The sequence below is a fragment of the Arthrobacter sp. HLT1-20 genome (assembly GCF_054510895.1).
This window is the reverse complement of sequence record NZ_JBTNDR010000022.1, coordinates 1-57,671: the sequence shown is the minus strand read 5'-3', so window position 1 is coordinate 57,671 and position 57,671 is coordinate 1. Positions and strand designations below refer to the sequence as shown.

Below are 57,671 nucleotides of genomic sequence, written 5' to 3'. Positions count from 1 at the left end.
ATCCGGCGTGGCACTGGGGGCCAGTATTGATCTGATTGGGCCCAGCCTCTCCGGTGGTGTCCCGGGCGGGGCTGGCACGGGCACTGCTGGCGGTAGCGCAGCAGCCGGTGCTGCGGGGAATCCGGTCACACCCGGCATTCCCCCCGCACCCAGTACGGATCCGGCACCCATTCCGGCCAGCACGCAGGAGGCGTTCGAGCTGCCTGGCGACTGATCCCCAGCTCGTGCCAGTCGCGCGGGGCCGTCGTAAAACGCAACGCCGGGAGCCGGCGGCATAGACTAAATCCATGGCCATCACTGCTGACAATAAAGACTGGACATGGGTTTTATCCATACCGTGCCCCGAGTGCGGATTCAACGCCCAGGAGGTCACACCGGCCTCCGTGGGAACAACCATTCCGGCCCTTTTGCCCCGCTGGCAGGCAGCGCTCAGGCGCCCCAACGTTGAGGAACGGCCCAATCCCGCCACCTGGTCGGTGCTGGAGTACAGCGCCCACGTCCGGGACGTGTTTGAGGTTTTCACCACCCGGCTGGAGCTCATGCTCAGCCAGGACAATCCCACCTTTGCCAATTGGGACCAGGACCAGGCGGCCGTTGAGGGCGGCTACTCCCAGCTGGATCCCGACGAGGTGCAGGCGGACCTGGTGCAAAACGGTCTCGATGCCGCGTCCGCCTTTGGCGCCGCGCCACTCGAGGCCTGGCAGCGGCGCGGCCTGCGCAGCAACGGGTCAGAGTTCACCGTGGTGACGCTGTCGGGCTATTTTCTGCACGATGTGATCCACCACCTTCACGACATCGACGCCTGAAGAGTTTAGAGGTGCTTGTCCCAGGCGACGGTGACACGCCCCGGGATGGCTGAGTAACCCAGATTCTTGTAGAGGGCCACGGCACCACTGGGGTTGTCGGTGTCCACATCCAGGGTTGCCGCGTCCATGCCAGCCGCCTTATAGCGCGCCATGGCATCAATCAGGAGCGCCGGGGCAATGCCACGGCCGCGCCAGGCCCTGCGCACCCCCAGAATGTCCGTGTAGCCGCAGCGGCGACCCTCCTTGGCGAACGCGTCGGCGTCGTACATGGACATTTGGTACCCGGCCACCTCACCGGTGGCCCGATCAACGGCCACGGCGGACAAATCCGGCCGAAAACTTTCGTGCTTCAAGAAGACCTCCCACTTTTCGGGGCTGCGGGATTCCGATCCCCAATGGTCGGCGAAAGCTTCGTTGTGGGCCAGTCGCACGGCCTCACCCAGCGCAGGCGTGAAAGGTACCACCGAAACGCCACGGGCGGCCATGGGCGCTGGAATCCCGGTGAGCGGCCTTTCCATTTCGCTGAAGTACCGCACCATGCCAAAGCCGGCAGTCGTCAGCAGCGCTGCATGCGCGGCATTTTCTGCACGGGAGAAGCACCGGGCGGCCGCCCCGGCCTGGCCCTCTGCGGCGAATCGGGCCCTCGCCACATCCTGCTGCCACCCCAGCACGGCGGCACCGATTCCCCTGCGCTGCCAGTGCGGATCCACACCGCCAAAGAGGAACGCCACGGGCCCGCCAGCATTCTTTGTCACGTACCCGTACACACGGGGCACACCGTCTTCATCAATACCCACTAGCGTATTGTCCACCGCGGGATTGGCCGCGGACCCCAGGACCTCCATGAGGTCCGAGCGCTGGTCATGCCAGGGCGCGTCCTCCGCCTCGGCAATGCGCACCACCAGCGACAGCCACGCGCCGGCATCCGCCACAGCCAGCGGCCGGAAAGCCAGCCCGGTAGCCACGGGCCAGGGCACAGTTTGCTTCGATGTCATTCCCCCAGCCTAACTCCCGGCACCCACCGGCAACCCCTGCGAAGCACCCAGACGCAGGTGAGAGTCACCGCCTTGGGCGAGTTCGTCGTCGTGCGTCACCAGCACCACCGCGGCGCCGGCCAAGGCACCCCGCAGCTCAGCCACCAGTGTCCCGGACTCGTCCTGCCCCAGGTGGGCGGTGGGTTCGTCAAGAAGGACGACGTCGGCCCCCGCCACCAGCGTCCGGGCCACCGACACCCGGGTCCGCTGGCCGCCGGAGAGATGGTGCCCGCCGGGTCCCACGCGCGTGTCCAGGCCCAGCGGCAGAGACTGGAACCACGGCCCAAGACCCACGGTGCCCAGCGCCTGCGCCAAGTCCTCATCCGAGGGCGCGCTGGCGGCCGGCCTGGCCAGGGCAAGGTTGGCGCGCAGGGTGGAATTGAACAGGTAGGCGTCCTGCGGGCACCACGCGATGCGTGCCAGGGTGGCGGCCCGCGCCGGCTCGCCGTTGAGCGTGTATCGCCCAGCCTCCGGATGCAGGAAGCCCAAGAGCACTGCCAGCAGCGTTGATTTTCCCGAACCCGACGGGCCGCTCACGCTCCACCATTGGCCCCGCCGGACCCCGCCACTGACCTGGGCAAATACCGGCTCCTGCGCCTTCGGGTAGCGCGCCGCAATGGCCTCCACTGACGCTGTGGTGACCGGGACGGCCGCAGCCGAGCTGGCCGCCTGCTGAATTTCGTCCTGCTCGGCAACCACTGTGGGTGCAACGTCGAGCAGAGGTAGGGTTCTGCGCATGAGTGTGGCCAGGGCCGGCAGCGCGGAGACGGCCTCGATGAACTGGGCGAACGGCTCCGACAACGCGAGCATGAGCAGGGCCGCCACGGCTGCGGCACGCGGATCCACACCGGCGCCTATCGCAGCAATGGTGACGGCCACGGCCGCCACGGCAGTCAGCACCGTCACGGCACTTTGCCCCAAGCCGTCGGCCCAGGCCAGGCGGCGCAGCGGTTTGGCTACCTGTGCATCCTGCCTTACGAACCGCGCGGTTTGGACGCCGCCGACACCATTGGCGGCGAGCTGCTCGGCCGCCGCCAACAGGGTGGTGACACGTCCTGCCAGCCACACCCGGTGCACGGCGGCGGCTGCGGAGGCCTTGCGCTGGGCGGCAAGGACCAAGATGGGCAGCACCACCAGGGCCAGAACGCCCAAAATAGCCACCAGACCCGCCACCTCCGGGACCAGCAGGAACGTGGTGAGCAGCACGGCACCGTAGGACAGGATGGCTGCCGGGATGGGCACCAAGGCACGGGGCACTGCGTCACGGAGTTCATCCACATCCGCCACCAGGGTGCCCAATGCGCCTCCGGAACGGGTCAGCTTGCCCCAGTGCAGCACCGAGGAGCCCAGGGAGTCCCAGAGTTTGAGCCGGAGTTCGCTGGCCCAGCGGAAGACGGCGTCGTGCACCAGGAGCCGTTCGCTGTACCGCAGCACTGAACGGCCAATGCCGAAGGTCCGCACGCCCACGATCAACGTCATCAGGTGCAGCATGGGGGGACGGTCGGCAGCCCATACGATGAGCCACCCGGAAATTCCTGAGAGTGCCGCGGCGCACAGCATGGCCAGCACAGCCACGAACACGCCGGCGGCAAAGCGTGGTGAGAGCAGGGGAAGATGACGCAGATGGCGCCATCTCAGTGGCGGCAGCGTTTCAGCGTCTTGTGGGCCGGGCCCCTGCGGCGGGGCTGCAGGCTGGTTGCTTGGCTCCGCACCGCCCGGCAGATCCGCCGAGGCCGCCCTGTCGTCGCTGGCGGGGCTGCCAATCCGCCCGATGCAGCCCAGCATGCCCGCCAGCAGCGGATCGTGGGTGGCCGCAACCACTGCCACGGAGCCTTCGAGGGCTGCAAGTGCCTGGCGGACTGCCGCGGCCGATTCCGGGTCAAGATGCGCGGTTGGTTCGTCAAAGAGGGCCAGTTCCACGCCAGGATCCGCCGTAATACGGGCCAGGGCGCGGGCCACCGCCACACGCCGGAGTTCGCCGGGACTGCAATCCACCACCGTCCGCCACGCCAAATGGGCCGCGTTGACGCTGGCCAGGGCAGCCATGAGGGAAGGCTCCCCCACCTCCTCCGCGGCAGGTCCACCAGCGTAGAGGGCAAGTTCGGCCAGCACCGTTTCCTCGGTGAAGACCGGGTGTTGGGACACATACACCAGTGCCTCGGGAGCGGGCACGTGCAGCGATCCGCTCATGGCTGCCGCGCCGTCACCGGCGATGGGCAGGACTCCCGCCAAGGCGGCCAAAATAGTTGACTTTCCCGTGCCGCTGGCTGTGTGCAGAACAAGAGCCTCACCGGGGGCAAGGGACGCCGTGAAATTCTCCACGGCCGCAGCGTTCCGCCCGGGGTAGCGCACTGTGAGCTGGTGTGTCCACAGCACGGCGTTGTGGAGCCGTTCGCGGCCGGCAGCAGGAGCAGTTTTTGGCACAGCGGTTCCGGCGTCGGCGGTTTCGGCGTCGAGAATTTGGGTGACGCGTCGCAGTGCCTCCACACCGTCCTCGCTGCCGTGGTGGGCAGCCCCCAGGTCTCGCAGTGGGCGGTAGCATTCCGGGGCCAGCATCAACGCCAGCAGCCCTGCCTCCAGCGGCATCCCCCCGTAGACCAGCCTGACGCCGATGAAAACAGCCACCACGGCCACGGAGATGGTGCTGATGAGCTCCAAGGCCATGGAGGAGAGAAATGCGGTGCGCAAAGTTGCCATGGTGGATGTGCGGTAGGCCTCGCAAACATTCTCCAACGCCTTGCGTTGGGCTCTTGCCCGGCGCAGGCCAACCAGTACAGGCAGTCCACGGGCCAGCTCCAGCACGTGGTTGGAGAGCCTGTCCAAGCCGCTGGCGGCAAGCTCCACCCGCTCCTGGGTGTGGAAGCCAATCAGGATCATGAAGACCGGCACCAAGGGAACTGTCAGCACCACAATCAAGGCACTGACCCAGTCGGAGATGAGTATCTGCACCCCAACCATGACTGGCAGGACGGCGCACGTGACAAGTGCTGGCAGGTAGGCGCTGAAATAGTTGTCCAGGCCATCCAGGCCGCGGCTGGCCAGCATGCCCTCGGCACCCACGGCCCCGGTGCTGCCGCCGTTGCGAGCTGCCCGGGGGCTCAAGCGGTGGGCCACCAATTTGGCGCGGAGTTCCTCCTTGGTGCCCAGAGCCGCGCGTCGGGCAAGGATCTGCTGGCCCCACACCGATGCACCCAGGAGCCCCGCCCCCAAACCACCCTGGACCTGCAGCTTCACCATATCCAGTGCGGCTCCGGCGGCCCACTGGCCCAGGGCATGGGCCAAAGCACCCATGAGCAGGACCAGGGCCACAGCTTTAATGGCTGCCAGGCCGGCAAGTCCGGCCAGTGCCAGTCGGGTTGATCTGCCTGCCGGCAGTACGGGGCGGGGATTCATCTTAGGCTTTCCCGCCCATGGCTTCTGCCTTTTCTTCGACGCCAACGGCAGCGGCAAAGTCAACCGGTGCCGGCAAGCTGTCAACGCTGATGCGTTTGCGGAACACCCAGTACGTCCAGGCCTGGTAGGCCAACACCAGGGGCACACCCACGGCGGCAACAATGGACATCAGGCCCAGCGTGTAGCTGGAAGATGACGCGTTCTCCACCGTCAGGTTCCACAACGAATCCAGGGTTGACGGCAGCACCACGGGGTAGACGGCGCTGAAGATGGCGGCCGCCCCGCTCACCAGGAAGACACCCATGGCCAGGAAGCTGTAACCTTCGCGGTCTGCGCGGTTGGCGAGCCATGAGCTCACTGCCGCCACCACGGCAACAGCAATGAGCACCCAGCTGAACCACTTGCCGTGCTGGAGCGCAACCATGATGGCCCAGAGCGCCAGGGGCAGCAGGCCCACGGGCATCCACCGCCCCACTAGGCGTCGGGCACGGTGGCGGATGTCGCCGTCGGTCTTGAGAGCAACGAAGGCGGCTGCATGAATCACGGCAAAGCCAACCACGGCCAGGCCGCCAAGCACCGCGTACCAGCTGAACCAGGCAAAGGGGCCGCCAACCCTGTCGCCGTTGGCGTTCAGCGGCAATCCTGTGGTGGTCAGCGCCAGCATGGCACCAATGCCGAAGGCGGCAACGAAGGAGCCCAGGGCAATGGCCCAGTCCCAGGTCTTGCGCCACGTGTCGGAGTGGACCTTGCCGCGGTATTCAAAGGCCACGGCCCGGAAGATCAACGCGAGCAGCACAAACACCAGGGGCAGGTAGAGGGCTGAGAAGAGTGACGCGTACCAGAACGGGAATGCCGCAAAGGTGGCACCGCCGGCCGTGAGCAGCCACACTTCGTTGCCGTCCCACACCGGCCCCACGGTGTTCAGCAGCACCCGGCGTTCCTTCTCGCCGCGGGCAAAGGTCTTCATGAGCATGCCAACGCCCAGATCAAATCCCTCCAGGAAGAGGTAGCCGACCCAGAGCACGGCAATCAGTATGAACCATAAAGTAGGCAGAAAATCCATCATCAGTCCTTTAGCTCCAGCAACTCGGGGTGGGCAATCGCGTGGTGGTGGGGGTGGAGGCGCTAGTAGGCAAACGCAAGGACATCGTCGTCTCCCTCCCCGCCTGGGCTGGTGCCGCCGTCGTCCTTCTTCTGGGTCGCATCCAGCTCCGGCATGGCTGAGACCACCCCGCCGCGGATGTACTTGGTCAGCAGCGACACTTCCACCACCAGCAACACCGCATAAACGGTTGTCAAGGCCACCAGGGAGAACACCATCTCCCCTGCAGATACGCCGGGCGAGACGGCGGAGGCGGTAAACATGAAGACCTGGTCAATGCCGCTCATGGCCGGGTTGGGGGCCACCACAAAGGGCTGACGGCCCATTTCGGTGAAGATCCAGCCGGCCGCATTGGCGCCGAAGGGTGCCAGGATGCCTACCAGGGCCAGGCGCATCAGGCCCTTGGAGCGCGGCACGGTGCCCTTGCGGGTGAGCCACAGGGCAACCCCGGCGGCCATGGCGGCGAGCCCGCCGAAGCCGATCATCATCCGGAAGCCCCAGTAGGTGACGGCCATGATGGGCACGTAGTTGATTTCCGCACCGGCGCGCGGGCCGTACATGGGGTCGTCGGGGAGGTGGGTGCCAAAGCGCTCCTGGTACTCGGGCACCAGAGTGTTCACGCCCCTGACCTCAGTGGTGAAGTCGCCGTTGGCCAGGAAGGAGAGCAGGCCGGGAATTTCCATGACGGCCACAACGTCGGAGCAGTCGCGGCTGCCCACGTCGCCGATGGAGAGGATGGAGAATCCGGTGCCGTCGTGGCAGGCGGCCTCGGCGGCAGCCATTTTCATGGGCTGCTGTTCAAACATGAGCTTTGCCTGGACGTCACCGGAAATGGTGGTGCCGGCAAAGGCGATCATGGCAACCACGGCGCCGATGCGCAGCGACTTGATCCAGACGGCGTGGTCCCTCTTGTCGCGGCCGGGGATGGTGTCCGAGTCCCCCACTATGACCTTGCCAGTTGCGTCAACGGTGTCGATGCCGTCCTTGCGGCGGCGCCACAGCTGGTACCAGGAAATGCCCAGCAGGAAGCCGCCGGCTACCGCCAGGGCCCCGGTAATGGTGTGGAAGAAGGCCACGATCGCTGTGTTGTTGGTGAAAACGGCCCAGGCGTCGACCATCTGGGGCCGCCCGTTGATCATTTCAACGCCCACGGGGTGCTGCATCCAGGAGTTGGCCACCAGGATGAAGTACGCGGAAACAATGGACCCGGCCACCGCAATCCACAAGCAGGCGAGGTGGACCTTGGCGGGCAATTTCTTCCAACCAAAGATCCACAGGCCCAGGAAGGTGGATTCCACAAAGAAGGCCAGCAGGGCTTCCATGGCCAGCGGGGCACCGAAGACGTCGCCCACAAAGCGGCTGTATTCACTCCATGCCATGCCGAACTGGAACTCCTGGACGATGCCTGTGGCCACACCCATGATGAAGTTGATCAGGAACAGCTTGCCCCAGAACTTGGTCATGCGCAGATATTCTTCTTTGCCGGTTTGGTGCCAGCGAGTTTGTAAAATCGCTACCAGCGTGCCAAGACCGATGGTGAGTGGCACCATCAAGAAGTGATAAACCGTCACAATCCCAAATTGCCACCGGGCTATGTCCAGAGCGTCCACTAACTTCCCCTCATCCGTGAAACTGCAGAACCACATCTAACTTCTACAACATGTAGAAGTACCAGTTCTACCCTGCGTAGAACTTTGCTGTCAAAAGCTGTAGAGTTATTGCGTGGGCACATGTTGTTTGTGCCACACTTATTGGGACGACGTGACTTAAGGAAGTAAATGGCAACACTTGGAGACCTCGAAAGGGCCGTCATGGACCTCTTGTGGGAGCATCAGGAAGCCATCACGGCCAACACCCTGCGTGACCTTCTCTCACAGCGCCCGTCGGGGGATGACGGCGCAACGGAATCCCGCCCCTTGGCTGTCACAACTGTCTTGACAGTTCTGTCCCGGCTGGAGAAAAAGGGCCTGGTGGAGCGCGAACGCGCCTCACGCCCACACCGCTACCGTGCCGTAACCAGCAGGGCCGACCACACCGCCGAGCTCATGCTTGAGGTTTTGGGCTCAGCCACTGACCGCGAAGCCGTTTTGGCGCGCTTCATTGGCACCGTCAGCGACGGCGAAGCCGAAACGCTGCGCAAGCTTCTGGGCCGCTAGTTACCACTCTCACGAGTGGTTGCTGGCGGTTCAGCCGCCGCGCAGACACTGTAGGTTATTAAGCATGTATTGGACCTCCTGGTTCCTTGCCGCCTTGGCAGTTGTCTTGGCTTGGCCGGTTCCCGTATTCTTGGCCCGCGCCCCATGGCCCGCGCGTGCGCCCTTTGCCGCCATGGTGCTGTGGCAATCCATTGCCCTAGCCGGTGGCCTGTCCATGATCGGCGCCATGCTCTGCTATGGGCTGGTGCCCCTGGGCGATAACCTTGCCAGCGGCTTGCGGGGTTTGATCCGCATCTTTCTGGGTACGGAGTCCCTGGACACTTTGGGACTGATCCACGCCTTCGCCCTGAGCGCGGCAGCACTGCTTTCGGCACACCTGGTCTTCACCCTGTGGCTGACATACTTCCGCATCCAGCAGCAGCGCCGCCGGCATAGGGACTTGCTGAACATTCTCAGCTCACCCTCGCGCGACCGCCCCGGCACGGTGGTCATCAACCACCAGGCGCCCGTTGCCTACTGCCTGCCCGGCGGTTCACGCTCGGTGACTGTCCTCTCCGACGGTCTCCTTGAACTGCTCTCCCCCGAGGAATTACGTGCGGTGCTGTTGCACGAACAAACCCACCTGACCCAGCGCCACCACCTGCTGCTCTGGGCCTTCGCCGCATGGCGCTCCGCCCTGCCGTGGCTGCCCACCTCCAAGCTCGCCCAGCGGGCGGTCTCCTCCCTGATAGAGATCATGGCCGACGACGTGGCCTTGCGTTCGGTGAGCAAGTCCACCTTGGTCACAGCCATCGCCTTGGTGGCCAGCGGTTCGGCGCAACTTCCGGCCGCGGCGCTGGTGCAGGACAGCTCTGCCCAGATCGACACTCCGGCCACCACCTCGGCACGCCTCAGCAGGCTCCTGACGCCAGCGCCGAGCCTGGGCGCCGGCCTGCAGGCACTCATCATTGCGGGTGCGCTGTTGCTGCTGGCCGTCCCAACGGCCCTGCTGGTGGTGCCGGGAATCTTGCCCCAGTAACGCACCTCCCGGCCGCAGTGCACAGCACCCAGCGCTTTTAGGCGTCGATGCGACCCTGGTCGAGGTATTCACTGCCGGCCACAATAAATTCCTTGCGGGGGGCCACTTCCGAGCCCATGAGCAGTTCAAAGGTGTGCTCGGCCCTGTCGGCATCGGCACTGGTGACCCGGCGCAGCATCCTGTGCCGCGGGTCCATGGTGGTTTCCGCCAGCTGCTCGGCATCCATTTCACCCAAACCCTTATAGCGCTGGATCGGGATCTTGTACTTCTTGTTGGTCTTCTCCAGCTTGGCCAGGACTGTGTGCAGTTCCTTCTCGGAGTAGGTGTAAATCATCTCGTTGGCCTTGGCTCCGGAGTTTATGACCTCCACCCGGTGCAGCGGGGGGACGGCCGCATAGACGTTTCCGGCGTCGATCATGGGGCGCATGTAGCGGAAGAACAGGGTCAACAGCAGTGTGCGGATGTGGGCGCCGTCCACGTCGGCGTCAGTCATCAGGATGACCTTGCCGTAGCGGGCAGCCGAGACGTCAAAGCTCCGCCCCGATCCGGCACCGACTACCTGGATGAGGGCAGCGCATTCGGCGTTGGCGAGCATGTCCCCCACCGACGCTTTTTGGACGTTGAGGATCTTGCCGCGAATGGGCAGCAAGGCCTGGAAGTCCGAGGAGCGGGCAAGTTTTGCCGTGCCCAGGGCGCTGTCACCTTCAACAATGAACAGCTCAGTCTTGGCAACATCGTTGCTGCGGCAATCGGCCAGCTTGGTGGGCAGCGACGAGGACTCCAGGGCCGTCTTGCGGCGCTGGGTTTCCTTGTGCACCCGGGCGGAGATGCGGGATTTCATCTCCGAAACAACTTTTTCCAGCAACGTTGCGGCCTGGATCTTTTCCCCGCGGGCAGTCGAGTTGAGCTTTTCCTTCAGTTCCTTTTCAACAATCCGCGCCACAATGTTCTTCACTGCAGGGGTGCCCAGGATTTCCTTGGTTTGGCCTTCGAACTGCGGCTCCGCCAAACGCACTGTCAAAACAGCCGTGAGCCCGGCCATGACATCGTCCTTCTCGACCTTGTCGCTACCGGCCTTGAGCTTGCGCGCATTGGTCTCAATGACCTTGCGGAAGGTTTTCAGCAGCGCCTGCTCAAAGCCTTCCTGGTGGCGCCCACCCTTGGGCGTGGCAATGATGTTGACAAAGCTGCGCATGGTGGTGTCGTAGCCAACGCCCCAGCGCAGGGCGATGTCCACCTCGCAGTCGCGCTCCACGGCGGTGCTTTCCAGCCGGCCCTCGGCGTTGAGGACCGGGACTGTTTCGGTGAAGGTGCCGTGGCCCTGCAGGCGCCAAATGTCTGTGACGCCGCCACCCACGGCGAGGAAATCCACAAACTCGGAGATGCCGCCGTCGTGGTGGAAAACTTCCTCATGCGTGGCGAACTCGCCGGGCGTACCCGGAACCCGGCGTTCATCAATAACCCTGATGCGCAGCCCAGGCACCAGGAAGGAGGTTTGGCGGGCGCGGGAGACCAGTTCCTCGTAGGAGAACTTGGCGTCCTTGGTGAAGATCTGGGGGTCGGCCCAGTACCTGATGCGGGTGCCCGTCACACCACGCTTGGTGGTGCCCACAATGTCCAGCCCGGATTTTTCAACGAACGGCTCAAAAGGCACATCGGGGCTCAGGGACCTGCCAACATCCTTGAAGTGACCCGGTTCGCCGCGGCGGAAACTCATTTGGTAGGTCTTGCCGCCGCGATCAACCTGGGCGTCCATGCGCGAGGACAGGGCGTTGACCACACTGGCACCCACACCATGCAAACCGCCGGAGGCCGCGTAGGAGCTGCCACCAAACTTGCCACCGGCATGCAGCTTCGTCAGGACCACTTCAACGCCGCTGAGCCCGGTTTTGGGTTCCACATCCACCGGGATGCCGCGGCCGTCGTCGTGCACCTCCACCGAGCTGTCCCTGTGCAAAATAACTGTAATGTGCTGGCCGTAGCCGGCCAGGGCCTCATCCACCGAGTTGTCGATGATTTCCCAGAGGCAGTGCATCAAACCGCGGGAGTCGGTGGAGCCAATGTACATTCCGGGGCGCTTGCGTACTGCCTCCAGTCCCTCCAGCACGGAGAGATGGCGGGCGCTGTAATCGGAACTTTGGCGTGCCACTGTGGACATACTCCTTTGGGGACTGCTCGGGACTGCGGAAAGGTGGCAAACTGCCGGAGGCGCAAAATACGCTTGCTCAAGTTTAACTGCTGACCGGTGCTCCTGCTTGCAGGCTGGCCGTCCGGCGGGGGCTACGCGGTTAGCGAAAGTGGAACCATCCGCGGATGGATCCGCTCCGAATAATGGTTATATAGGTACCAAGATCTATGAAGGAGGCCATCATGACTACCACCGCCATCGCCAGCCACGAGCTGAGCACCCTTGACCGCTGCGACCGTTGCGGCGCACAGGCATATGTACGCGTTGTCTTGGCATCCTCCGGCGGCGAGCTGCTCTTCTGCGGCCACCACGCCCGTGCAGTTGAGACCACGTTGAAGCCGTTGTCATCCCAGTGGCACGACGAGACCGGCCGCCTGCACGAAAAGGCAGCTGTCGCGGACGACTAAGACTTGAGCAATGCTTGCAACGAGGAATGGCCCCGGACATTGTCCGGGGCCATTCCTCTGCCCTTAAACAACTGACCCGCAGAAAACGCCGAAAATCACGTCAAAAACGCTTATTTTCGGCGTTTTCTGCGGGTCAGTTGGAAAAATGCCTAGTCCAGGTAGTCGCGCAGAACCTGCGAACGCGACGGGTGGCGCAACTTGGACATGGTCTTGGATTCGATCTGGCGGATGCGCTCACGCGTAACGCCGTAGACCTTGCCAATTTCGTCTAAAGTCTTCGGCTGGCCATCGGTCAAACCAAAGCGCATCGCAACAACGCCTGCTTCACGCTCGGACAAGGTGTCCAGGACCGAGTGAAGCTGTTCCTGCAACAAGGTGAAGGAGACGGCGTCGGCAGGAACCACTGCCTCGGAGTCTTCAATCAAGTCACCGAACTCGGAATCTCCGTCTTCACCCAAGGGGGTGTGCAGGGAAATGGGCTCGCGGCCGTACTTCTGAACTTCAACAACCTTTTCCGGGGTCATGTCCAATTCCTTGGCCAATTCTTCCGGAGTTGGTTCGCGGCCCAGATCCTGCAGCATCTGGCGCTGCACGCGTGCCAGCTTGTTGATGACCTCCACCATGTGCACGGGGATGCGGATGGTGCGGGCCTGGTCAGCCATGGCACGGGTGATGGCCTGACGGATCCACCAGGTTGCGTAGGTGGAGAACTTGAAGCCCTTGGTGTAGTCGAACTTCTCCACTGCGCGGATCAAGCCCAGGTTGCCTTCCTGGATCAGGTCCAGGAAGAGCATGCCGCGGCCGGTGTAGCGCTTGGCGAGCGAGACAACCAGACGAAGGTTGGCCTCAAGCAGGTGATTTTTGGCTCGCTTGCCGTCGTGCACAATGCGCTCGAGGTCGCGCTTGAGCTGCGCGTCCATGGCGTCAGCACCGGCGTTGAGCTTCTCAGTGGCGAAAAGGCCAGCCTCGATGCGCAGGGCAAGGTCAACTTCCTGCTCGGCGTTGAGCAGGGCCACCTTGCCGATTTGCTTCAGGTAATCCTTGACGGGGTCGGCGGTGGCACCTGCCGACATGACTTGCTGGACGGGGGCGTCATCGTCGTCGGAGTCCGAGTAGACGAATCCCGTTCCGGTGGCGACGGGGCGCTCCGGAGCGGCGTCGTCGTTCTCTTCATCCTCGGGCACGGCGGGCTCAGACGATGACTCGTCCTCATCCTTGGCCTTGCCGCGACGTGTGGCAGCTTTTTTGGGGGCAGCCTTCGCTGCGGCGGGGGCCTCGTCGCCAGCGGCTGTGGCAGCCTTCTTGGCGGCGATCGTGGCAGCCCGCTTCTCTGCTGGAGTCAGCGGCACGGTCGCTGAGGATGCGGGGTCCTCGATCTCCTTGGTTGTGGAGACTTTGCTCTTGGCAGTAGCAGACACAGAAAACCTTTCTTACGGCGGTCTGTGGAGTTACCTTGGGGCAACACCACTATGACCCTGTCAAGTCCATGTTGCTTATCGCACCACAGTTGCTTGGAGGGTCACAAGGTATAACTCCTTGCAGCGCGGGGTTGTTCCCACCGCCCCGGAAAACATCTTCCGGGCCAAATTGCCCAAACATTGCTAATACGTCAACACGAACCCAACCGGGTCTCGGCTTATAGTCTCTCATGTTTTACCCGCTCCTCCATGCCGCAAGCAACCGTTTTGGGCGTGGATCTGTGCAACAAATCTCATAGTGGCTGCAATTGTTGGCCGAATGCCGCCCCTGCCAGGGGACGGCCGGTCCGCGGCACCTCAAGGAAGGGGCAGGAGCGGGGATTAGGCCGCCTCCTCACGCGGTTCGCCGTCGCCCTGATACCCGGGCCAGGCCGTCCGGGGGTTCTTGGCACATTCGGCGATGTAGCCAACGGAAAGTAGCTGGTCCAGCATGCCGGCCAATTTGTAGCCCGGCTGCTGCGCCTCACAGGCAGCAAAATAGCTGCCTGCCCACGTTCCGCGCCCCTTGCACCATTGGATCCAGCCCAGGATGCACAATACCGGCGCCTTGTCTGCCCCGTCCGTGCTGGCCGCGAGGAACGTCAAGAGGGGTTCGGCCCCGTCCAGCCTGGGCCAGTCCGGTGCAACGGCGGCGCCCCCGTTTCCCGCAAAGCGGTCACCCCCTAGCAAGATGGCACCAAAGTCCCGGCCTGCAGCTTCGAAGAGTTCCGCAGGGACGTGAGCCCTGGTGATTTGGTCCATACTTGGCTGCTGTTCGGCGGCCTGGTTGCCTCCGAACCAATTGGCCGGGACCACCAAGGGGCCGGCATTACGTTGCAGCAGTCCGTTGGCGGCGGCGCCTGCGAAGGCGTACCCGCAGGAGGTGGCCAGCGCCACCATGAGCGTGTCCCGCACCGAGACGTGCCCCAGGCTTGCCAGCAGGTACGCGCTCATCTGCTGGTCCGGAGTTTGTGGCCACCGTTGCAGGCTCTGCTCCCAGGCCCCCAAGGTCACGGCGAGCTGGCGGGTAGCGGACCCGGAGCGGGCAAGGACTTCGCGGTACTTCTCACCGGCAGACGCCACTGCTAGCGCGAAGCCAGCGTCCTGGACGGCTGTGAGTGCAGCGATCTGTTCCCTGGGGCTTTCCCGCACCATGCTGCCCCTGAAGATGAACTCGGCGTTGACAAAACTCTCCCTGATGGAGGAGTTGTCCTTGCCGGGCCACGGGCAACACTCTTCGCTGCTGCACTCGAGGCTGCGCCAATGCCCGGTTCCCACGTACCAGGCATCACGAACAGGCAGCCCAACCCTGCCAAATGCCTTGCGCAGTTGCCGGTAGAGGCGCGACTGGGGACAGTGCGCAGAGTCCAGCCAATCCTCGCGGCCAAAGATGGCGATGAGGCAGCCGTTGGCTTGGTGGTCTCCGGCCATCTGGCTGGCGGCAATGTGGGCCAATTGGGCCGTCTCCCCCGAACCATCCGGGGGCAGGTCCAGCCGCATGGTGGCCCGGAGCATCTTGCCGTTCATACCGATGCACACAATGCTTTCCTGCGGCCAGTACCCCATCATGTGGGGGATAAATGCCAGGAGGTCCTCACCGGCACTGACCCTGATCTTGTCTACTTGTTTTCCCATGCCTCAAGGGTGCTGCTCCCACGGGCGGGGATCCAGAGCAATGTCGCAAAAACACCAAATCTGTGGACAACGCAGCCGCCGATCCCCATGAATCACCGGGAAAACTTTCGCGACGGCCTACTTGCGACCCGCGCGGCGGCTCTTTTCCTCGTGCCTGTACTGCTCGCGCCTGCGCTTGTTGTCCGCAAGCACATCCCGCCATGGCGGAATGGTTTCGCCCTTGGCAGCCATGGATCGCCGCACCCTGCGGCGGATGATGACGACAGCAGCGATGCCCGCGCCAAACACCACAAATTGGAAGGAAAGCGCAACCCGGAACGCATCCAGTGAGTACAAGTCACCGGTAGATCCGCTGGATGAGTTGATCAGGTCTAGGATCAGGCCAATGGCGAACATGGTCACCAGCGCCGCCACGAAACCGCCAACGTTGACAATCCCGGTGGCGGTGCCCATGCGGTGGGAAGGGTTGAAGGTTCTGGCGAAGTCAAAGCCGATCATGGACGCCGGCCCGCCCAGGGCCAGAACCAGCACGAGCAGCACCAGCAGCCATAGCGGGGATGGCCCTGGCTGCAGGAGCACCGCCAGCCAGGCCGCGGCGCAAACCACTGTCACCGCCAGCACCATGCTGGAGCGGCGCAGCGGGTGTTTGCCCACCCAGCTGCCCAGCAGCGGGCCGCAGATGATGCCCACCACCACAAACAAGCTGAGCAGCACGCTCGCCGTGCCCGTTTCCAGGCCTTGGGCTGACACGAGGAACGGATATCCCCACGTGAGGACGAACACTGTCCCGGAGAATTGGGTGGCGAAGTGGCTCCACATGCCCAGCCGCGTCCCGGGCTGCCGCCATGCGGTGCCCAGCTCTGCGGCAATGTCCCGCATCCCCTTGCTTGATATTGGGGCCAGTGAACCGGCCGGAGCGTTGCGCACCAGCGCGGCGGAGAGCACGCAGGCCAGCACCCCCAAAGCCGCCAGGGACACAAACGCCTGGCTCCAACCACCCATGTGCAGCACAAACGCGAAGGGGACAAGGCTGATGAGCTGGCCGAATTGCCCCAGCTGCCCGGTGAGCTGCGTCAGCACCGGGACTTTCCGGGCGGGGAACCACAACGGGATCAGACGGATCACGGCAATAAACGTCATGGCGTCCCCGGCACCCACAAAGATTCGGCCCAGAACGCCGGCGGGAATCGATTCCGCCATAGCCAGTTGCAGCTGTCCCACAGCCATCAGGGCTGCTCCCGAGGCGATCATGATCCGCGGGCCAAACCTGTCCACCAGCACGCCCACCGGGATTTGCAGCCCGGCGTAAACCACCAGCTGAACCACCGTGAAGGCTGAAAGCGCTGAGGCTGTTGCCCCGAAACGCTCGGTGGCTACCAGCCCGGCAACACCAAAGGAGGTCCGTTGGGTGATGGCGACAACATAGGCAAAGATGCCAACTCCCCAGACGAGCCAGGCACGTTTACTATTCACGTCACTTAGCGTAAGCCAGATTCCGTGTCGTCTTCCTTGCCGGAGTCCCGGCTGGCCAAATACGCCTCGACGGCGGCACCCAGCTCATCGGCGCCTGGCAGTTCGTCATTGTCCCCGGCCAAAAGGGACCGCCGCGCCGTCCCGTCCGTGTGTTCGTCGTATTGCTTTTCAAGGTTGGCAACCACGGTGGCCACCTCGCTGGAGCCCTCCACCTGTTCGGTGATTTGGCGTTCCACGGCGCGGCCGGTCTCACGGAGGCGTTCGCTGGGAAGCATCAGGGCGGCGGCCGCACCCAGGTATTCCAGACCGGCGACGGCGGCCGGCGGGTACTCGGCGTCGGACAAGTAGTGCGGCACATGGATGGCGTACCCCACCACGTTGCGGTGGGCGGCGGCCAGCTTGTACTCGAGCACGTGGCCAATCGCGGAGGGAATTTCCAGGGTGGTTTTCCACGCCGAGATGCCTTCAATAAGGTCTGGCCGGTTGCCGTGCACCGTGGCGCCGATGGGGCGGGTGTGCGGCACGGGCATGGGAACCGAGTGCACCCAGGCCACCAGATTGACGTCGAAGCGCTCCACTAGGCCAAGGACGGCCAGGCTGAAGCGCTCCCACTGCAGGTCCGGCTCGTTGCCGGTCAAGTACAAAAACGGCGTGCCCAGGGCGTCAACCATGCGGTACAGCACCAGCGAGGGAGCCTTGTAGTCGCTGAGGTGGTCCTCGGTGAACGTGATCCGGGGCCGGCGCGAGCGGTAGTCGATGAGCTGGTCGATGTCGAAGACGGCAACGGGGTCCCCTGCCAGCTCCTCCCCCAGCTCCGCAGCAATCTGGGTCACCACATGGCCGGCATCCGAGAAACCGGTAAAGGTCATCAACAGGTTGGTGCCGCGCAGGTCTTCGGCTTCGATGAGCTGCTCGTTGAGGGCATAGAGGGACTCGGGATCGGCAAAGGGTGTGTATTCGATGTTATTCATAGTCTTCCTGATGCAGCTTACGTCTCTACAGTGCACAACGCCGCAAGCGTCCGGAATCATCCCGCAACGGCTGGCGGGCCGGATGCGTGCGCCAACACCACGGCAACACGGCCGTTCGCGGCAGGGATCCCCGCTTGGCGCTACGATCGGTAACAGCGACACCCGTTCAGAAACACCACAACGTGAGGACAGTATTTCCGTGAGTGCCAAAGAAAATATCACCTTCCGCGTCATCAACACCGGCTTGGCCAAGCTGGCTGCGGACGCCCTCGTCATAGCTGTTGGCAAGGGTCCCGATGGTCCGCTCATCCTGGATGCGCCCCTGTCAGCAGTGGCGCTGACATCGCTGGAGGCATCCCTGACGGCCTTGGGCGTGACAGGCGCCGCCGACCAGGTGGTGCGCCTGCCCGGCCTGCCGGACACCGGCGCCAAGACCCTGGTCCTCGCCGGAATTGGCCCGGTCAAGGGCAAGGCCATCACCGACGAATCATTGCGCCGCACAGCCGGTGCCGCCATCCGCCAGCTGGCTGGCCTGAGCCATGTGGTTCTTGCTTTGCCGACGACGGCGGTGGGCCAGGTCGCCGCCCTCGCCGAAGGTGCCGCCCTGGGCGCCTACCAGTACGCCAGCCTGCACTCAAACACCGAAGGCAAGAAGGATCCCGTCGCCAAGGTCACCATCTTCTCCACACTGGCGAAGGATCCGGAGCTGGCGGCGGCGCTGGAACGGGCCACGGTGCTTGCCAAGGCAGTCAACGCCACCCGCACCCTTGTCAACGAGCCCCCCAGCACTCTCTACCCCGCCACTTTTGCCGACGCTGCCAAGGATCTGGCCAAGGGTTTGCCGGTCAGGGTGACGGTCTTCGATGAGAAGCGTCTGCTCAAGGACGGCTACGGCGGCATCATGGGCGTTGGCCAGGGCTCCTCCCGCCCGCCGCGCATGGTCAAGCTCGAATACAAGTCGGACAAGGCGGTCGCCGATCTGGCCCTGGTGGGCAAGGGCATCACCTTTGACAGCGGCGGAATCTCCATCAAGCCCGGCGCAGGCATGGTCACCATGAAATGCGACATGGCCGGTGCCGCAGCCGTTTTGAACGCCGTCCTGGCCGTGGCCGGTCTTGGCCTGCCCGTCAATGTCACCGGTTGGCTCTGCATCGCGGAAAACATGCCCTCCGGCACGGCCATCCGCCCCTCCGATGTGCTGACCATTTTTGGCGGCAAAACTGTTGAGGTCCTCAACACCGACGCCGAGGGCCGCCTGGTCATGGCCGACGGCCTGGTCGCCGCCTCCCGCGAGTTCCCCGACGTCATCATCGACGTGGCAACCTTGACGGGCGCCCAGGTGGTGGCCCTGGGCCACCGCACTGCCGGAGTCATGGGTGATGAAGGAGTCAGCGCAGCCCTGAAGGCCGCGGCCGACAGGGCTGGAGAGCTGGTCTGGCCCATGCCGCTGCCGGAGGAACTGCGCCCCTCACTGGATTCCCCTGTGGCTGACATGGCCAACATTGGCGAACGCATGGGCGGGATGATGACAGCTGCCGTGTTCCTGCAGGAGTTCATTGGTAAGGGCAAGGACGGCGAAACCATCCCCTGGGCCCACCTGGACATTGCCGGTCCTGCCTTCAATGAGGGCGCCCCGTACGGCTACACACCCAAGCAGGGCACGGGCATGGCCGTGCGCACACTGGTTGCCTACATCGAAGATGTTGTGGCCCGCAGTGTGTAGTACCGGCCAGTAGATCCTTGCAGGTATGTCGCGGTCCCGTGAGTTCACGGGACCGCGACAAGTTTTTGGGCACACAGCACCGGCCACTCCCGCACAGGAAACGGAAAAGTGAGTATGAACACATTCCTCTTTACTGTGACAGCCGTGACGGTGTTGCATGGGACAACTGACGTAAGGTAAATGCTGAAAGTATTTGTCTTTGACTGAGAAGTTGTAGACCATCCGCTATGGATGTGTCGCTTCTATCAACAATTGATGAGATGACGCGCCGCTAATGTGCGCGTCACCCGAACGCGAGGGAGCGTCTAAGTGGCCGATCAGGCAGCTGGGCAAGAATTCGATATTTTGGTTCTCGGCGGTGGCAGCGGCGGTTACGCAACTGCACTTCGAGCAGTCCAATTGGGCATGACCGTTGGTTTGGTGGAAAAGAGCAAGTTGGGCGGCACCTGCCTGCACAACGGCTGCATCCCCACCAAGGCGCTGCTGCACGCAGCCGAAGTAGCCGACCACGCTCGCGAAGGCGCCTCCATTGGCGTCAACAGCCAGCTCAACGGCATTGACCTGGTGGCTGTCAACAAGTACAAGGACGGCATCATTGCCGGCAAGTACAAGGGTTTGCAGGGCCTCATCAAGGGCAAGGGCATCACTGTCATCGACGGCGAGGGCAAGCTCACTGCCGCCAACACCATCACGGTGAACGGGGTGAACTACACGGGCAAGAACATTGTTCTGGCGACCGGTTCATACTCCCGCAGCCTGCCTGGTTTGGAAATCGGCGGCAAGGTCATCAACTCCGACGATGCGCTGACCATGGAAACCCTGCCCAAGAGCGCCATCGTGCTCGGTGGCGGCGTCATCGGCGTGGAATTTGCGTCCGTGTGGAAGTCCTTCGGCGTGGACGTGACCATCATTGAAGGCATGGCCTCCCTGGTCCCCAATGAGGATGCAGCCATCATCAAGGTGCTCGAGCGCACCTTCCGCAAGCGCGGTATCAAGTTCAACACCGGCACCTTCTTCCAGGGGGTTGAGCAGACTAACGACGGCGTTAAGGCCACCTTGGTTGATGGCAAGACGTTTGAAGCGGACCTCATGCTCGTGGCTGTTGGCCGTGGCCCGTCCACCGCAGGTCTGGGCTTCGAAGAAGCCGGCGTCACGATTGACCGCGGCTTCGTCATCACCAACGACCGCCTGCACACCGGCGTCGGCAACATCTACGCCGTGGGCGACATTGTCCCCGGCATACAGTTGGCACACCGCGGCTTCCAGCAGGGTATCTTCGTTGCCGAGGAAATTGCCGGCATGAACCCGGTGATTGTTGAAGACATCAACATCCCCAAGGTCACCTACTGCGACCCGGAGATTGCCTCAGTTGGTTTGAACGAGTTGCAGGCCAAGGAAAAGTTTGGCGACGCCAACGTTGAAACCACCGAGTACAACTTGGCTGGCAACGGCAAGAGCGCCATCCTGGGCACCGGCGGCATCATCAAGTTTGTTCGCGAAAAGGACGGCCCCGTGGTGGGTGTCCACATGATCGGCAGCCACATTGGCGAGCAGATCGGCGAAGCACAGCTCATTGTGAACTGGGAAGCATACCCGGAGGACATTGCTGGCCTCATCCACGCACACCCCACACAGAACGAAGCTCTTGGAGAAGCGGCAATGGCCTTGGCCGGACGCCCGCTCCACGGCTAAATAAGAACCTTCTTAGTGCACCCGGCGCCCGCGTCGGGTGCACTAAGCTAAAAACATACTTAATCTAAAGAATTTCGCGGCAGATGCACGCAGGTGCACCATGAGCGAAATGCAGCGCACATGAAGGAGAACGGGGACGCAATGTCTGAATCCGTGAACTTGCCCGCATTGGGTGAAAGCGTTACCGAAGGTACCGTTACGCGATGGCTCAAGCAGGTCGGCGACCGCGTCGAAATCGACGAGCCCCTGCTGGAAGTATCCACCGACAAGGTTGACACCGAAATCCCGTCGCCCTTTGCCGGCATCTTGGAAGAAATCCTTGTTCCCGAGGACGAAACAGCAGAAGTTGGCGCCACACTGGCCCGCATCGGCACCGGCGCAGCAGCTCCTGCCGCCCCTGTGGAAGCTCCCGCGGCCGCAGCACCCGTCCCTGAGGCAGCTCCGGTTGCAGAGGCACCGGCCCCCGCAGCACCCGCTGCTGCTCCCGCCGGCGACGCCCACGAACTGGTGCTCCCAGCCCTGGGCGAGAGCGTCACCGAAGGTACCGTCACCCGCTGGCTGAAGGCCGTTGGCGACACCATCGAAATCGACGAGCCGCTCCTTGAGGTCTCCACCGACAAGGTTGACACCGAGATCCCCTCCCCCGTGGCTGGCGTCTTGCTGGAAATCCGCGTCCCCGAGGACGAGACAGCCGAAGTTGGGGGCGTGCTGGCATTGATCGGCTCCGCCGCAGCTGCAGTAGCTGCTCCGGCCGCTCCTGTTGCCGCTCCCGCCCCGGTGGCCGCACCCGTTGCTGCACCCGCCCCTGTTGCCGCTCCCGCCCCGGTTGCTGCCCCGGTTGCTGCCCCCGCAGCACCGGTAGTTGCTCCGGCCGCTCCCGCAGCAGGCGCCGAGTCCAACTATGTGACCCCGTTGGTGCGCAAGCTCGCCAACCAGCACGGCGTTGACATCGCCACCGTCACCGGCACCGGTGTTGGTGGACGCGTCCGCAAGCAGGACGTTGTTGCCGCCGCAGAAGCAGCCAAGGCTGCCGCCGCACCGGCTGCCCCGGCACCCGCCGCAGCATCGGCGCCCAAGTCCACTCCCGCCGTCGTACCGTCTTCATTGCGCGGCACCACGGTCAAGGCTCCTCGCATCCGCCAGGTCATTGCCCGCCGCATGCGCGAGTCGCTGGAAGCCTCCACACAGCTCACGCAGGTGCACGAGATTGACATGACGCGCATCGTCAAGCTGCGCAACTCGGCCAAGAACCAGTTCGCTGCCACCAACTGCACCAAGCTGACGTTCCTGCCGTTCATTGCCAAGGCTGTTACCGAGGCGCTCAAGCAGCACCCGGCCGTCAACGGTGAATACAACGAGGAAACTCAGCTGATCACCTACCACAACGCCGAGCACCTGGCGATTGCTGTGGACACCGACAAGGGCCTGCTGGTTCCTGTCATCTCCAACGCGGGCGATCTGAACCTGGCCGGCCTGGCTGGCAAGATTGCCGATGTTGCCTCACGCACCCGCAGCGGCAAGATCGGTCCGGACGAGCTCTCCGGCGGCACGTTCTCCATCACGAACATCGGTTCCGTTGGCGCCCTGTTCGACACCCCCATCATCAACCAGCCCAACGTTGCCATCCTGGGCACCGGCGCGATCGTCAAGCGCGCAGTGGTTGTTGCTGACGCAGACGGCGATGACACCATCGCCATCCGCCACATGATGTACCTGTGCCTGACGTACGATCACCGCCTGGTGGACGGCGCGGACGCCGGCCGCTTCCTGCAGACCTTGAAGACCCGCCTGGAAGATGGCGCGTTCGAGGCCGACCTGGGCCTGTAATACCTGAAGGCACGACGGCGGCCGGGGACGGAAGAAATCACGCCACCGCCCGCCGTCGTTGTACCGCCTGGTGTGCCATGCTGCCTCTGCGCCATGTCATGTTAGCCACATAAGGCACACCTTGATAGACACTGTGTCACTAAGTTGCATAAGCTATTGGCATGGAAATTTTACGCTTGGTTCTCGTGTTCTTGCATATTCTTGGTGCCGCTGCGATTGTTGGCGGCTGGCTCGCTGCGTTCAAGACGCCCACAGTCACCCAGTGGCAGTGGATTGGTGCACTGGTCCAGCTCATCACCGGCTTGTTGCTGGTGGGCCTGGCTGAAATGGGCGACGGCGAGGGCCCCAACCACTTCAAGATTGCCGTGAAGCTGATCATCGCCCTCGTTGTGGTTGTGGCAGCGTTTATTGGCCGCCGCAAGGTCAAGAACAACCAGGACGTCCCCAAGGGCCTGGCCCACGCTGTGGGTGGCATGGCGTTCATCAACATCGCCGTGGCAGTCTTCTGGGTCTGACATAACTGCGCTTTTCGCGCCTGTGTGCGTTAACGGCTAGCCGTGATCGGGGGCGATGCAGAACTCATTGCCGTCGGGATCGGCCAGGACAACCCAGCTGAAGTCGCTGATGGCGTGTTCCTCGACGTGCGTGGCACCCAAGGATAGGGCACGCGCGGTCTCGGCGTCGACGTCGTCCGCCGTAAAGTCCAGATGAAGCCGACGCCGCCCTGTTGTGGGTTCGGTGACCTCCTGGAAAGCCAAACGCGGCTGGCCCTGCTCCGCCCTCAGCCACGTGAATCCGCTGTCTGAGAAGGAAACCTCAGTCTCCAGGAAGGCAGTCCAGAACTCAGCGAGGCCTGCCGGATCGTTGGTGTTGATGACAATAGTGGATAGCTTAACCATGCGCCCAGTGTAATTGGCGCGCAGCAATGCGATCTACGGCATAAGGTTGAGGGGAATGCCAAGACTAGATGTGGCATTGAATCAATATTTGATCCTTAAAGGAGTGAAAATGGCTACAACTCGCAATGCCCACACACGCTGGGTCGGCGACCTTCCCACAGGCGCCGGTCAGGTAACGTTGGACAGCTCGGAACTGGGCACTTTTGACGTCACCTGGAAGGCTCGCGCCGAAGCAGCCGAAGGCAAGACAAGCCCCGAGGAACTGATCGCCGCAGCTCACTCCTCCTGCTTCGCCATGGCGTTCTCCAACGAACTCAGCAGTGCCGGCCACGCAGCCGACTACGTGAACACCAGCGCTGCTGTCACGTTCGTGCCCGGAACCGGCATCACCACCAGCCACTTGACGCTGTCAGCAAAGATCCCCGGCATCAGCCAGGAAGAATTTGATGCCATCGCCAACGGCGCCAAGACGGGCTGCCCCGTATCGGGCGCCCTTACAGGTGTGGAAATCACACTTGAGGCAACACTGGAGGCATAGTCCCCAGCTCCTCCACACAGGCAGGTCGCAAGCGACCCGCCTGTGGGGCCCCTCGGAGTTGTGGGCCCATCCACCCACTCCCAAGCCTCGTACCTCGGCTCGGGGCCCTCGCGTCGCTTTTGAGTAGGTGGCAGCTGCCTTGTGCGGCCGCCACCTACTTTTCTGTGCCCACCGGGAGTGTTCGTTCAATGACCCAGCGCCCATCCGTGTGCGTCAGGACCACCGCCAGTTCCTGGGTCTGCTCCCGGTCGTGGTTGTGCACAATAGCCCCCTGGGCATCCTGCTCCGCAAATGGGCTGGTGGTCACGCTCGCCTGGACTGTGGCCCGGCCCTCGGCAGCGGGGCCAGCCAGCTCGGCCTGACCAATTCTGGAATCCAGACCGGTCAGGCGGTGCCCCAGCCGTGCCAACTCCGACAGTACTGCTGCATCCGCGGCGAGGGCGGGCGAGCCTTGGGCGTTGATGTTGCCCAACAGTTCGCCGTCGGCCGTCGAGAAGGCATGGGAACGCGTCCACGCCAAGGCCGCCAGGGCTTCCACCGGCTCCTGCGCGACAAGCCCCCGCTGAATCTCCGCCGGCAGCGCTGCCGCCCATGCCATGGAGGGGTGCTGGGAGTTTGTCACCCTGGGCAAGGCCGGAGCTGCTTGATGGGCACCATCCACGCCGTTGAACCAGGTGGGCACCAGGAACAGGGCACCAGCGCCCAAAATCAGCACAGCTAGGCTGAGGGACACTGCCGCAGCCGCCCTGCCGCGGACCACGCCCGAAAGCCGGCCTCCGCCACCGTGCCCGCCGGAATGGTGCCCGCTCACACCGTGCCTACTTACCCTACGGCCATCGTCATCCCACAACCGGCCCAGCCGCTGCCCGTCCCGGGCACCAAGCCCCCGGCGCGGCCACCGTCTCAGCGTAGGCTCGTCGGCACCACGCCAGCGGGGCAGTATCCGGGGAAAGGTACCCCGCACTCCTCCTCGTTTTCCGCGGCGCCCTTTTGCCAGTGATTCCTGACGGGTGAGCAATTCGGGCAGCACACTGGGATGGACTGCATTGGCCAGGGCCACCGGTTCAGCGCGGGCACTGCGAAATACGGCTTGGGCGAAGGCTGCTGCCGTGGGACGCTGCCTGGCGTCTTCATTGAGTCCGGCCTCCAGGGCAGCCAGCAACTCTGCGGGTACCTCAGGCACAAACGTTGTCAGTGGCAGGCGGTTGTGTGATGCCGGTGGCACATGGCCTGTCAAGGCAAACCACCCCACCGCTGCCATGCCGAACACATCGGAGGCCTCGTTGCGTTCGGCGTCCTGCCCGCACACGAATCCGGGAGTCCCTGCCAGTTCCGCCGGCCCCTGGCCCAGGAGCCGGCCCAGACCAAAATCACCCAGATACGGTTTGCCTGCGGCGCTGAGCAGGACATTGCCGGCCGACACGTCACCGTGAACGGCCCCGCGTCCATGCAGGAAGGACAGCACCTGTCCCAGCGGTGTCAAGACCGTGACCGTTTCGCCCACTGTCAGTGGCCCTGATGCGCGAACCAGCTGCCCCACAGAACCGCCTGCCGCGTGGTCCATCAGGAGAACAAGGGTCCCGCCCGAATCGTGTACCACACCATGCACCGGGATCAGGTGCTCATGTCTAAACTGCATCAAAATCCGCAGTTCCTGTGTGATGTAGCTTTCATTGTGACGCGAGGCTACACCGCCGCCAGCCCTGTCGCCGTCGGCCCTGACAGCCAGAATCTTCGCTGCCACGGCCGGGCCGCCATTGCGTGGAGCCAGAAGCCAAACCTGCCCCTGAGCCCCGGATCCTAGACACCGCACTGCGTCGAAACCAGCAACAATGGGCGGCTGCCCGGCCCCTGCTGGAGATACGTGGAGTTCCATATATCAGTAGTAGTCCTGTTTTCATTTTTCTGCTCAAAGTTATCCACAGCATGCAGCAGGGGCGGAAATTCTGATTTAGGCGAAGATGCAACAAGGTCTAAAGTGACCTCTATGACTCTTGAGTTCTGCGACGTCGGATTTGCACCGAATTTCATTGATTACACAGTTGCGTGGGATCAGCAACGCGTCATCCACGCTGGAGTGGTTGACGGTACAGTTCCCAACACTGTTTTGCTCCTGGAGCACGCAGCTGTCTACACCGCCGGTAAGCTCACCGAAGACCACGAGCGCCCCTTTGATGGGACACCCGTGATTAACGTTGACCGCGGCGGAAAACTAACCTGGCACGGCCCCGGCCAGCTGATCATGTACCCCATCGTTCGATTGGCCGACCATCACGGTATCCGGGCCTACGTCCATGCGCTGGAGGACATCATCATTGATGTCCTGGCCCACCACGGCGTGGACGGCGTACGCGTGCGCGGCCGGGCAGGCATTTGGCTGTTGGCCGATGATTTGGGTCCTGACCGGAAGATTGCGGCCATCGGCATCAGGGTTCACGAGGGAGTGACCATGCATGGGATTGCCATCAACGCCAGCAACAGCCTGGCACCCTACCAACAAATCATCGCCTGCGGCATCAACGACGCCGGCACCACCTCCCTACAGGCGGAAACCGGCAAGACCATCACCCCGGCCGATCTGCTGGAGCAGATCAAGGTGGCCACGGCCCGCATCCTGACCCCGCTTGTTGCGGAATTTCAGCCGCCATTGGCCACAACCGCTGGGGCCGCTGCAGCGGACCAGTCAGAAGGAGCACTGCTGTGACGTTGGCACCTGAGGGTCGTAAGTTGTTGCGCGTTGAGCAGCGTAATGCTGCTGTGCCGGTGGAGCGTAAGCCGGAGTGGATGAAGGCCAAGGTTTCCATGGGGCCGGAGTACATTGCCATGAAGAACCTGGTCAAGGGTCAGGGCCTGCATACGGTGTGTGAGGAGGCGGGCTGCCCGAACATTTTTGAGTGCTGGGAAGACCGTGAGGCCACGTTCCTGATTGGTGGGTCCGAGTGCACCAGACGGTGTGATTTCTGCCAGATTGATACGGGCAAGCCGTCCCCGATTGACCGGTTCGAGCCGACCAAGGTGGCCCGTTCCGTGGTGAAAATGAACCTGCGCTACGCCACCGTGACCGGGGTGGCCCGGGATGATCTCGAGGATGAGGGTGTGTGGCTGTACGCCGAGACGGTGCGTAAGATCCATGAGTTGAACCCGAACACCGGGGTGGAGTTGTTGATCCCTGACTTCTCCGGCAAGCCCGAGAACATTGCCGCGATCTGCGAGTCCGCCCCGGAGGTGTTCGCGCACAATGTGGAGACCGTGCCCCGGATCTTTAAGCGCATCCGCCCCGCGTTCCGCTACGACCGGTCCCTGGATGTCATCACCCAGGGCCGTGACCTGGGCATGGTGACCAAATCGAACCTGATCCTGGGCATGGGTGAGACCCGGGAAGAAATCAGTGTGGCCCTGCAGGATTTGCACGACGCCGGTACCGACCTGATCACGATCACCCAGTACCTGCGCCCCTCCGAACGCCACCTGCCCGTGGACCGGTGGGTCAAGCCACAAGAGTTCATGGAACTGAACCAGGAAGCGGAAGAAATCGGTTTCCTCGGTGTCATGTCCGGGCCCCTGGTGCGTTCCTCCTACCGGGCCGGACGGTTGTGGGCCACCGCCATGCGCAAGAAGGGCCGCGACATCCCCGAACACCTCGCCCACATCGCCGACGGCATCGAGGACTCCGGCCACACCCGCCAAGAAGCAGCCTCACTCATCACAGCACAATAATTCCGCCGATTACCCGCTAGAATTGACTTACTATGGCCAAAACCACTGACTTCTCACAGACAGACGCTGAAAAACCCAAGCGTTCCCTCTTTTCTCGTAGCCCCAAGGCTGACAAGCCGAAGAAGACGAAGAAGCCCAGCCGCATCAAGCAAATGGTGGACATCTTCAAGATGACCCGCCGCCACGACCCCATGGTCACGTGGCTGATGTTGGGTGCTTTCTTGGGTCCGATCGCCCTCAGCTTGCTTGTTGGATTCCTGTTCGAAAACTGGATCACGGGCCTGCTGATCGGCATCCCGCTGGGTCTGCTGTGTGCGCTGCTGATCATGTCGCGCCGCGCTGAGCGCGCAGCGTATTCACAGATCGAGGGCAAGCCCGGTGCCGCCGGTGCTGCGCTGAGCTCGCTGAAGAGGGGCTGGATCTTTGACGAACAGCCCGCCTCGGTGAACCCGCGCACCCAGGATGTGGTGTTCCGCGCCATTGGCCGCCCCGGAATTGTTCTGGTGACCGAGGGGCCCTCCGCGCGTGTGAAGGGCCTGGTTGATGCAGAACGACGCCGTTTGAGCCGGATTCTGCCCAACGTCACCATCACGGTCATCGAGACCGGCAAGGGCGAGGGCCAGGTGCCGATCGCCCAGGTCACCAAGAAGATGAACAAGCTCAAGAATGAGCTGACCAAGATTGAGGTCAGCGCAGTCAACAAGCGCATCGCCTCCATGGGCACCAAGCTCCCCATCCCCAAGGGCATAGACCCCTACAAGGCGCGCCCCGATCGCAAGGCATCACGAGGACGCTGAGGAAAATAGACCCCTACAAGGCGCGCCCCGATCGCAAGGCATCACGCGGACGCTAAGCAGCCCACGTAGTACCTAGGTAGTCAGTGACAAAGAATGGCCCGGCAGGTTTTCCTGCCGGGCCATTCTCATTCCTGTTTTCGGTGGAGCTGCCCAGCAACCCCCGACTTGTTCCCGGCTAGCGGCGGACCAGGATGGTTTTCTTGGCTTTGTCGTGCAAGCCACGGTGGTCGGCGTCAACAATGATCGGGGGAATCACCAGGCACAGGAGCAGCGCGCGAACCATGCCTGCCAGCAGGCCGGGCGGGCCGCCGTCGAGCCTCATGACGTGGATGCCCACGATCCTGTGCCCAACACTGTAGCCAAGCGTGCCAACCAATAGCATTTGTTCGGCCGCGAAAATGGCCAGAATCGCATTGGGATGGCCGTCAAAGAAGGCTGCCGCGATGAGATAGGAAAGGCCCCAGTCGATGCAGAGCGCAAGGATGCGGCGCCCGGCGCGGGCCATGGAGCCGCGCCCGGATTCGGGCAAACCTAAGCGTTCGCCGGGGAATTTGGATATATTGGAAGTGTCCGGCCCACTGAGCCAAGAACCTATGTCTTTTCGTTCTACCACTCCCCCAGCCTACCGGCGCAAGCTTGTTGCCGAACACAGCGGGATCTTGGAGTGCGTGTAACGTGCCGGAAACAATTCGGACACGGACGGGAAATAGCACGGTTCTAGTCTTATGTCAGTTGCACATGCACCATGGCCGCACCCAGCCGGCCAAAACCCCCAGCGCCAAGGAGCGTAGATGTTCAAGAACGCGGAAGAAGTACTTCAGTTCATCAAGGACGAAGATGTAAAATTCGTCGACATTCGGTTCACCGACCTGCCCGGCGTCCAGCAGCACTTCAATGTGCCCGCCAAGACTGTAGACCTTGACTTCTTCGTCAACGGCCAGCTCTTCGATGGTTCCTCCATCCGCGGTTTCCAGGGCATCGCCGAATCGGACATGCAGCTCATCCCGGACCCCACCACAGCTTTTGTTGACACGTTCCGCCTGGAGAAGACCCTCGCGTTGAACTTCTCGATCGTGAACCCGCGTACGGGCGACCCGTACCACCGCGACCCTCGCGGCGTTGCCGAAAAGGCTGAGGCTTACCTCGCCTCCACGGGCATTGCCGACACCGCATTCTTCGGTGCAGAAGCCGAGTTCTTTGTCTTTGACAACATCCAGTACGAGTCCACACCGCAGGGATCCTTCTACAAGATCGATTCCGAAGAGGCCAACTGGAACACGGGCCGTGCGGAAGAAGGCGGAAACCTCGGTTACAAGACTCCCGTCAAGGGCGGCTACTTCCCCGTTGCCCCTATTGACCACCAGGCAGACCTGCGCGACGCCATGTGCATTGAATTGGATGCCGCGGGCCTCGAAGTTGAGCGCTCCCACCACGAGGTTGGCGCAGCCGGCCAGGCTGAAATCAACTACAAGTTCAACACCCTGGTTCACTCAGCTGATGACCTGCAGAAGTTCAAGTACGTCATCAAGAACACCGCCTGGGCCTGGGGCAAGTCCGTCACGTTCATGCCCAAGCCGGTCTTTGGCGACAACGGCTCCGGCATGCACTGCCACCAGTCACTGTGGAGCAACGGCGTCCCGTTGTTCTACGACGAGAAGGGCTACGCCGGCCTGTCCGACATGGCCCGCTGGTACATTGGCGGCTTGCTCAAGCACTCCTCCGCCGTATTGGCTTTCACCAACCCGACGGTGAACTCCTACCGCCGCCTGGTCAAGGGCTTCGAAGCCCCCGTGAACATGGTGTACTCGCAGGGCAACCGCTCCGCCGGTATCCGCATCCCGATCACGGGCTCCAACCCGAAGGCCAAGCGCCTCGAGTTCCGCGCACCGGACCCCTCCTCCAACCCGTACCTGGCCTTCTCAGCCCAGCTGATGGCCGGCCTTGACGGCATCAAGAACCGGATCGAACCCCCGGCTCCCATCGACAAGGACCTCTACGAGTTGCCGCCGGAGGAAGCCAAGGACATCCCCAAGGCTCCCGAGTCCCTCGAAGAGGCCCTGATCGCCTTGGAAAACGACAACGAGTTCCTGCAGGCCGGTGGCGTATTCACCCAGGACCTGATTGACACCTGGATCGACTACAAGCGCGAATACGAGATCAAGCCGCTCTCACTGCGCCCGAACCCGTACGAGTTCGAGCTCTACTACGGCTGCTAGCTAGAACATGCGGCTAAACGGGGTTTAGTCCGCAAGAGTAAAGCCTTGTGACACAAAGATGGGCCGGAACATTGCGTTCCGGCCCATCTTTTTCTTTGTCCAAAATCTTGTGAGCTAGCCTTCTCCTGCTCTCCGCCAGGTGACTTTTTGCGAGACGCGAGGACTCCGGCAACCGCTGCACGCGATGCCTCGTCCTTGTCTGGCCACAGGTTTTCTGCTGGTATCCAAGGGCGTCTTTGCTGAGGCATGCCGAAGCCTGGCCTGCACTTCCATCCCGTCGAGCCATTCAGAGATCACGTTGGAAGCGAAAGGAACTGATATGTAAATAGGCTGAGCTGGGCCGCTTGAATAGGGGCGACCTCGCATCCGAGCGGCCTACAGTTCGATAAGAGTCTGCTGGTGGCCAGCCGTGGGGTGTTGGCAGCTTATGCGCCAGCCTGAGAGTCGGGGTCATGCAAAAGCCGGGACAGCTTTGGGCCTTTGTCCTACTGACAACCCGGCATGGCGCCAGCGTACAAGCGGCGCCACACTCGTTTCCACGGCTGCGCATTGGCCACGGCAGAATTACAGGTGCCATCTGCGCGGTGAAGCCGCCCACCGACTTACCCGACTTTGCCTAGCTCTGACCCGTCCCAAGGTTTGGTTGCCCACACGGAGTGAACGTCAGGCCGATTGTTTGGAGTTCTTGGCGTGTAGCTCTTGTTCGATGGGGCGCGATAGTCCAAGTCGGAATGGCGTCGTTGGCGATTGCAAAGGATATCGCTGTACTCAAATATTGCCGTGGCTAGTTCGGTGCTGGTCGTCCGTTTTCTCCGGGTCAGGATTTCGGTCTAAAAGCTCTACTAGAAAGATTCTTGTCACTGGCATTGACGTATCCGTCGCCGACTGTTAAGCATGGTGGCGTCCTTCCTGCCGAACGGATCTTGTTGGTGAGCGCCATGAAGTGAACCGGACGCCGTGATCGGCTTGGATCAGACCAGTGCACGACACTGGCTATTGACTGCCACATCCAAGGCGTTGGCGACAAGAGATGAACGCTGGCTGCTGTGGTTCGACTATCCGAAAATGCGCCGAGTGGAGGTATCCATGACGGCGCGACAATAGATCTTGCCTTCCCCTCTGGGGGCGCTTGGTTATGTCCATGACCTAGAGTTCGTTGGGTGAGAGTCGGTGAAACTTCCGGTGGGCAAGGCCAAAAAGAGATAGTTCCTGTTGGTTGAAGTTGCTTTACCTTGGTCGCCCTGATAGACCCACGAGTCCCGCCAGGTTCATCGGCACCGCACCTATCGGCGTCCGGTACTGATGACTTCGATGATGGCCGACGTGGTTATGATTGGAACTCCGATCTAGATCACTTAGGGGAATGACTAGCATGCCAGTTCCAACGCCGCCCGCAAAGCGACAGCCTGAACAGTTGGGTCTTCGAGCTACGAGGACTGGCGGCAAGTGGGATTGGCCACGAGATGAATCAGGTGGCTGCAGAGAAAAAGCTTCCGCAATGCGCGTCCTGGACAGCATCGAGGGGCAAGAGAAGCTTCTGGTACGCGCTACCTACGATCGCCTACTTCGAGATGCCGAGCGAGGGCGCCTTAGATTTGGATCAGGGAAGGACGTAGCGAAGCTTACGACCAAGCCCTGGCTCCTTGAACTGCGAGTTCAGGTAAATCCAGGACACAAAGACATCTCCCGCCGTCATCTACTTAGGCTGTATTTCGCAGAACCAAAAGTACTGCCTTCAACCCTTCTCGCTTTGCGCTTGACACCAAAACCGCGGTCAGGTGACCCAGACGGGGTACAGGACCGTCACATTCGCGAGGCCAACCAAATCTACGAAAGTGGGGAGCACCGCCTTTGGGGAATAACGGCAAGGTGATGTTATGTTTAGCTAACATAGAGTGGAAGGTAGAACCATGGACTCCGTAGCGAATTTTGTCGGTCTAGACTTGGCGAACGCTCAGCAGCGATTGGCCTCGAGTCTCGTCGAAGAGACCCAAGACATGATGCACGAATTGGTTGAACGTCGTCGATCGTGCAACTTGACGCAAAAGAACGTGGCCGACGTTATTGGCGTCTCCAGAACAGCCATAACGCATTTCGAGCGCTACGACGCCGATCCCAAAATGAGCACGATAGTACGATATGCGCTGGCTATCGGCGCACGACTGGAGATCAAAGTATCAGACGGAATCAGTTGGGCCCGCAAGGAAATTGAGGTTGAGGCTGCAGGACGCGCAACGGCATTTCAGCCCATGAAGACGTCAATGGTTGTTATGGCCGGGCGTCAGCTAGCGGCACAGCACTGATGACGAACGAGATGAATTGGCTCTATCTTCTGAATGCGGAAGCTTTCGCCGTACAAGTTTCGCCGCTTGGCACTAGCGTAGATCGACACATGGACTGGACGGTGTTTCTCGACGCGGCTGAAGACGACCCTGGCCGATACTCAGCCGTCGGAATTCTAGCGGGAGCCAGTGGCGACTTCGAATTCAATGTTGGTGTCAGTGGAATGATCAGAGCCACTGAAGAGTTTGACACGAATCACATGTCCGATAGCCAAAGGACTCAAATCGGGAACTCTATCGGACTAGAAAACCTATACGATGTCGCGGCAAGAACGGGAAGGCTCGCACTCTCCCTCGCGAACCGAGAATTCGAGATCGACACCAAGGCACCAAGGCCAAGCCTTATGACACTCGAGGATACTCGTGAACAAGAAGACTCACAGCCAGAAGAGTAGTTTCACAGACTGAATCGAGAGCCGCACCTCGTCTGACTCCCTGATCCCGCGTCCCGGCCCCGAACCGTATGGCTCGTGCGCCTACCGCACCGCATCGAAGGCAACCTACCAAGGTGTTGTACTAGCGCTGGACGCTCTGTCCAATTGGGCAAGAAACCTTGAATCAAGAATTGTTCAAGAAATCAGTGGGTCCCACCTTTCATCATCGGGTGGGACCCACCGTCATTTATCGCGGACCGTCACGTATCTGGTGGGCCTGTGGTTGAGAGAACCCAGCGGCTTCCACTAACAGCAAAGCCGACACGCCATCTCTGAGCGCCAACTTTGTTAGCATCCTTCGAAGCCTTGTTCGCCGACTTCAGTAACGCATCTGCGGCGTCACATTCTCCTTTAAGCTAACAATCAACTTTGTCCACGGCGTTTCTTCATCAACACAGCAACTACAATTGCGGCTCCAGCCGCCCAGATGACATCGAGCATTTGGTATTCGATCCACAATTTGGGCGCATATTGCTCCGAGTCCAATCACCAAGCCGGAGAGGATCGCAACCAGCACGAATGTTCGATTCTGTGTACTCCTTACTATTTCCATGTGGCACAGGCAGCTGGTTCCGGAAAACGAGCCACCCCATCTGGCCGGTCCACTTCCTTCACATACGACCCTCTCCGTTAGCGCTACGCACTAGCTTTTCGATCGACGTAATAGTCACTGGCGTCATAATGCCGGTCATTCCTTCAACCGGGTTTTCTTGCCAATAGCAAGTGCCGCAATGGGTTCACATGTAGCCGACAGACGCCCCAGACATGCCTACCCCATGAGTTCGAACTCGGCGCGGTAGCCTGTCAAGGGACGCAGCAGGGACTCAGTCTAGAAATCTCGGTGAGTTCCTCGGGTAGTCAGTGCCAGACCTAATGCGGTCATCATTGGCGTCCCAGAAGGCGGCGATTTCCTCACCAGTGGGCCGCACAGGCCAACGACCGTCTGTGCGTACCACTATCGCCAAGCACTCGCCATCCTCTTGCGGGTAATAGTCCAGATAGGCGCCTGTCCGGAGCTCCACCATAAGACCGTAGTCAATTTGCATTCCGGCCTCAATGAGCGACTGAATCTTCTTCGTGACTGCGTTGACGCTATCGGCAGTCAAGGGCTTCTTGAGTCCCGTTTTCATATGCCTAGCGATGGGCACAGGGTTTCCGACCAAGAATGCCGTGGAAGCGTGAACGAATCGATGGCGTTCGTCCAGCACATTCAACGCGGAATCTAACCAACCTCCAATACCGTCCTCAGTAATAGTCGTCCATGCCGGCATCCCGTTGTGGGCCACTATGGATTCCTTGATGGCCTGCCTAATTCCTTTTGGTTGCATCTTTTCAGGATTCTTTACACATAGAGAACGGGCAACATGATGCATCTGGTCTTCCAGCACCGCGGCCGCCACCAGCATACTTCCCAGGGCCGTCAAGGTTTCCCTAGGTATTCCATAGTGGAATATGGTTTTGTTTGACGTCGAGTTCATGGCTCAGTTTTTCATCGAGTCATGAACTTCGCCATGGCTTATGGCGTATTTTTTGACAATCACGCACCAACCGCAGCCATCGATCGGATAACCCGTGCCGCACGGTTCTACCCATGAAACAACATGAACGCCACCAGCGAGATATGTGGCTTGTTAGCAGCACGTGGTTCTCGGCAACCCGTTCTCCGCCAATGAATTTGAACCGCAAAAACCCTAGAACAAGGGGCAAACACCAGTTCTCAGCCACCCAATTACCCTTGGGGACTTCGAGCTCTACTACGGCTGCTAGCTAGACACCGCCGGCCTGAGGCCGGCTCCATGTGACGGCGTGCCAAACTGGCCAGGACGTATGAAATTTCATGCGCCCTCGCCAGTTTGGCACGCCGTCGCTGTTTAAGGGCACGGCGGCGGCACGGTGGGCGAGCTTGGGGAGGGCGTGGGGACTAGCGCTTGCCGTACTTCTTGTGCACAGCCTGCTTGCTCACGCCCAGGCACAGGGCTATGGCCTCCCACGACAGCCCGACGGCGCGGGCCCGGGCAACCATCTCCGACTCCGTGCGCGCCAGCTCCTTGCGGGATGCTGCAACAGCGTACAGCGCCTCGGCGGGACCCAAGCCATCCATGTCTCCCACTAGTGTCTTCACAGCCACCACCTCCTGCGGTCAACTTTAGTTGACGACTGGCCGGTGCATCAATAAAAGTTGACCGAGGCGATTGTCTCATACCCCGTCATGGCCGAGCGTTCAAGTAACGCCTCACGATAGACTCCGAAGGCAGGCCAGGATAGAAGGTCCTGGCGGGCTCCAACGCCGGAAGGGATGCCCATGTCATTTGTTGAGGACGCCAAACTACTGCAGGTGGAGCTGCGCAATTTGCGCCGCGAGCTGCACCGAGAGCCCGAACTGGGGCTTGAATTGCCCCGCACCCAGGCACGCGTCCTGGCCGCACTCGCGGGCACGGATCTCGACATCACTCTTGGCACAACATCGAGTTCCATCACGGCGGTGCTGCGCGGCCCCCACGACGGGCCTGTTGTCCTGTTGCGGGGGGACATGGACGGATTGCCCGTCACGGAAGAGACCAACCTTGGCTACGCAGCAAAGACCGGCACCATGCACGCCTGCGGCCACGACCTTCACACCGCAGCCCTGGTGGGTGCCGCAAAACTGCTCGCCGCCCGGCGGAGCCAACTCCCAGGAACTGTTGTTTTCATGTTCCAACCGGGCGAGGAAACGTGCACCGGAGCTGCTGCCATGATCGCCGAAGGCGTTTTGGGGGCCGCCGGCCGCACCGTCGATGCAGCCTATGGTATCCATGTGACACCCGGTGAGCCAGGAGTTTTCAGTCTCAAGCCCGGACCCACCATGGCCGGATCCCACAATTTGACCGTAACCATTGAGGGCCACGGCGGCCACGGTTCCATGCCCATGTTTGCCCGCAATCCCGTGCCCGTGATCGGTGCCCTGGTGGGGGAACTGCAGTCACTTGTCATCAGCAGATTTTCACCGTTTGAACCCTTGGTCATCACACCCACCCAGCTGCGCGGCAGCGACGCCCCCAACGTCATCCCGTCCAGCGCGTCACTGGGCTGCACCGTGCGCACTTTCACTCCCGACGCCGTGGAGCGCCTCCGCGCCGAGATCACCGCCCTGTCCAACGGCCTGGCCGCAGCCCATGGCTGCACAGCGGTGGTGGAATTGGAAACGATTGCCCCGGTTACTGTGAATGATGCAACCGAGGCCGCCGCCGCTCACGACGTACTCTCGGCGGCCTTTGGCTCCAGCCGGGTCCACCTGCTGGCGGACCCTGTGCCCGGATCGGAGGACTTCGCCCTGGTCCTGGAGAAAGTTCCAGGGGCCTTCTTGTTCCTGGCGGCTTCGCCTGCGGGTCTTGACAATCCCGCCTACAACCACTCACCCCAGGTGCTTTTCAACGACGACGTACTCGCCGACCAGGCCGCGGCCCTGGCCGAATTGGCATGGGCGCGGCTGGCGAGAGGCTAGGCCACACCAGCGAGATGTCGGGGCCGGTAAGGTCGGCCCCTAGAAGATGGACCAGCCAGTCTTGGCCGTGAACTCATCCAGGGCCGCCATGCCCGCCACCGAGTTGCCATTGGGACCCAGCGAGGGACCCCACACGGTGACGACGCAGCGGCCGGGCACCACTGCCACGATGCCGCCACCCACACCGCTCTTGCCGGGCAGCCCCACACGGTAGGCGAACTCTCCCGCGGCGTCGTAAGTACCGCACGTCAGCATGACGGCGTTGACCCGCTTGCTCTGGCTCGGCTGCAGGAACGGGCTCCCGCCTGCGGACACGCCGTCACGGGCCAGGAATAGCGAGGCCTTGGCCAGGTCCTCACAGGAAAGCTCCAGGGCGCACTGGGCAAAGTAGTTCGCCAGGACGTCGTCAACGGGATTCTCCAGGTTCCCGTAACTTGCCAGCAGATGCGCCATGGCCGCATTGCGGTGCCCATGGTCGGCCTCTGAGGCTGCCACCACGGAGTCCACATCAATGGCCGGGTTCCCAGCCTCCTGCCGCATGAGTCCGCGCACAGCTCCGGCAGCATCGCCCGTCAACGTCAGCAGCCGGTCCGTGACCACCAGGGCGCCGGCATTGATGAAGGGATTTCGTGGAATGCCCCGGTCGGCCTCCAACTGGATCATGGAGTTGAACGGGGTTCCGGAGGGTTCACGGAACACCCGCTTCCAGATCGAATCGTAGTCGTACGACATCACCAGGGCCAGCGAGAACACCTTGGAAATACTTTGGATCGAGAACGGCTTGCGCCAATCCCCCGCCCCGTAGATGGCTCCGTCGGCCGTGGCCACGCAGATGCCGAAATTATCCGGCGATACAACACCAAGACTGGGAATGTAGGAGGCAACTTCGCCCTGTCGGCACAGCGGCGCAACATGGGTCACAATATCTTCAAGGATGCTCTGCAGATCCACGGCGTGCGCTCCTTAACTGTTGGGCCGGCGTCGACCCTTGAAAACTTAAAACAGAAGGGGCGGCCGGCACCAAGGCCGGCCACCCCTCACAGCGTGTTAGAGGACTTTCGCGAGGAATTCCTGCAACCGCGGCTGCTGGGCATTGCTGAAGATGGCCTCGGGGGTGCCTTCCTCGCAAATGTATCCTGCATCCATGAAGATGACACGGTCGGCTACTTCGCGGGCAAAGCCCATCTCGTGCGTCACCACCACCATGGTCATGCCCTCGGCGGCGAGGTCGCGGATCACCTGCAGCACCTCACCCACCATTTCGGGGTCAAGGGCGCTGGTGGCCTCATCGAAGAGCATGATGCCGGGGTTCATGGCCAGCGCACGGGCAATCGCCACACGCTGCTTCTGGCCACCCGAGAGCGACGCCGGACGGGCGTCAGCCTTCTCGGCCAGTCCCACGCGGCGCAACAGTTCCATGGCCTTGTCACGGGCACCGGACTTGTCAAGCTTCTTCAACTCCACCGGGGCCAGCATGATGTTCTGGATGACGCTCATGTGCGGGAACAGGTTGAAGTGCTGGAACACCATGCCAATGTTCTGGCGGACGGTATTCAGGTCAACCTTGGCGTCCGTCAGGTCAAAACCATTGACAGTGACGGTGCCGGCGGTGATGTCCTCCAACTTGTTCAGGCAGCGCAGGAACGTTGACTTGCCCGAGCCCGAGGGACCAATGACGCACACCACCTCACCCTCGGCAATGTCAACGTCCAGGCCCTTGAGAACCTCGTTGGAGCCAAATGACTTCTTCAGGCCGCGGACACTGATCTTTGCGGACTTGTCAGTTGCGGTTGCGCTCATTTGTTGAACTTCCTGTCCAGGACGTTGGAAAGCTGGGTCAAGGCGGTGATCACAATGAAGTACAGGGCTGCCACGATCAGCAGGGTTTCACCCGTGCGGAAGTTGGATGCGTAGATCTGCTGGCCCTGGTAGGTCAGCTCCGCGAAGCCAATGACAGCCAGCAAGGAGGTGTCCTTCAAGGTGATGACGAACTGGTTGATGAACGACGGCGTCATGATCTTGATCGCCTGCGGCACCACCACCCGGCGCATGGAAGTGACGTACCCCAGACCCAGGCTGCGGCTGGCTTCCAGCTGGCCGGGATCCACTGACTGGATGCCACCACGAACAATTTCGGTCATGTAGGCACCGGCGTTGAGGCTCAAGGTGAGCACACCCGCTGTGAGAACGTCGATGGGTTGCCCCGTCATCTGCGGCAGGCCGAAGTAGAAGAAGAAGGCCTGGACCAGCAGCGGTGTGCCGCGGAAAATGGCAACGTACGTGGTGGCAATGCCGCGCAGAATCTTACTTTCGGAGACCTTGCAGAAGCCAAAGAGGATACCTAGGACCAAGGCGATGGCCAGCGAAAGGACCGTGGCAACAATGGTCAGCCAGAGGCCCTTCATGAGGGCCGGGAAGCTGTCCTTGACCAATTCGAAGAAGCCGCCCTGCTCCGTGGACTCGGCCTTGGCAAGGTACTTGTCCAGGATCTGCTCGTATTCGCCGTTGGCTTTCAGGTTGGCCAGGCCGGCATCAAAGGCGGACAGGAGGTCCGCGTTGGCGCCCTTGTTCACGGCAAAGCCGTAGGAGCTGCCCTGTTCCTTCTCGGTAACAATTTTTAGGCCGTTGTTCTGGCTGACACCGTAGGCGAGCACCGGGTAGTCGTCGAAGACGGCCACAGAATTGCCGGCCTTGACGTCGTCGTACATCGTGGCGGAGTCGGCAAGGGCCTTGACCTTAAAGCCGTACTGGTCCTTGATGGAGTTGGCGAAGGTTTCGCCTTCACTGCCGCGCTTGGCGGTGACGGTCTTGCCGGCCAGGCCCTCGTAGGACTTGATGTCCTGGTCGTTCTTGGCAACAGCCATCTGCACGCCGGAGTCAAAGTACGGGGCGGAGAAGTCAAAGATCTTCTTGCGCTCGTCGGTGATGGACATGCCGGCAATGACACCGGCCACCTGGTTGGACTGCAGCGCCTGCAATGCCGCATCAAAGCCGAGGGACTTGATGTCCACCTCAAAGCCCTGATCCTTGGCAATGGCACGGAGCAGATCCATGTCAATACCCACCAGCTCGCCATTGCCATCACGGAACTCAAACGGCGCAAACGTGGTGTCGGTGGCAATTGCGAACGTCTTACCGTTGACGTCAGCGGACTGGACGCCGGCGGAGACGGCGGTTGCCGGAGCCGGCATGCTCAGCGCCGACGCGCCACCCATGCCGAAGAACATGATGACAACAGTAAAAAAGGCGGCGAGAGCGGCAAATGAGCCGCCTCTACGCCGCCGTATGGGTGGTAGCTTTCGCATTAATTTTCCCTTACAACGGTTCTTCGCCCCTCCTGGGCCGAATCAAGTACCCCTCGACGTTACAGCCTTTAGCGAAATCATGCGAGACGAAGGCCACTGTTCCTACCATTTACACCCACCTTTGTACCAGCTCCGTCCAGTAATCAAGACGAACTTCTCGAGTATTCTGGGTGTGGTTTGAGTTACACCTCCCCCGCGCAGCCGCTGCCGCCAAGCGAAAGAAGCCCATGAACAAGCCCAATGTGATACTGATCTGCGTCGACGAGTGGCGGGGCGACTGCCTGGGCGCCGAGGGCCATCCCCACGTCCAAACGCCGCACCTGGATGAGTTGGCAGCCAAGGGGGCCCGGTTCCGGCACGCTTATTCCGCCACACCCACCTGCGTACCGGCCCGGGTGGCCCTGTTCACCGGCCAGTCCCAGGAACGTCACGGCCGGGTGGGCTATCAGGAAGGCGTGAAGTTCGACGACGTTCATCCCGTCACGCTGGCCGGCGAGTTCGGGCGGGCCGGCTACCAGCCTCAGGCCATTGGCAAGCTGCATGTCTACCCGGAGCGCAACCGGGTAGGTTTTGACGATGTGATCCTGCACGATGGCTTCCTGCACTTTGCCCGCAAGGAACACCGCCGGGACTTCAAGTTCTTTGACGACTACGTCCCGTGGCTGCGCCGCCAGCCCGGGGTGAGCGCCGACGAGGAGTACTTTGACCACGGGGCCGGCTGCAATTCCACCGTGGCCAGGCCTTGGGACAAGGCCGAACGCCTGCACCCCACCTCCTGGACGGGCTCCCAAGCCGTGGAATGGCTGTACCGGCGCGACCCCACGGTTCCGTTCTTCCTCTACCTGTCCTTCCACCGCCCGCACCCGCCGTACGATCCGCCGGCGTGGGCCATGGACATGTACCTGGATCTGCCGACCTTCAAGCGGCGGCTGGGCGATTGGGAGCACCATTACGAATCGGTGCGCACGGACGGGAACCACCAATTGGCCTTCGGCACCCTCTCCGAGGCCGTCACACACCGGGCCAGGGCCGGCTACTACGGGCTCATGACCCAGATCGACATGCAATTGATGCGGCTCTTTGAAGCGCTGAACGAGTTTGCCCTGGCCGATGACACCATCATCGCCTTCACCTCCGATCACGGTGAAATGCTGGGCGACCACGACTTCTACCGCAAGGGAGTTGGCTATGAGGGCTCGGCGCGGGTGCCTTTCATTGTGACCCCAGCACCCAACGACCCTGCCGCGCAGCGTGGAGGGGTGGTGGATGAGGTGGTGGAACTGCGTGACATCATGCCCACATTGCTGGAATTGGCCGGCGTCCCGGTGCCGGAATCCTGTGACGGGAAGTCGCTGGCACGCTTTGTGCGCAACTCCCCCGCCGGCGCGCCCGTTCCCGAACCCTGGCGTGAATGGCTACACGGCGAGCACGTGTACTTTGGCCAGTCGCTGCAGTGGGTCACCGACGGCCACATCAAGTACTTGTGGGCCTCCGGCTGGGGCACGGAGGAGCTCTTCGACTTGGATGCCGATCCCGGGGAGCTGCACAACCTGGCACCGCTGCCCGAACACGCCGAGCTTCTGGCGTTGTGGAAGGGTCGGCTCATTGCCGATCTCACGGGACGCGAGGAGGGGTTTGTGCACGACGGCGAATTGCTGAAGGGTGCCGCCGTTGTCACCATGCTGGCTCACGCCCGCGGACTGGTGAAGTCCTAGCGCAGCACAGCGAACGGAACCCAAGAGTTTCTCGTGCGGCCGCGCCCGTCCCCGCTTTTCGCACCCGTTGGGCCCCACGGGGCGCGAAAAGTGGGGACGGGCGCGGCGCTGGCGCTTCCGGCCTCCGCGAACTCGGCGCCGGTACACTAGAGCCGGGTCTAGCCGTAAAAGAGGCGCTCAAAAACAGCGCGGGCACGCCGTGTCAGGCCAAGGTACTCTTCCTCGAACGCCGCAGCATGGCCCGGTTCATAACCGCACCAGCGGGCCACCGCCTCCAAATCACGCCGCGCCAGCGGCAAAAGGTCTGAGGTATTGCCTGTCCACATCACGTTGGCATTGCGGATCCGTCCTGCCAACCGCCACGCAGTCTCCAACAGGGCCGCGTCATCGGCATCGAGCAAACCCATGGCGTTGGCAGCGTGTAGCGCAGGCAAAGTCTGTGTTGTACGCAAAGCAGGATGTTCATGGGCATGCTGCAATTGCCACAATTGCACGAGCCATTCGACATCGCTTAGGCCCCCGCGCCCTAGCTTCACGTGCCTGGCCGGGTCGGCGCCGCGCGGCAGCCTTTCCGATTCCATCCGCGCCTTAATGCGTTTGATCTCGCGTATGTCTGACTCAGACACTTCCCGCGGATAGCGGACCGGGTCAGCCATGGCCACAAAATCCCGTGCCAGTTCATCCGAACCTGCCATGGGTCTGGCACGCAACAACGCTTGAGCCTCCCAGGCTGAGGACCAGCGGGTGTAGTACTCCTGGTAGGCCTCCAACGATCGAACGAGTGGGCCACTACGGCCTTCAGGGCGCAGATCAGCGTCAACTTTGAGCACCCGTTCGGCCTGGATGGCAGGACGCACGGGAGCTGTCAGCAGCGCAGTGAGTTTTTGGACGATGGCTTTCGCCTGCCCGTCCGCTTCCCCCGCCTGCGCAGCATCCAGGCCCTCGACAGCACGGTGAACAAAAAGAACATCGGCGTCAGAACCATAACCAATCTCTTGGCCGCCCTGACGCCCCATGGCGACCACCAATACGTGCGTGAGGGGGGCCGACCCGGCGTAGACAGCATTCTCGGCCACCATAAGGGCACCCAGGACAGCTGCCCTGTCAGCATCGCTGAGCGCCCTCGCCACCTGGTCATGATTCAATAGACCACAGCAATCAGCAATGGCCACCCGCAAGATCTCGCGTTGCCGAAGAAGACGAATAAGTCGGATGGCACCTGTCGCTTCGGCATGCCGAGACATTTTCGCTTTGATTTCGCCCCATTGCGCTTCAAAACTCAAGGGAACTAGTTCTTTGTCATTACCCAGCCATGCCGTTGCCTCCGGGGAGACTTCCAGCAGATCGGACACCAGCCGCGAACTGGATAGCAAGTGGCACAGGCGTTCGGCCGCGGCCTGGTGGTCGCGCAACATGCCCAGGTACCAGTGTGACGTTCCCAGCGTGTCACTCACACGGCGGAACGCGAGCAGTCCGGCGTCGGGATCCACGCCGTCGGCCAACCAGCCCAACAGGACAGGCAACAGCTGGCGCTGCAAGGCGGCCCGGCGGCTGACTCCGGCCGTCAATGCCGCAATGTGCCGCGCGGCCCCGGCTGCGTCACGGTAGCCCAGCGCGGCAAGCCTGGCCTTCGCTGCGTCGCTGGTCAGTGCCGCGTCCTCGATGCTCAGGTGCGCTGCAGAGGCCAAAATGGGGTGGTAGAAAATCCGCTCGTGCAGGGAGCTCACGGAACGCTTCACCTTGGCCCATTCCTCCAACAGGGAGTCGGCACTGGGCCTCTTGAGGCTCAGCGGACCCGCCACGGCACGGGCCAGGGCACGCAACTGGTCCTGCGCCGTGGGCATCAGGTGGGTGCGGCGCATTTGCACCAGCTGGATCCGGTGCTCCAGCACCCGCAGGTACGTGTAGTGGTCCAGGAGTTTCGCGGCGTCTGTGCGGCCAATGTAGCCTGCGTGGGTCAGCGCCTCAATGGCGGCAGTGGTGGCGGGGACGCGGATGCGCGGATCAGTTTTGCCGTGGACCAGCTGCAGCAACTGAACAGTGAACTCAACATCACGCAGGCCGCCCCTGCCCAGCTTAATCTGCCGGCTCGCATCGGCGTCACGAATGTTGGCCGTGACACGGCGGCGCATGGACTGCACCGACTCAACAAAACCCTCACGTTCGGAGGACGCCCAGATCAGGGGCGAAACCGCCTCTTCAAACTCCTGCCCCAGGGCCGCATCACCGGCAATGGCCCGGGACTTGAGTAGCGCCTGGAACTCCCAACTCTGCGCCCAACGCTGGTAGTACGCCAGGAAGGAATCCAGGGTGCGCACCAAGGGGCCGTCCTTACCTTCGGGCCGCAGATTCGCATCAACTTCCCACAAACCGGGCTCTCGTTCGGGGGCGTAGATGATCTTTGACACAGCACCCGCCAGCGCATTGCCCACCAGGACGGCCTGGGCCTCATCCGCGGTGTCAGCCAGCCCGGTGTCAGCCAGCCCGGGCGGGTTGGTGACGCCGATGACGTACATGACGTCGACGTCGGAAATGTAGTTCAGTTCCCGCGCCCCGCACTTGCCCATACCCACAATGGCCAGGCGCACCCGGGCCACCAGCTCCTCCCCCAGGGCGGCGCCTACCTCGTTCCTGGCAACGGCCAGTGCGGCATCCAGCGCAGCCGCGGCAAGGTCCGCGAGTTCGGCGCCAACCAGCGGCATGACTGACTGCGGTGACGCGGCGGCCAGGTCCCGCAGGGCCAGTTCGCACAAATGCCGGCGGTATGCGGTCCGCAGGGCTATCCGTGCCTCAGTGCCTGCCACGGCAGCTGTTGGCATGTCCGACGCCGGATCGGCACCCACGGCACGCAGCAGCGACGCCCTGAAACGCTGCGCCGGCACCGCCACGGGCTCCGGTGACGCCGGCGCATCCAGCACATCAAGGTGTTCTGGATGGCGCATCAGGAAGTCCGCCAACGCCTCCGATGCGCCCAGGAGCCTGAATAGCGGCTCATTGGAGACCCACGTGCCGGAAGCCGCGTCCAGGACCTTCAGCTTGTTGTAGCTTTCGGGGACAGCGCTGAGCAGGCGCACCAACGATTGCAGCGCCAGGTCGGGGTTGTCGGCCACGGAGAGTGCGTCAAGTAGTTGCGTCTGATCCAGGTCAGCCAGTTCGGCAAAGCCCAGGAACCTTTCACATTTTTCCAGGTCGGAGAAGCCGCGGGAGATCAGGGTGCGGGTGAGCGAGCCCATGGCAGGTCTTAGAGAATCCCCAGGTAGCGGTTGATCTCGTACGGGGTGACCTGAAGCCTGTACTCCTGCCATTCGTCGCGCTTGTTGCGCAGGAAGTTTTCAAACACCTGCTCGCCCAGGATCTCGGGCATGAGCTCGGACTCCTCCATCTGGCGCACGGCGTCGTGCAGGCTGGAGGGCAAGGGATCGTGCCCCATGAGCCGGCGTTCGGCGTTCGTGAGCAGGCTGACGTCCTCCACGGCGGCCGGCGGCAGTTCGTAGCCTTCCTCAATGCCCTTCAGGCCGGCACCGAGCAGCACAGCATACGCCAGGTAGGGGTTGGCCGCGGAGTCAATGCCACGGTATTCCAGGCGCGCGGCCTGGCCCTTGCCCGGCTTGTACAGCGGAACGCGCATCAGAGCCGAACGGTTGTTGTGGCCCCAGGAGACGTAGCTGGGTGCTTCTCCCCCGCCCCAGAGGCGCTTGTAAGAGTTGACGAACTGGTTGGTAACAGCCGTGAATTCGGGGGCGTGTTTGAGAATCCCGGCCATGAACTGCCGCGCCGTCTTGGAAAGCTGGTATTCCGCACCGGGCTCGTGGAAGGCGTTACTGTCGCCCTCAAACAGCGAAAAATGCGTGTGCATGCCGGAGCCCGGGTGATCGGAGAACGGCTTAGGCATGAAGGTGGCGTAGGTACCCTGCTGGATAGCCACCTCGCGGATGACTGTGCGGAAGGTCATGATGTTGTCGGCCGTTTGGAGGGCATCGGCGTAGCGCAGGTCAATCTCGTTTTGCCCGGGCCCGCCTTCGTGGTGGCTGAACTCCACGGAAATGCCCACATCCTCCAACATCGTCACAGCCGTGCGGCGGAAGTCCTGGGCCACACCGCCGGGAACGTGATCAAAGTAGCCGGCCTGGTCCACGGGGACGGGGACGCCGTCGGGACCGGGCTTGTCGGACTTGAGCAGGTAAAACTCAATCTCCGGGTGGGTGTAGCAGGTGAAGCCCATGTCCGCGGCCTTCGCCAGGGTCCGCTTGAGCACGTTGCGCGGGTCAGCTGCGGAGGGTTCGCCGTCGGGCGTCAGGACATCGCAAAACATGCGCGAGGTCTGCTCGGTGGCACCGCGCCAGGGCAGGATCTGGAAGGTGGATGGATCGGGCTGGGCCAGCATGTCAGATTCAAAGACGCGGGCCAGGCCTTCAATGGCTGAGCCGTCAAAGCCAAGGCCCTCCTCGAAGGCGCCCTCCACTTCGGCGGGGGCCAGGGCCACCGATTTCAGGCTGCCCACAACGTCGGTAAACCACAGGCGCACAAACCGCACGTCGCGCTCTTCGATGGTGCGCAACACAAATTCTTGCTGACGGTCCACGTATGTGCCTCTTCCCTCTAGAACTCTCGCACAGCAGCACACCGGGCATCCGGCCCGCAGCGAACGGGTTAGCGGGCACGTATGTTGCCCGCAGTGCATACTCTACTAAGGACTGCGCCCCCGTTTGCTCAATTCGCGCCCCGACTCGTAATAAGCTGGTTGCCATGGCACCCACAAGTACCCCTGATTCGTCCGTGTCCGCCGAGCTGGCGGCTCCTTATGGCTCCGGCACCAAGGACGCAAGCGCGCCCCCGGCCGCGGGAATCCCTGCGACAACAGCCAAAGTGCGCACCCATCACCTGCAGGCGGCCAAGCTGGCAGGGCAGAAGTTTGCCATGTTGACGGCCTATGACCAGTACACGGCCCAGATTTTTGACGAGGCCGGGATCGAGGTGCTGCTCGTTGGGGATTCAGCCTCCAACAACGTCTTGGGCAACGAGACCTCACTGCCCATCACTCTTGATGAGATGATCATCTTCTCCCGTGCGGTGACGGCTGGCTCCAAGCGTGCCCTGGTGGTGGCGGACCTGCCCTTTGGCAGTTACGAGCAATCTGCCGAACAAGCCATCGCCTCCTCGGTGCGCCTCATGAAGGAGGGGCTGGTGCATGCCGTCAAGATGGAGGGCGGCGCCTATTACGCCCCCACCGTGCGGGCCCTGACCCAGGCCGGCATCCCCGTCATGGCTCACATCGGCTTCACCCCGCAAAGCGAACACATGCTCGGCGGCTACCGGGTCCAGGGCAAGGGAGAAGCCGCCCAGGCCATGATTGACGACGCCGTTGCCCTCACCGACGCTGGCGCGTTCGCTGTGCTGATGGAAATGGTGCCAGCCGCAACGGCCATTGCCGTGGACGCCGCAATCGCCGCACCCACGGTTGGCATTGGTGCCGGCAACAGCACCACGGGTCAGGTTTTGGTGTGGCAGGACATGGCGGGCCTGCGCACCGGCAAGATGGCAAAGTTCGTGAAACAGTACGCACAAATGCGCACCATCCTCTCCGACGCCGCCAAGGAATACGCCCAGGAAGTCCGGACCGGCGTGTTCCCCGGCCCTGAACACACCTTCTAGCACCCACCCCAACTATGACGCACTTGTTGCATCAAATCAGCGCAGGAAAGCGCTTCCCAATGCAACAAGTGCGTCATAGTTGGGGTGGGGGAAGAATAAGGTGGGGCTACTCGTCGTCGTCCTCGTCCAGGGCATCGGCTATCTCGTTGCGTTCACGCACCTTGGCCAACGCCGCCTCGGCCTCTTCCCGGGTTTCGTAGGGGCCGATGAGTGAACGCCAGCCGGATTGGGCGTCCTTCTCCACCTGGTGGGTCTCCACGTTGTACCAATACTGCGCCACGGTGTTCTCCTGAGCCTTGGTGCGCCGCTGGGTTCGGCGCCTAGCGCTCATCTTAGGCCGAAAACGGCCCCGCAAGCACCCGCCAACACGGGCGGTGCACAATCACTTATAGAATGGTTTCATGTCTTCCACAGCACTCACGGCTCCCCTGGGCAAGCTTGTCCCGGGCACCATCAGCCCGCAGCTCCCCGTCCCGCACACCATCCCGCGGCCCGAATACGTGGGCAAGGCCGGCCCTGCCCCGTTCAAGGGCTCCGAGGTCAAGGACGCCGAAACGCTGGAGAAGATCCGCATCTCCGCCAAGATTGCGGCCCAGGCCATTGTTGAGGTGGGAAAGCACATTGTCCCCGGCGTCACCACAGACGCCCTGGACCGTATTGGGCACGAGTTCCTGCTAGATCACCAGGCGTACCCCTCCACCCTGGGCTACCGCGGTTTCCCCAAATCGCTGTGCTCATCCATCAATGAAGTGATCTGCCATGGCATCCCGGACACCACCGTGGTTGAAGACGGCGACATCATCAACATTGACATCACGGCGTTCAAGAATGGCGTCCACGGGGACACCAACTGGACCTTCCTGGTGGGCGACGTCGATGAGGAGTCTCGCCTGCTGGTGGAACGCACCCAGGAGTCCTTGAACAGGGCCATCAAGGCCGTTGCCCCCGGGCGTGAAATCAACATTATTGGCCGCGCCATTGAGTCTTACGCCAAGCGTTTTGGCTACGGCGTGGTGCGCGACTTCACCGGCCACGGAGTGGGCGAAGCCTTCCACACCGGCTTAATTATTCCGCACTATGACGCAGCTCCTGCCTACAACACTGTGCTTGAGGAGGGAATGGTGTTTACTATCGAACCCATGCTTACTCTTGGCACCATTGAATGGGACATGTGGGCCGACGACTGGACGGTCGTCACCCGTGACCGCAAGCGGACAGCCCAGTTTGAGCACACCATGGTGGTCACCGCCACCGGGGCCGAAGTCCTCACCCTGCCGTAAAAGCCGCACCCGTATGGCCGGCCGCTGCCTGCCTAGGCAACAGCCGCCAGCACACGCAGCCCGATCCAACCTTGTCACTTTCTACTTTTTTGGAGCATGCATGTCTAAGAAGCACTCAACCAGCGCCACTGTTATTGGCATCGACATTGGCGGCACGGGCATCAAGGGCGGCATTGTTGACCTGCACAGCGGCGAAGTGGTGGGAGACCGGTTCAGGATCCCCACGCCCAGCCCGTCCACACCGCAGGAAGTGGCCAAGGTAGTCAAGGCCATTGTTGAGGAGTTGATGACCCGTCCCCACGCCCCCACCGAGGACGCACCCGTGGGCATCACCTTCCCGGCCATCATTTCCCACGGCGTGGCCCGCTCGGCAGCCAATGTTGACAAGTCCTGGATCGACGCCGATGTGGACGCCATCTTCACGCAAGAGCTGGGCCGCGACGTCCAGGTCATGAACGACGCCGACGCCGCCGGACTCGCCGAGGCCCGCTACGGTGCCGGCAAGGACGTCAAGGGAACTGTCTTGGTCATCACCCTGGGCACGGGCATCGGTTCGGCGTTCATCTATGACGGCAAACTCATCCCCAATGTTGAACTGGGCCACCTGGAACTGGACAGCTTTGTTGCCGAGACCAAGGCATCGGCCAGTGCGCGCGAGCGTGATGAGCTGAGCTGGGATGAGTACTCCGTGCGACTCCAGCGCTACTTCTCCCATGTGGAGTTCCTGTTCTCCCCGGAACTGTTCATCATTGGCGGCGGCATCTCCAAGCGCAGCGAGGACTACCTGCCGCAGCTGAACATCAACACCAAGATCATCCCGGCCGAGCTGGCCAACAATGCAGGCATTGTGGGCGGCGCGCTGCAGGCGGCAGTGCACTTCAAGCTGACCAAGTAGCCATGAACCACCACGGGGTTGCCATTGTCACCGGCGCCAGCCGCGGCATTGGCGCTGCCGTGGCGGTTCAGGCCGCCGTGGCCGGGTACGCAGTGGTGGTCAACTACTCGGTAGATGCGGCCGGGTACGCAGTGGTGGTCAACTACTCGGTAGATGCGGCCGGGGCCACCGATGTGCTCCGGCGCATCCATGCGCTCGATGGTGTGGGCATTGCCGTTCAGGCAGATGTCAGCGATCCGCACGATGTGCACCGGCTCTTCGATGCGGCAGCGGCGTTGGGAGATGTGCGCGCAGTGGTCAACAATGCGGGCATCACAGGCAACCTGATCGGTCCGCTAGTGGATGTCCCAGCCCAGACCATCCAGGATGTGCTGGCCGTGAATGTTGCCGGCGTCATGTTCATGTGCCAGGAGGCCCAGCGACGGATGTCCACCAGCGCAACAGGTCACGGCGGATCCATTGTGAACATCTCATCCACAGCCGTCAAGGCCGGCTCGCCCGGAACCTGGGTGCACTATGCCGCATCCAAGGGTGCTGTGGACGTTTTGACTGTGGGTTTTGCCAGCGAAGCGGCAGCCCACGGCATACGCGTCAACGCGGTGTCCCCCGGCAGCACCAACACGGGCCTGCACGCCGCTGCCGGAATGCCCGACCGCGTGGCAAGCCTGAACCACCTCATACCGCTGGGACGCGGCGGTGAACCCGAGGAAGTTGCCGCAGCTGTGCTGTGGCTTCTGGGTGATGATGCTTCCTACGTCACAGGAGCAATCCTGCCTGTTGCGGGCGGGCGCTAGCTAGTTGGGAGCCGGGCTGGGATCGTTGGAGGCACCGTGGGCCGCCGCCTCGGATTCGCATCGCAGCGTGGCAATGGCGCTCTCAAAGTCCTCAAGGGACTCAAAAGCCTGATAGACGCTGGCAAACCGCAGATAAGCCACCAGGTCCAGCCGCTGCAGAGGTGCCAGGATGGCCAGCCCCACATCATTGGCGTCGATTTCGGCCGCACCGCTGGCCCGGATGGACTCTTCAACTTCCTGGGCGAGCTTGGCGAGGTCGTCGTCGGTGACCGGCCTGCCCTGGCACGCCTTGCGCACGCCGCTGATGATCTTGCTCCGACTGAAGGGCTCGGCCACCCCGGAACGCTTCGTCACGGAAAGGCTGGCCGTTTCCATGGTGCTGAACCTGCGCCCGCATTCGGTGCACTGGCGGCGGCGCCTGATGGAGGAGCCATCGTCGGACAGGCGGGAATCAACCACGCGGGAGTCTGGATTACGGCAAAACGGGCAGTACATGCATATCCCTTCGGGTCGTGATTAGTCCCAGTGTAGAACCAACGGCCGTGAAACTACAATCGTGTAATTACCACACCCGGTCCCGCCTGTCCATAGATTCCGGTGAATGATTTAGGGGAAACGCACGGCCACGGCATCACCGTGGGCTGGCAGGCCCTCCGCCTTGGACAAGGTGATGACGTGCTCGGCTACCTGAGCCAGGGCATCCTTGTTGTAGTTGATGACCTGGACGGCGCGCAGGAACGTGGTGACGTTCAGGCCCGAGGAGAAGGCTGCCGTGCCACTCGTGGGCAGCACGTGGTTGGACCCTGCGCAGTAGTCGCCCAGGCTCACGGGGCTGTAGTCCCCCACAAAAATGGCTCCGGCATTGGTGATCCGGGCGGCCACGGCGGCGGCGTTCTCGGTGACCACTTCCAGGTGCTCTGCGGCGTAGGCGTTGCACACGGCCACGCCCTGGTCGAGGTCGTCCACTAGCACAATGCCGGACTGAACGCCCGCAAGCGCTGTTTCGACCCGTTCCCGGTGGGTTGTGAGGGCCACCTGGCGCCCCAATTCACGTTCGACGGCGTGGGCCAGCTCGGTTGATGTGGTCACCAGCACGGAGGCTGCGTTGGGATCATGCTCGGCCTGGCTGATGAGATCGGCAGCAACAAAAACGGGGTTGGCGCTGTGGTCGGCCAGGACGGCGATCTCGGTGGCGCCTGCCTCGGAGTCAATCCCCACAACGCCCTTGACCAGGCGCTTGGCCGTGGCCACAAAGATGTTGCCGGGGCCCGTGACAACGTCAACCGGTTCAAGGGCTGCGCCGTCACCGGCGGAGGTAGTTCCGGCCGCCACGCCATAGGCGAAGGCGGCGATGGCCTGCGCACCGCCCATGGCGTACACCTCCTCAATGCCCAGCAGAGCCGCTGCGGCCAGGACTGTCAGGTCCGGCAGGCCGCCAAATTCCTTCTGCGGCGGCGAGGCCAGGGCCACCGAGCCCACACCTGCGGCGAGGGCGGGAACCACGTTCATGATCACCGACGAGGGGTAGGCCGCCAAGCCACCGGGTACGTACAGGCCCACACGGCGCACGGGAATCCAGTGTGAGGAGACCACGGCACCATTGGCCACGGGAAAGTCAACATTGGCAGGCTTTTGGGCCTGGGCAAAAGCCTTGGCACGGGTGATGGACTCTTCCAGGGCTGCCCGGACCGCCGGGTCCAGCGATTCCAACGCCTGGGCCAGTGCAGCGGCGGGGACGCGCGGGTGCTCCTGGGTGACGCCGTCGAACTTCTGCGCCAGCTCCGCCAGGGCCGCGTGGCCGCGCTGGCGAACATCGGCAATGATGCCTGCAACGGCGTTCTCGGCAGTGGTGACCGTGGACGCGGCAGTGCGGGGCACGGCCTTTTTGAGTTCCGCCAAGGTCAGGGTGCGGCCGCGCAGGTCTGTGCGGTTCAGCGTCAGGGGGGCCACGGAAGATTCAAGGTTGCTCACAACAGCCCAGTTTACCCGCAGCCGGTGCACGCCAACCGCATCCTTTCACGATGTGGGAACTGACGGGCTCTACCGTGCGTTGCTGGGCAGCGCCTGTCCGGGCGCATCCTGGGCAGGCGCATCCTGTCCCGGGGCGGGAGCGGCCGGGTAAATCCCGTAGCCGAACAGTTGCGCAATGAACACCGTGATGACACTGGCCAGCGGCCAGAGGATCAGCACCGTTTGGGACCTGAGCGAAAACACCATGCTGGGGTGCGGCAAATTGTTGGCCGGAGTGTGGAACAAGTCCCCCGCAAAGACACCCATCCGCCAGGCAATCACCGACCCCACGAAACCGCCCACCACCATCGCCACAAAGGCAGCGGCAGGCAGGGGGCCGTGGGCCGTTACCCGGCGCTGGCGCAACAACCACACGGCGCTGAGCAAGCCGCCGGTCACCATGAGTATGGCCAGGACCAGGTCCCTGGGGAACCACACCGTGTAATCCTCACCGTCACCATAAAACGCTCCACCCGGGGCTAACAGCCACCACGCGGCACCGAGCAGGGCACCCACAGCGGCCGAGAATCCCAGCCCGTGGCGCCAGTGCGTCCTGGTATTGGCAGCTTGCGGCATGGGGCTCCACACACGCTTGGCACGTGAGGGGTAGCCCCTGCGCAACTCGCTGCGGGACAGCTCGGCAGGAACTGGCGGTGGCGTCGGCAGGGCTGCCGGGTCCTGCGGAAGAATCTCACTCATGGATTAACCGTAGCCGTAGTTTGATGACCGTCAGCCTTCCAGACAGGTGGGGCCCAGGAGAACCTTCAAATCACCAAAGAGCGACGGCGTGGGATTGACCCTGTGGTGCAGCGGCAGCTTCATGACTTTCACCGAGCGGCTGCCGGCCAGATGCATTTTGACCTCGGTGTTGCCGCGGTGATCGCCCAGGATGGACTTGAGCGCCAACAGCACCGCCTCATTGGCCTTGTGCTCGGGCATGGAGATCACCAGCGGCCCGGCCAGGCCTTCACTGAGATCGGGCACCGTCAACTCCATGGCATTCAAGGTGATGGCGCCGTCGTCGCGCTTTTGCAGCCTGCCCTTGACCACCACAATGAGGTCTTCCGCCAGGATCGTGGCGATGGGCCCGTATACCTGGCCAAAGAACATGACCTCAACCGAGCCGCCCAGGTCCTCAATCTCGCAGCGGGCGTACGGGTTTCCGCTGCTCTTGGCGATGCGACGCTGCAGGTTGGTGATCATGCCCGAAATCGTGATGATGTGGCCGTCCTGCGGTCCGTCGTCGGCCAGCAGCTGCGTGATGGAAATGTCCGCGTTCTGGCTCAGCACACCTTCCAGACCACGCAGCGGGTGATCCGAGACGTACAGGCCCAGCATGTCCCGCTCGAAGGCGAGCTTGTCTTTCTTCTCCCACTCGGGCAGGTCCGGGATCTCGGTGATCAGCGCGGACTCCGGTTCGGCGTCGCCGCCCATTCCCGCGAAGAGGTCAAACTGTCCCACGGCCTCGTTGCGTTTGATGGTGATGACCGAGTCGACGGCTTCTTCGTGAATCATGGCCAGGGCGCGCCGGGGATGGCCCAGGGAGTCAAAGGCACCGGCCTTGATCAAGGACTCGATGGTGCGCTTGTTGCACACCACGGCCGGGACCTTCATGAGGAAGTCGGAGAAGTTCTCAAAGTTGCCGCGCTCCACCCGGGATTCCACCAGACCGTTGACAACGTTGGCGCCAACGTTGCGGATGGCACCCATGCCGAAGCGGATGTCGGAGCCAATCGGGGTGAAGTTCAACGCCGATTCGTTGACATCGGGGGCCAGCACAGTGATGCCCATGTGGCGGCACTCGTTCAGGTACAGGGCCAGTTTGTCCTTGTCGTCACCAACGCTTGTCAGCAGTGCGGCCATGTATTCGGCCGGGTAGTGCGCCTTGAGATACGCCGTCCAGTAGCTGATGACGCCGTACGCGGCCGAGTGGGCCTTGTTGAAGGCGTAGTCGGAGAAGGGCAGCAGGATGGCCCACAGTGTCTTGACGGCCTCGTCGGTGTAGCCGTTGTCCAGCATGCCCTGATGGAAGCCCGCATACTGCTTGTCCAGCTCGGACTTCTTCTTCTTACCCATGGCACGGCGCAAAATATCTGCCCGGCCCAGCGAGTAGCCGGCCAGCTTCTGCGCGATGGACATGACCTGCTCCTGGTACACGATCAACCCGTAGGTGCCGCCCAGAATTTCGGCGAGAGGTTCCTCCAGCGTGGGGTGGATGGGGGTGATGGGCTGGAGCCCGTTCTTGCGCAGGGCATAGTTGGTGTGCGAATCTGCACCCATGGGGCCAGGACGGTACAGGGCCAGGACGGCGGAGATGTCTTCAAAGTTGTCGGGGCGCATGAGCTTGAGCAGGGACCGCATGGGTCCGCCGTCGAGCTGGAAAACACCCAGCGTATCCCCGCGGGCCATGAGCTCATAGGAGGCGGCGTCGTCGTACTCCAGCCCCTCAAGGTCCAGTTCGAAACCCTTGTTCGCCTGGATGTTCTCTAGGGCGTCCGTGATGATGGTGAGGTTTCGCAACCCCAAAAAGTCCATCTTGATCAGGCCAAGGCCTTCACTCGTGGGGTAGTCGAACTGGGTGATGACCTGCCCGTCCTGGATGCGGCGCATGATGGGGATGACATCGATGATGGGATCCGAGCTCATGATCACGCCTGCCGCGTGCACGCCCCACTGGCGCTTGAGCCCCTCCAGGCCCTTGGACAGTTCAAAGACCTTGGCCGCTTCGGGATCGGTGTTGATCAGGTTGCGGAAATCCTGCGCCTCGCCATAGCGCTTGGCCTCCGGGTTCTCAATGTCACTGAGCAGGATGTCCTTGGCCATGACGGCCGGGGGTAGCGCCTTGGTCAGCATTTCACCCATGCTGAACGGGTGTCCCAGCACGCGCGAGGAGTCTTTCAACGCCTGCTTGGTCTTGATACTGCCGTAGGTGACGATCATGGCGACACGCTCATCGCCGTACTTTTCGGTCACATACTTGATGACCTCATGACGGCGACGATCATCGAAGTCCACGTCAAAGTCGGGCATGGAGACGCGTTCAGGGTTTAGGAACCGCTCAAAGATCAGGCCGTGGCGCAGCGGGTCAAGGTCGGTGATGCGCATGGCATAGGCCACCATGGAGCCGGCACCGGAACCACGCCCGGGACCCACGCGGATGCCGTGGTCCTTGGACCAGTTGATAAAGTCGGCAACCACCAAAAAGTAGCCGGGGAAACCCATTTTGATGATGACATCAAGCTCGTAGTCGGCCTGTTTGCGCACGGCGTCCGGGATTCCACCCGGGTACCTGTAGCGCAGGCCGGTATCGACTTCCTTGACCAGCCAAGACGTCTCGTCCTCACCGGGCGGGCAGGGGAACTTGGGCATGTAGTTGGCGTTGGTGTTGAAGGAAACGTCGCAGCGCTCGGCGATCAGCAGCGTGTTGTCGCAGGCTTCGGGCAGCTCGGAGAACAGTTGGCGCATCTCCGCCGGGGACTTCAGGTAGTAGCCGCTGCCGCTGAAGGCAAAGCGCTTACCACCCTCGTCATAGGTGGGTTCGGTCAGGGTCGACGCCGACTGCAGGGCCAGCAGGGCCTCGTGCGCCTTGGCGTCGTGCTCATGGGTGTAGTGGAGATCGTTGGTGGCCACCAGGGGGATCTCAAGTTCCCTGGCTAGGCGCAGCAGGTCCTTGGTGACCCGGCGCTCAATGTCCAGGCCATGGTCCATGAGCTCACAGAAGTAGTTTTCTTTGCCGAAAATGTCCTGGAATTCCGACGCCGCAGCCTTGGCCTCGTTGTACTGGCCCAGGCGAAGCCTGGTCTGAACCTCACCCGAGGGGCAGCCGGTGGTGGCGATGAGCCCCGAGTGGTACTCGTTGAGCAGTTCCCTATCCAGGCGGGGGTACTTGCCCATGGGCGAATCCAGCGAGCCCAGGGAGGAGGCCCGGAACAGGTTCCGCATGCCCTGGTTGTTGTAGCTCAGCAGTGTCATGTGCGTGTAGAAGCCACCGCCGGAGACATCGTCCTTGCGCTGGCTCTCATCCGTGCGCCACTTGACCCTGGTCTTATCGGTGCGGGCGGTGCCCGGGGTGACGTAGGCTTCAACGCCGATGATGGGCTTGATGCCGGCGTCGGTGGCCTTTTTCCAGAAGTCGAAGGCGCCGAAGAGATAGCCATGGTCTGTTGTGGCCAGGGCCGGCATTTCCAGCCGCTTGGCCTCGTCAAACAGCTCGGTCAGGCGCGCTGCACCGTCCAGCATGGAGTATTCGGTGTGCGTATGGAGATGGACAAAACTGTCAGTCGATGAGCTAGCCACCGAACCATTCTAGTGCTCATTAGCCCAAGACCAACCCGGCGGGTGTCCAGCCAAGCCACGACGCCCAAGGAAGAACTCCTTCGTCGCCCCGCCCCCATAACGCTCTCTCACCTTTCGTGGTTAAACCCATTACGCTCTCTCAGCTAGTGAGAGAGCGTAATGGGTTTAACCCCCGGAGGTGCGAGAGCGTTGGGGGGCGTGGGTGGGCCCACACGCCCGAGGGGCCACGAGCGAGCGCGGCGAGCTTGGGGATTGGCGTGGCTGGGCCCACACGCCCGAGGGGCCACGAGCGAGCGCAGCGAGCTTGGGGAGGGCGTGGGGACTGATATGTGGGAACTTTTGTCAAGAGGCATCGGTGTGCGGCTCCCATCTTTTTTGGTGGGGGCCGCTTTCTTGGGTGCTTTCCGGGTGTGGCGGT

Annotated in this window: 45 protein-coding genes (1 of these 45 running past the window's edge); 21 read left to right on the top strand and 24 right to left on the bottom strand. The window is 62.3% G+C overall.

All coding sequences use genetic code 11. From position 1 onward, the window contains the following. Together ACX80Q_RS12610 and ACX80Q_RS12605 are read left to right on the top strand one after the other, a co-directional pair. A protein-coding gene (locus ACX80Q_RS12610) for a DNA gyrase/topoisomerase IV subunit A (protein ID WP_459330875.1) crosses the window boundary here: on the top strand, positions 1 to 214 show its 3' end. 2,429 nt of this gene lie to the left of the window's left edge; the window shows 214 of its 2,643 coding nt (coding positions 2,430-2,643); its start codon lies beyond the left edge, outside the window; it ends in the stop codon at positions 212 to 214. A gap of 73 nt (positions 215 to 287) precedes the next feature. Continuing rightward, the gene (locus tag ACX80Q_RS12605) at positions 288 to 806 is read left to right on the top strand and encodes a DinB family protein (RefSeq protein ID WP_459330874.1); all 519 of its coding nucleotides are present in this window, start codon (positions 288 to 290) and stop codon (positions 804 to 806) included. A gap of 5 nt (positions 807 to 811) precedes the next feature. Here the strand turns inward: ACX80Q_RS12605 and ACX80Q_RS12600 are convergent, their stop codons facing one another. From ACX80Q_RS12600 to ACX80Q_RS12585, 4 genes are all read right to left on the bottom strand, one after another. Further along, complete coding sequence (locus tag ACX80Q_RS12600) at positions 812 to 1,801, bottom strand: GNAT family N-acetyltransferase (RefSeq protein ID WP_459330873.1); 990 nt, start codon at positions 1,799 to 1,801, stop codon at positions 812 to 814. Positions 1,802 to 1,810: 9 nt separating this feature from the next. Continuing rightward, positions 1,811 to 5,233: a thiol reductant ABC exporter subunit CydC gene (gene cydC, locus ACX80Q_RS12595; RefSeq protein WP_459330872.1), complete on the bottom strand. Its 3,423-nt coding sequence runs from the start codon at positions 5,231 to 5,233 to the stop codon at positions 1,811 to 1,813. 1 nt (position 5,234) lies between these two features. Continuing rightward, complete coding sequence (gene cydB, locus ACX80Q_RS12590) at positions 5,235 to 6,296, bottom strand: cytochrome d ubiquinol oxidase subunit II (RefSeq protein ID WP_459330878.1); 1,062 nt, start codon at positions 6,294 to 6,296, stop codon at positions 5,235 to 5,237. A 62-nt stretch (positions 6,297 to 6,358) separates the two neighbouring features. Next, the gene (locus ACX80Q_RS12585) at positions 6,359 to 7,945 is read right to left on the bottom strand and encodes a cytochrome ubiquinol oxidase subunit I (protein WP_459330871.1); all 1,587 of its coding nucleotides are present in this window, start codon (positions 7,943 to 7,945) and stop codon (positions 6,359 to 6,361) included. A gap of 168 nt (positions 7,946 to 8,113) precedes the next feature. On the opposite strand from ACX80Q_RS12585, the gene ACX80Q_RS12580 reads away from it, so the two are divergent. Further along, positions 8,114 to 8,491 (top strand): BlaI/MecI/CopY family transcriptional regulator, encoded by a 378-nt coding sequence (locus tag ACX80Q_RS12580; RefSeq protein ID WP_459330870.1) that lies wholly within the window; start codon positions 8,114 to 8,116, stop codon positions 8,489 to 8,491. 64 nt (positions 8,492 to 8,555) lie between these two features. Further along, positions 8,556 to 9,509 (top strand): M56 family metallopeptidase, encoded by a 954-nt coding sequence (locus tag ACX80Q_RS12575; protein ID WP_459330869.1) that lies wholly within the window; start codon positions 8,556 to 8,558, stop codon positions 9,507 to 9,509. A gap of 37 nt (positions 9,510 to 9,546) precedes the next feature. Here the strand turns inward: ACX80Q_RS12575 and ACX80Q_RS12570 are convergent, their stop codons facing one another. Further along, positions 9,547 to 11,667, bottom strand: a complete 2,121-nt coding sequence (locus tag ACX80Q_RS12570; RefSeq protein ID WP_459330868.1) for a DNA gyrase/topoisomerase IV subunit B — start codon at positions 11,665 to 11,667, stop codon at positions 9,547 to 9,549. Positions 11,668 to 11,879: 212 nt separating this feature from the next. Between ACX80Q_RS12570 and ACX80Q_RS12565 the strand changes: the two genes are divergently transcribed. Next, positions 11,880 to 12,104, top strand: a complete 225-nt coding sequence (locus ACX80Q_RS12565) for a DUF7455 domain-containing protein (RefSeq protein WP_459330867.1) — start codon at positions 11,880 to 11,882, stop codon at positions 12,102 to 12,104. A gap of 149 nt (positions 12,105 to 12,253) precedes the next feature. On the opposite strand, the gene ACX80Q_RS12560 is transcribed toward ACX80Q_RS12565, so the two are convergent. The 4 genes from ACX80Q_RS12560 to ACX80Q_RS12545 form a co-directional block, all read right to left on the bottom strand. Further along, positions 12,254 to 13,522, bottom strand: coding sequence for an RNA polymerase sigma factor (locus tag ACX80Q_RS12560; RefSeq protein ID WP_459330866.1), 1,269 nt, complete (start codon positions 13,520 to 13,522; stop codon positions 12,254 to 12,256). 381 nt (positions 13,523 to 13,903) lie between these two features. Continuing rightward, positions 13,904 to 15,196, bottom strand: coding sequence for a DUF4192 domain-containing protein (locus tag ACX80Q_RS12555; protein WP_459330865.1), 1,293 nt, complete (start codon positions 15,194 to 15,196; stop codon positions 13,904 to 13,906). A gap of 117 nt (positions 15,197 to 15,313) precedes the next feature. Beyond that, positions 15,314 to 16,669, bottom strand: a complete 1,356-nt coding sequence (locus tag ACX80Q_RS12550) for an MFS transporter (protein ID WP_459330864.1) — start codon at positions 16,667 to 16,669, stop codon at positions 15,314 to 15,316. A 5-nt stretch (positions 16,670 to 16,674) separates the two neighbouring features. Continuing rightward, a complete protein-coding gene (locus ACX80Q_RS12545) occupies positions 16,675 to 17,640 on the bottom strand; it encodes a proteasome assembly chaperone family protein (RefSeq protein ID WP_459330863.1) in 966 nt (321 codons plus the stop codon). A gap of 199 nt (positions 17,641 to 17,839) precedes the next feature. Here ACX80Q_RS12545 and ACX80Q_RS12540 point away from each other — a divergent pair, with 199 nt between their 5' ends. The 4 genes from ACX80Q_RS12540 (at position 17,840) to ACX80Q_RS12525 (ending at position 23,397) form a co-directional block, all read left to right on the top strand. Beyond that, entirely contained in the window at positions 17,840 to 19,363 is a 1,524-nt protein-coding gene (locus ACX80Q_RS12540; RefSeq protein WP_459330862.1) for a leucyl aminopeptidase, read from the top strand. Between the two features lie 309 nt (positions 19,364 to 19,672). After that, positions 19,673 to 21,055, top strand: a complete 1,383-nt coding sequence (lpdA, locus tag ACX80Q_RS12535; protein ID WP_459330861.1) for a dihydrolipoyl dehydrogenase — start codon at positions 19,673 to 19,675, stop codon at positions 21,053 to 21,055. 141 nt (positions 21,056 to 21,196) lie between these two features. Then, on the top strand, positions 21,197 to 22,882 hold the full coding sequence (gene sucB, locus ACX80Q_RS12530) for a 2-oxoglutarate dehydrogenase, E2 component, dihydrolipoamide succinyltransferase (protein WP_459330860.1): 1,686 nt from the start codon (positions 21,197 to 21,199) through the stop codon (positions 22,880 to 22,882). A gap of 161 nt (positions 22,883 to 23,043) precedes the next feature. Then, positions 23,044 to 23,397: a hypothetical protein gene (locus ACX80Q_RS12525; RefSeq protein ID WP_459330859.1), complete on the top strand. Its 354-nt coding sequence runs from the start codon at positions 23,044 to 23,046 to the stop codon at positions 23,395 to 23,397. 36 nt (positions 23,398 to 23,433) lie between these two features. On the opposite strand, the gene ACX80Q_RS12520 is transcribed toward ACX80Q_RS12525, so the two are convergent. Then, complete coding sequence (locus ACX80Q_RS12520; protein WP_459330858.1) at positions 23,434 to 23,781, bottom strand: VOC family protein; 348 nt, start codon at positions 23,779 to 23,781, stop codon at positions 23,434 to 23,436. Positions 23,782 to 23,890: 109 nt separating this feature from the next. Here ACX80Q_RS12520 and ACX80Q_RS12515 point away from each other — a divergent pair, with 109 nt between their 5' ends. Then, complete coding sequence (locus ACX80Q_RS12515) at positions 23,891 to 24,319, top strand: OsmC family peroxiredoxin (RefSeq protein WP_459330857.1); 429 nt, start codon at positions 23,891 to 23,893, stop codon at positions 24,317 to 24,319. Positions 24,320 to 24,473: 154 nt separating this feature from the next. Here ACX80Q_RS12515 and ACX80Q_RS12510 read toward each other — a convergent pair whose 3' ends face one another. Further along, a complete protein-coding gene (locus ACX80Q_RS12510) occupies positions 24,474 to 26,195 on the bottom strand; it encodes a protein kinase domain-containing protein (RefSeq protein ID WP_459330856.1) in 1,722 nt (573 codons plus the stop codon). A 111-nt stretch (positions 26,196 to 26,306) separates the two neighbouring features. Between ACX80Q_RS12510 and lipB the strand changes: the two genes are divergently transcribed. From lipB to ACX80Q_RS12495, 3 genes are read left to right on the top strand one after another with little or no spacing between them, the layout of a single operon-like run. Beyond that, entirely contained in the window at positions 26,307 to 27,023 is a 717-nt protein-coding gene (gene lipB / locus ACX80Q_RS12505; protein ID WP_459330855.1) for a lipoyl(octanoyl) transferase LipB, read from the top strand. Continuing rightward, entirely contained in the window at positions 27,020 to 28,036 is a 1,017-nt protein-coding gene (gene lipA / locus ACX80Q_RS12500; protein WP_459330854.1) for a lipoyl synthase, read from the top strand. The genes lipB and lipA overlap by 4 nt, the downstream gene beginning before the upstream one ends. Positions 28,037 to 28,068: 32 nt before the next feature. Beyond that, positions 28,069 to 28,833 (top strand): DUF4191 domain-containing protein, encoded by a 765-nt coding sequence (locus ACX80Q_RS12495; RefSeq protein WP_459330853.1) that lies wholly within the window; start codon positions 28,069 to 28,071, stop codon positions 28,831 to 28,833. A gap of 175 nt (positions 28,834 to 29,008) precedes the next feature. Here ACX80Q_RS12495 and ACX80Q_RS12490 read toward each other — a convergent pair whose 3' ends face one another. Next, on the bottom strand, positions 29,009 to 29,446 hold the full coding sequence (locus tag ACX80Q_RS12490; protein WP_459330852.1) for an RDD family protein: 438 nt from the start codon (positions 29,444 to 29,446) through the stop codon (positions 29,009 to 29,011). A gap of 178 nt (positions 29,447 to 29,624) precedes the next feature. Here ACX80Q_RS12490 and glnA point away from each other — a divergent pair, with 178 nt between their 5' ends. Beyond that, positions 29,625 to 31,049, top strand: coding sequence for a type I glutamate--ammonia ligase (glnA, locus tag ACX80Q_RS12485; RefSeq protein WP_459330851.1), 1,425 nt, complete (start codon positions 29,625 to 29,627; stop codon positions 31,047 to 31,049). 1,910 nt (positions 31,050 to 32,959) lie between these two features. Then, entirely contained in the window at positions 32,960 to 33,352 is a 393-nt protein-coding gene (locus ACX80Q_RS12480; protein WP_459330850.1) for a helix-turn-helix domain-containing protein, read from the top strand. A gap of 1,297 nt (positions 33,353 to 34,649) precedes the next feature. Here the strand turns inward: ACX80Q_RS12480 and ACX80Q_RS12475 are convergent. After that, positions 34,650 to 35,303: a hypothetical protein gene (locus ACX80Q_RS12475; RefSeq protein ID WP_459330849.1), complete on the bottom strand. Its 654-nt coding sequence runs from the start codon at positions 35,301 to 35,303 to the stop codon at positions 34,650 to 34,652. A gap of 443 nt (positions 35,304 to 35,746) precedes the next feature. Continuing rightward, positions 35,747 to 35,947: an AsnC family protein gene (locus tag ACX80Q_RS12470; RefSeq protein WP_459330848.1), complete on the bottom strand. Its 201-nt coding sequence runs from the start codon at positions 35,945 to 35,947 to the stop codon at positions 35,747 to 35,749. Between the two features lie 180 nt (positions 35,948 to 36,127). Here ACX80Q_RS12470 and ACX80Q_RS12465 point away from each other — a divergent pair, with 180 nt between their 5' ends. Further along, on the top strand, positions 36,128 to 37,306 hold the full coding sequence (locus ACX80Q_RS12465; protein ID WP_459330847.1) for a M20 metallopeptidase family protein: 1,179 nt from the start codon (positions 36,128 to 36,130) through the stop codon (positions 37,304 to 37,306). A gap of 39 nt (positions 37,307 to 37,345) precedes the next feature. Here the strand turns inward: ACX80Q_RS12465 and ACX80Q_RS12460 are convergent, their stop codons facing one another. The 3 genes from ACX80Q_RS12460 to ACX80Q_RS12450 form a co-directional block, all read right to left on the bottom strand. Further along, positions 37,346 to 38,257, bottom strand: a complete 912-nt coding sequence (locus tag ACX80Q_RS12460; RefSeq protein ID WP_459330846.1) for a glutaminase — start codon at positions 38,255 to 38,257, stop codon at positions 37,346 to 37,348. A gap of 96 nt (positions 38,258 to 38,353) precedes the next feature. After that, a complete protein-coding gene (locus ACX80Q_RS12455) occupies positions 38,354 to 39,106 on the bottom strand; it encodes an amino acid ABC transporter ATP-binding protein (protein WP_459330845.1) in 753 nt (250 codons plus the stop codon). After that, positions 39,103 to 40,533 carry an amino acid ABC transporter substrate-binding protein/permease gene (locus ACX80Q_RS12450; protein ID WP_459330844.1) on the bottom strand — a complete coding sequence of 477 codons (1,431 nt, stop codon included), beginning with the start codon at positions 40,531 to 40,533 and terminating at the stop codon, positions 39,103 to 39,105. Before ACX80Q_RS12450 ends, ACX80Q_RS12455 begins: the two co-directional genes overlap by 4 nt. A gap of 305 nt (positions 40,534 to 40,838) precedes the next feature. Between ACX80Q_RS12450 and ACX80Q_RS12445 the strand changes: the two genes are divergently transcribed. Next, positions 40,839 to 42,326: an arylsulfatase gene (locus ACX80Q_RS12445; protein WP_459330843.1), complete on the top strand. Its 1,488-nt coding sequence runs from the start codon at positions 40,839 to 40,841 to the stop codon at positions 42,324 to 42,326. Between the two features lie 158 nt (positions 42,327 to 42,484). Here ACX80Q_RS12445 and ACX80Q_RS12440 read toward each other — a convergent pair whose 3' ends face one another. Both ACX80Q_RS12440 and ACX80Q_RS12435 read right to left on the bottom strand, forming a co-directional pair. Continuing rightward, positions 42,485 to 45,559 carry a bifunctional [glutamine synthetase] adenylyltransferase/[glutamine synthetase]-adenylyl-L-tyrosine phosphorylase gene (locus tag ACX80Q_RS12440; RefSeq protein WP_459330842.1) on the bottom strand — a complete coding sequence of 1,025 codons (3,075 nt, stop codon included), beginning with the start codon at positions 45,557 to 45,559 and terminating at the stop codon, positions 42,485 to 42,487. An 8-nt stretch (positions 45,560 to 45,567) separates the two neighbouring features. Then, positions 45,568 to 46,908, bottom strand: coding sequence for a glutamine synthetase family protein (locus ACX80Q_RS12435; RefSeq protein ID WP_459330841.1), 1,341 nt, complete (start codon positions 46,906 to 46,908; stop codon positions 45,568 to 45,570). Positions 46,909 to 47,072: 164 nt separating this feature from the next. Between ACX80Q_RS12435 and panB the strand changes: the two genes are divergently transcribed. Then, complete coding sequence (gene panB, locus ACX80Q_RS12430; protein ID WP_459330840.1) at positions 47,073 to 47,978, top strand: 3-methyl-2-oxobutanoate hydroxymethyltransferase; 906 nt, start codon at positions 47,073 to 47,075, stop codon at positions 47,976 to 47,978. A 106-nt stretch (positions 47,979 to 48,084) separates the two neighbouring features. On the opposite strand, the gene ACX80Q_RS12425 is transcribed toward panB, so the two are convergent. Continuing rightward, positions 48,085 to 48,258, bottom strand: a complete 174-nt coding sequence (locus tag ACX80Q_RS12425; RefSeq protein WP_459330839.1) for an SPOR domain-containing protein — start codon at positions 48,256 to 48,258, stop codon at positions 48,085 to 48,087. Positions 48,259 to 48,379: 121 nt separating this feature from the next. Between ACX80Q_RS12425 and map the strand changes: the two genes are divergently transcribed. From map to ACX80Q_RS12410, 3 genes are all read left to right on the top strand, one after another. Beyond that, positions 48,380 to 49,258: a type I methionyl aminopeptidase gene (gene map, locus ACX80Q_RS12420; protein WP_459330838.1), complete on the top strand. Its 879-nt coding sequence runs from the start codon at positions 48,380 to 48,382 to the stop codon at positions 49,256 to 49,258. A 100-nt stretch (positions 49,259 to 49,358) separates the two neighbouring features. Then, a complete protein-coding gene (gene ppgK / locus ACX80Q_RS12415) occupies positions 49,359 to 50,153 on the top strand; it encodes a polyphosphate--glucose phosphotransferase (RefSeq protein ID WP_459330837.1) in 795 nt (264 codons plus the stop codon). 2 nt (positions 50,154 to 50,155) lie between these two features. Then, positions 50,156 to 50,947: an SDR family oxidoreductase gene (locus ACX80Q_RS12410; RefSeq protein WP_459330836.1), complete on the top strand. Its 792-nt coding sequence runs from the start codon at positions 50,156 to 50,158 to the stop codon at positions 50,945 to 50,947. On the opposite strand, the gene nrdR is transcribed toward ACX80Q_RS12410, so the two are convergent. The 4 genes from nrdR to dnaE all read right to left on the bottom strand — a co-directional run bounded on the left by nrdR (position 50,948) and on the right by dnaE (position 57,253). Beyond that, on the bottom strand, positions 50,948 to 51,442 hold the full coding sequence (nrdR, locus tag ACX80Q_RS12405; RefSeq protein WP_459330835.1) for a transcriptional regulator NrdR: 495 nt from the start codon (positions 51,440 to 51,442) through the stop codon (positions 50,948 to 50,950). A 111-nt stretch (positions 51,443 to 51,553) separates the two neighbouring features. After that, positions 51,554 to 52,918, bottom strand: coding sequence for a histidinol dehydrogenase (gene hisD / locus ACX80Q_RS12400; RefSeq protein ID WP_459330834.1), 1,365 nt, complete (start codon positions 52,916 to 52,918; stop codon positions 51,554 to 51,556). A gap of 69 nt (positions 52,919 to 52,987) precedes the next feature. Further along, a complete protein-coding gene (locus ACX80Q_RS12395; RefSeq protein ID WP_459330833.1) occupies positions 52,988 to 53,656 on the bottom strand; it encodes a hypothetical protein in 669 nt (222 codons plus the stop codon). Between the two features lie 30 nt (positions 53,657 to 53,686). Beyond that, positions 53,687 to 57,253 carry a DNA polymerase III subunit alpha gene (gene dnaE, locus ACX80Q_RS12390; protein WP_459330832.1) on the bottom strand — a complete coding sequence of 1,189 codons (3,567 nt, stop codon included), beginning with the start codon at positions 57,251 to 57,253 and terminating at the stop codon, positions 53,687 to 53,689. Positions 57,254 to 57,671 lie beyond the last annotated feature (418 nt).

Excerpts from the sequence above, each read along its gene's own strand:
- cydB (WP_459330878.1), bottom strand. The coding sequence starts at position 6,296 with ATGGATTTTCTGCCTACTTTATGGTTCATACTGATTGCCGTGCTCTGG.
- ACX80Q_RS12570 (WP_459330868.1), bottom strand. The coding sequence starts at position 11,667 with ATGTCCACAGTGGCACGCCAAAGTTCCGATTACAGCGCCCGCCATCTC.
- ACX80Q_RS12480 (WP_459330850.1), top strand. The coding sequence starts at position 32,960 with ATGGACTCCGTAGCGAATTTTGTCGGTCTAGACTTGGCGAACGCTCAG.
- ACX80Q_RS12410 (WP_459330836.1), top strand. The coding sequence starts at position 50,156 with ATGAACCACCACGGGGTTGCCATTGTCACCGGCGCCAGCCGCGGCATT.
- lipB (WP_459330855.1), top strand. The coding sequence starts at position 26,307 with ATGACTCTTGAGTTCTGCGACGTCGGATTTGCACCGAATTTCATTGAT.
- map (WP_459330838.1), top strand. The coding sequence starts at position 48,380 with ATGTCTTCCACAGCACTCACGGCTCCCCTGGGCAAGCTTGTCCCGGGC.
- ACX80Q_RS12525 (WP_459330859.1), top strand. The coding sequence starts at position 23,044 with ATGGAAATTTTACGCTTGGTTCTCGTGTTCTTGCATATTCTTGGTGCC.
- ACX80Q_RS12515 (WP_459330857.1), top strand. The coding sequence starts at position 23,891 with ATGGCTACAACTCGCAATGCCCACACACGCTGGGTCGGCGACCTTCCC.
- ACX80Q_RS12495 (WP_459330853.1), top strand. The coding sequence starts at position 28,069 with ATGGCCAAAACCACTGACTTCTCACAGACAGACGCTGAAAAACCCAAG.
- ACX80Q_RS12600 (WP_459330873.1), bottom strand. The coding sequence starts at position 1,801 with ATGACATCGAAGCAAACTGTGCCCTGGCCCGTGGCTACCGGGCTGGCT.
- ACX80Q_RS12445 (WP_459330843.1), top strand. The coding sequence starts at position 40,839 with ATGAACAAGCCCAATGTGATACTGATCTGCGTCGACGAGTGGCGGGGC.
- nrdR (WP_459330835.1), bottom strand. The coding sequence starts at position 51,442 with ATGTACTGCCCGTTTTGCCGTAATCCAGACTCCCGCGTGGTTGATTCC.
- ppgK (WP_459330837.1), top strand. The coding sequence starts at position 49,359 with ATGTCTAAGAAGCACTCAACCAGCGCCACTGTTATTGGCATCGACATT.
- ACX80Q_RS12520 (WP_459330858.1), bottom strand. The coding sequence starts at position 23,781 with ATGGTTAAGCTATCCACTATTGTCATCAACACCAACGATCCGGCAGGC.
- ACX80Q_RS12605 (WP_459330874.1), top strand. The coding sequence starts at position 288 with ATGGCCATCACTGCTGACAATAAAGACTGGACATGGGTTTTATCCATA.
- ACX80Q_RS12555 (WP_459330865.1), bottom strand. The coding sequence starts at position 15,196 with ATGGGAAAACAAGTAGACAAGATCAGGGTCAGTGCCGGTGAGGACCTC.
- ACX80Q_RS12465 (WP_459330847.1), top strand. The coding sequence starts at position 36,128 with ATGTCATTTGTTGAGGACGCCAAACTACTGCAGGTGGAGCTGCGCAAT.
- ACX80Q_RS12455 (WP_459330845.1), bottom strand. The coding sequence starts at position 39,106 with ATGAGCGCAACCGCAACTGACAAGTCCGCAAAGATCAGTGTCCGCGGC.
- ACX80Q_RS12395 (WP_459330833.1), bottom strand. The coding sequence starts at position 53,656 with ATGAGTGAGATTCTTCCGCAGGACCCGGCAGCCCTGCCGACGCCACCG.
- sucB (WP_459330860.1), top strand. The coding sequence starts at position 21,197 with ATGTCTGAATCCGTGAACTTGCCCGCATTGGGTGAAAGCGTTACCGAA.
- ACX80Q_RS12440 (WP_459330842.1), bottom strand. The coding sequence starts at position 45,559 with ATGGGCTCGCTCACCCGCACCCTGATCTCCCGCGGCTTCTCCGACCTG.
- panB (WP_459330840.1), top strand. The coding sequence starts at position 47,073 with ATGGCACCCACAAGTACCCCTGATTCGTCCGTGTCCGCCGAGCTGGCG.
- ACX80Q_RS12580 (WP_459330870.1), top strand. The coding sequence starts at position 8,114 with ATGGCAACACTTGGAGACCTCGAAAGGGCCGTCATGGACCTCTTGTGG.
- ACX80Q_RS12575 (WP_459330869.1), top strand. The coding sequence starts at position 8,556 with ATGTATTGGACCTCCTGGTTCCTTGCCGCCTTGGCAGTTGTCTTGGCT.
- glnA (WP_459330851.1), top strand. The coding sequence starts at position 29,625 with ATGTTCAAGAACGCGGAAGAAGTACTTCAGTTCATCAAGGACGAAGAT.
- ACX80Q_RS12545 (WP_459330863.1), bottom strand. The coding sequence starts at position 17,640 with ATGAATAACATCGAATACACACCCTTTGCCGATCCCGAGTCCCTCTAT.
- ACX80Q_RS12565 (WP_459330867.1), top strand. The coding sequence starts at position 11,880 with ATGACTACCACCGCCATCGCCAGCCACGAGCTGAGCACCCTTGACCGC.
- ACX80Q_RS12475 (WP_459330849.1), bottom strand. The coding sequence starts at position 35,303 with ATGAACTCGACGTCAAACAAAACCATATTCCACTATGGAATACCTAGG.
- cydC (WP_459330872.1), bottom strand. The coding sequence starts at position 5,233 with ATGAATCCCCGCCCCGTACTGCCGGCAGGCAGATCAACCCGACTGGCA.
- ACX80Q_RS12450 (WP_459330844.1), bottom strand. The coding sequence starts at position 40,533 with ATGTTCTTCGGCATGGGTGGCGCGTCGGCGCTGAGCATGCCGGCTCCG.
- ACX80Q_RS12510 (WP_459330856.1), bottom strand. The coding sequence starts at position 26,195 with ATGGAACTCCACGTATCTCCAGCAGGGGCCGGGCAGCCGCCCATTGTT.